This is a genomic window from Streptomyces sp. NPDC014882 (assembly GCF_043081325.1).
Classification (GTDB): Bacteria; Actinomycetota; Actinomycetes; order Streptomycetales; family Streptomycetaceae; genus Streptomyces.
Genome location: NZ_JBIBWL010000006.1, coordinates 251,600 through 306,880 on the forward strand (window position 1 = coordinate 251,600; position 55,281 = coordinate 306,880).

Sequence of the window (55,281 nt, forward strand, 5' to 3'; positions counted from 1 at the left end):
GCGCGGGCGGGCGTGGGCGGGGGCGGGGGTCGGGGGGGCCCGGGGGTGCGGGCGCCGCGGGGGCGCGGGGGGGGGGCGGGGGGGGGGCGGGGGGGGGGGGGGCGGCGCCCCCCCCCCCCCCCCACCGCTGCCGTCCGGACGGGCCGCCGCGCCGCCGCGAAGGCGTAGCCGGCCACGGCCGCCCCGGCGTCGTCCGGCAGGTGCAGCACGTCCGGATCCGGAAGGGGCCGGAGGAACCCGGCGGCACGCCGGACGGCCCCTCCCGCCGCGCCGTCCGGTCCTCCGCACGCCCGCGCGGAGGGGGCCGCCGGGGACCGCGCTCACCTCACCGCCGCTACGTCCGCACGGCCACGGAGTCGTGCCGCTGTCCGCCGAGCACGACCTTGAGCGCACCGGTCTCGGCGGCGTTGCCGAAGACGTCGTACGCCTCCTGCATGCTGTCGAGCGGGAAGGTGTGGGTGACCAGCTGGGAGGTGGGCAGCCGGCCGGCGGCCGCCATCCGCAGCAGGGTGGGCGTGGAGTGCGTGTCGACCAGGCCCGTGGTGATGGTCACGTTCTTGATCCACAGTTCTTCCAGGTGCAGCGTCGCCGGCCTGCCGTGGACGCCGACGTTGGCGACCCGGCCGCCGGGCCGCACCATGCGGGTGCACATCTCGAAGGTCTCCGGCACGCCGACCGCCTCGATGACGACGTCGGCGCCCAGGCCGTCGGTGAGGTCGGCGACCAGTTGCTCGGGGGCCTCCCGGGCGTCCGCGACGGTCTCCGCCCCGAGTTTGCGGGCGGCCTCCAGGCGGGACGCCGCCACGTCCACGGCGACGATCCGCTCGGGTGAGAACAGCCGGGCGGTGGCGACGGCCGCCAGTCCGACGGGGCCGGCCCCCACGACGACGACGGTGTCTCCGGGACGGACCCGGCCGTTGAGCACGCCCACCTCGTAGGAGGTCGGGAAGATGTCGGCCAGCAGCACGGCGTCCTCGCCGGCCACCGCGCCCGGCAGCGGGTACACGGAGAGGTCGGCGTACGGGACCCGGACGTACTCGGCCTGGGTCCCGTCGATCAGGTGGCCGAGGATCCAGCCCCCGCCGCCCCGGCACTGGCCGTACACGGCCTCGCGGCAGTAACGGCACCGCCCGCAGGCGCTGATGCAGGAGACCAGGACCCGGTCGCCCGGCCGCACCGTACGCACGTCGCCGCCGGCCTCGACGACCTCGCCGACGGCCTCGTGGCCCAGCACCGTGCCGGGGCGCACCTCGGGCACGTCGCCCTTGAGGATGTGCAGGTCCGTGCCGCAGATGGTGACGGCGTCGACCCGGACGATGACGTCCGTGGCCTCCCTGATGCCGGGGTCCGGTACCTCTTCCCAGGCGGACTGTCCGGGACCGTGGAACACATAGCCTTTCATGCCGCACCTCTCGGGTTCTCGCTCCGGGGCGGGAGCCGGATCCCCGCGCCGCCGTCGGCGGGCGGAGCCCGGCTCCCGCGCACTGCGGTTTCTCTCCCCCGACACCTCCAGCCTGTCCCATGGTCCCGGAATCCGCTTGGGCCGGACGGTCCGGGAGGCGGAGCCGACCGGACCGTCGAGGCCGCACACCGCCCGCGGGCGGTGTGCGGCACAGGGTCCAACGGCCTCCCGGCGAGGCCCGGGCAGGTCCGTTCGGCCCGGGGGAACCGCCCTCTCGGCCCCTGCCCCGTGCCCGGTTCCGCTGTCACCGTCGAAGAAGGACGAGGACGGGCGAGGAGGTGCCGGCGATGCGCGGCAGCTGGGGAGTGGGAATGCCGTGGCGGAGGCGGGACGATCCGCTGCGGCGTCACGAGGACGTCGTCGAGGCGTGGATCATGCTGGTGCTGTGGACGGTCGTGCTCGTCGGCGGGACCCTCGCCGGGTTCGTGACGGCCCACGCCGCCGTCCAGGCGTCCGCCCGCGAGCGTGCCGAACGGCACCCCGTCACGGCCGTCGTGCTCGCCGACGTGCCGCGCGCCACGACGGACGTCGGCAACGCCTACCGGATGAGGGCCGAGGTGCGCTGGACGGCTCCGGACGGCACCTCGCGGACCGGGCGGACGCCGGTGAGCAGGGGCACCGAGGCCGGCGCGGAGATCACGGTCTGGCAGAACGACCGCGGCACGCTCACTCCGCAGCCGACGGGCGCCGCCGAAGGCACCGTCGAGGCGGCCTTCTTCGGCGCCGGGGCCGCGCTGGCCGTGGCCGGCGCCGCGCTGGGCGCCGGCGCTCTCGCACGGTGGCGGCTCGACCAGGGCCGGCTGGCCCGGTGGGACGCGGAGTGGGAGCTGATCGGCCCGCGGTGGACCCAGCGGACCGGATGACCGGCGGCGGCCACCGCCCGGCCCCTTGCGGGACCCCGCCCGAGGGTCCCGCGCGCGTGCTGCGACGACCATCGAGGCGGCCGACCGCCGCCGCTCCCCGGGAGGTGGCGTATGCGCCACGAGACCACCGGACGCCCGGACACTCCCCCGCGCCCGCCGACGGCGAGCGCTCCTGAGGCGTCCCACGGACCGGGTCCGGGTCCGGGTCCGGACCGCGGGACGGTCGGCCCCGTCGGCCCCGTCGGCCCCGTCGGCCACGGGACGGAGCACCGGGTACGGCCCGGCCGTCCGGACCGCTCCCCGTGGCGGCCGGGCCGTGCCACCGCGGCGGCCGGGGCGGCGGCCGTCGGGGCGCCGACCGCCGGCAGCCCCGGGGACGGCACCCGCCGGGCGGTCCGTGTCACGGACACCGGCCGGGCCGCGGCGCCCGCCTCCGCCGGTGCGGCGGGTACGCCGGAACGGCCGCGCCGCCCCGCCCGGGACGGCCTCCGCGCCGACGGGCCCGCGCACCCGGCCGGCTCCGCGGGCGCCCGCCGCCGGACCGCGCGCGAGGGGGCCGCCGTACCGGGCGGGTCCGGGCCGCGGGGCGAGGTCGAGGTGCCCGCCGGACCGGTGCGGCTGAGCGGGCGGCTCTCGCTGCCCGCCGCCCCCTGGGCGGTGGTGGTCCTGGTGCGCGGCTCCGGCCCTCACGGCCCGCGGGAACAGCGCTTCGCCGACGCCCTGCGGGGACGGCACCTCGGCGCCCTCCTCCTCGACCTGCTCGCCGAGGAGGAGCGCACCCCGCACGACGTCCACGACGTCGTCCTGCTGGCCCGGCGCCTGCGCGCCGCCTCCCGGTGGCTCCGCCGCGAGATCCCCCTGCCGGTGGCCTACTTCGGCACGGGCACGGGTGCGGCCGCCGCTCTGGAGGCCGCCGCGGGCGACGACATCCGCGCGGTCGTGTCCCGCGGCGGCCGCCCGGACCTGGCCGGACCGGCCGCGCTCGCCGCGGTCGAGGCCCCGACGCTCCTCGTCGTCGGCGGGCTCGACACGCGGGTGCTCGGCCGCAGCCGGGTGGCGGCCGACTGGATGCGCTGCGAGCACCGCATCGCCGTGGTCCCCGGTGCCACGCACGCCTTCACCGAGCCGGGCGCCCTGGCCACCGCGACGGCGCTCGGCCTGGACTGGTTCACCGACCGCCTGCTCCGGCCGGGCCCCGCCGCGCCGCGCCCCGTCCCCCCGCGTCCCGGCGCGGCGTGACGGGACGACGGGCCGGCCGGTACGCCTACGGGCCGCCCCGCACGCGCGGGTGCGGGTCCGGAAGGCGACCGGGGCGCGGACGGCCCGCACGCGCGGGTGCGGGCCGGCTGCGCGGCACGCCCTCCGTGCCCGTCACGGTGACGGGCACCGAGGGGCCGCCGGCCCGTTCCCTACGGGCTCCCGCGGTCGCGCAGGGCCTTGGCGACGCCCGCCGACCACGCGTCGATCGCGGCGAAGTCACGGAAGTCGCCGCCCTTCCCGGACCGGACGATCATGCGGGCGATGCGTCCCTTCGCCCCCTCCTCCAGCCGCCCGCCGAAGGTGACGTGCTCGACGACGTCGAGCCTGTCCATGGCACGCCGGACGCCGGGCACGGGCGGGATGTCCCGCTCGGCGGCCGAGGCGTCCAGCGGCCCGCTGCTGAAGAACCACACCGGTCGCCCGGTCAGGGCCCGGCGGTGGCGTCGTACGAAGCGGCGGGCGTCCTTGTGCCAGCGTCCGGCGTACAGTCCGCCGCCGACCACCACGGCGTCGTAGAGCGCCACGTCCGTCACGGACCCGGCGGGCCGTGCCTCGGCCCCGAGCCCTTCCTTGCGAAGGACCTCCGCGACCGCCTCCGCGATCTGCGCCGTCGAGCCGTTCTTCGTCGCGTAGGCGACCAGCACGTTGTCCGGCATGGCGATCCGCCTCCTCTCAGATGCGTCTCCCAGCTGCGTCTGCCAGCTGCGTCGCGGCCGTTCGCCGGCCGCGTCGTGCGGGATCCGGGTGCCGGGCCGGAGCCTGGTGCCGTCCGTCCGGCGGGTGGATCCGTCGGCCGCGCCGACGACGTCCGTCCGTCCGGCGGGCCACGACCACGGTCACGGCGGTCCCGGTCCCGGTCCCGTTCCCGCGTTCCCGGCGGCCGTCCGGGGTGACCACGCCTTCCGTCACGAAGACGCCGGCGCTCCCGGGTACGGGCCGCGGTGCCTCCACCAGTATCTCCTCGATCACCTCCCGATGGATCTCCGCGCCGGGCCGCGGGGAGATCCGCAGGGGATCCCGCCTCCTCAGCGGAGCCGGCGCGGCAGGGGGTCGTGGGCCCGGCGCGGCAGCAGCCGGATCCGCGCGTCGAGCACGGAGACCGGGCCGGGGGCCGCGAGGACCGGGGCGAGTTCGGCCTCGGCGAGCTGGGGCAGGTCGCCGGCCAGCCGGGAGAGCCGCGCCAGGAGCTGTCGCAGGCCCTCGAGGTCGGCGGGGCCGTCGCCGTGCGCGCCGGACAGGAGCGGGGCGCAGCGCGGGGAGGTGATCAGGTCGTGCACGTCGTGGTCGGTGAGCGGGGCGAGCCGGGCGGCCCGGTCGGCCGGTACCTCGGTGGCGGTGCCGCCGGGGCCGAACAGGACGAGCGGCCCGAAGACGTCGTCCTGGACGACGCCGGCGAACAGTTCGGTGCCGCGTTCGGCGAGGGGCCGCACGACCACGCCGGTCATCGGTTCGGCGCAGCGCGTCTCCAGGTCGCGGAAGGCGGCCCGCACCCGGGCCTCGTCCCGCGGGTCGAGGTGGACGGCGTGCTGTTCGCTCTCGTGGAACGGACCGGTCCCGTAGGCCTTCATGACGACCCGGCCGTCGACGCCTCGCCGCCGGCCGGCGGCGAGGACGGCGTCGTCCTCGGTCTCGGCCCAGGCCCACCGCGCCAGGGGGATGCCGTAGCAGGACAGCAGGTCGGCGCAGGTGCGGGGGTCGAGCCGGCCGCCGTCCGGGTGGGTGGTGAGGTGGGCCGCGGCGATCTCGTGGGCGCGTTCGGTGTCGATTCCGTCCGGGGCCGCGACGGTGTCCGCCGGCCGGCGCAGCCAGGCCGCGCGCCGGGCGGCGTGGGCCAGGGCGCGCGCCGCCGCCCGGGGTTCCGCGTACGAGGGGACGCCGTCGCCGGCGGCGGGCAGCAGCGTGACGGGCGCCGCCTGGTCCAGGCGCACGACGGCGACCGGCCGCTCCCGCCGTCCCGGTCCCCGGGTGACGGCGCGCAGCAGGTCGTCGCCGGTGGCCTCGGTGACCGCGGTGGGGACGAGTGCCACCAGCAGGGCGTCGACCGCCGGGTCCCGCACGAGCCGCTCCAGGCACGCGCGCAGTCCGGCCTCGGTGACGGCCGCCGTGGCGTCCACCGGATTGCCCACGGTGGCGCCGGCCGGCAGGAGATCGCGCAGGTCGTCGACGAGCCGCGTGCCGAACCGGGGCAGGACGAGTCCTGCCTCGGCGCAGGCGTCGGCGGCCAGGACGCCCGCCACGCCGGCGTTGGTGAGAACGGCGACGCGGGTGCCGGCGGGCAGCGGCTGCGTGTGGAACAGGGCGGTGGTTTCGAGGAGTTCGCCGATCGACCGGGTGGCGGTGACGCCCGCCTGGGTGAAGAGGGCCCGGCGGGCCGGGGTGCGGGTGGCCGCGGCGGTGTGCGCGGCGGCGGCCCTGCGGCCGGCCTCGGTACGGCCGGCGTCGACGGTCAGCACCGGCATGCGGCGCGTGACGCGCCGGGCGGTGCGGGAGAAGGCCCGTGGATCGCCGAAGGACTCCAGGGGCAGCACGGCGAGGTCGGTGCGGCCGTCGCTCTCCCACCACTGGAGCAGGTCGTTGCCGCCGACGTCGTACGCGTCGCCGAGCGAGGCGAAGGTGGAGACGCCGATGCCGAGCCGGGACAGGCCTTCCAGCAGCGCGATGCCGACGCCTCCCGACTGCACGGCGACCCCGGCGGTCCCCGGCAGCGGACGGCCGGCGGCGAAGGTGGCGTCCAGGCACAGGCGCGGCTCGGTGTTCGAGACGCCGAGGCAGTCCGGGCCCACCAGCCTCATGCCGTACGTGCGGCAGACCGCCAGCAGGGCCCGGCCCTGCTCGTCGTCGAGCCCCGCCGTCACGACGACCAGGGCCCGTACGCCGGCCCTGCCGCACTGCTCCGCCACGACCGGCACCGAGGCCGCGGGCCCGGCGATCACCACGAGGTCGGGTGTCGTGGGCAGGGAGTCGACGGCCGGGTACGACGGCACGCCGAGCAGCGAGGTGGCGCCGGGGTCGACCGCGAACAGGCGCCCCGTGAAACCGCCCACGTGGAGGTGGTGCAGCAGGGCCCGCCCCACGGAACCGGGGACCCGTCCGGCGCCGACGACGGCGACGGCACCGGGCCGCAGCAGCGGTTCCAGGCCGGCGGCGCCCGCGACCCGGCCCCGGGTCTCGACGGCGGACGGGTGGGCGTCGTCCTCGTCCGGTGCGACGGTGCGGCGGACGTCCGGTCCCGCCGGGCGGCGCTCGACGCGCAGGCCGAGGCCGGCGAGGAGGCGCAGGGCCTCCGGGTCCTCGCCGAGCGCGTCCGCCGTGAAGGTGGTGACGCCGTCCGACCGGGCCGCCGAGACGAGGTGTTCGACGAGGAGGGTGCCCACGCCCCGGTCGTGCAGGCCCGCGGCGACGGCGACGAAGAGGTCCGCGGCGTCGGGCGCGCCGTCGGTGTCGTACCGCGCGAGCCCGAGGACGTTGCCCTGCGCCTCGGCCAGCAGCGCGCGGTGGCCGGGCCGCGCGGGGGCGCAGGCCAGGTCGGCGGCCGTCCCGGCGGACCGGTCGCGCCCCGCCGGTTCCCCGCGGCGCGGGCGTTCCGCGGCCACCTCCTGGTAGAGCCCCTCCAGCTGGTCGTGGTCGCCCGGCAGCACGGGCCGGATGCGCACGGTGGTGCCGTCCGCGAGCAGGGCGTGGACCGCGGGCCGGCTGAGCAGGTCGTCCGTCATCGGGGGCTCCTCGGGGAGGCTTGTCGCTGCGTCGATCGTCGGGCGGCGCACGCGGGAGGCCCAGGGGCTGTCGGGGTCCGGCCGGGGTCCGGCCGGGGTCCGGTACCGCCGCCGTCCGGGGCGCCGGTGGGCCGGGGAGGCGCTTCGGGCGGCGGCCGGGGGGGCCCCGGGGGGGGGCCCCCCCCGCCGGCGGGGGGGCCCCCCCCGGGGGGGCCCCCCCCCCGGGGCCGGGGGGGGGGCCGGCCCCCCCCGGGGGCCGGCGGGGGGGCGGGGGGGGGGGGGGGGGGGGGGGGGCGGCGCCCGGCCGCTCCGGGGGGTGTCCCCCTCGGAGCGGCCGGGGCGCCTCAGTCGTGCGGGACGACCGCGACGGGAGCGGTGCAGTGGTGCAGCACCGCGTGGGTGACGTGGCCGACGTGCGCGCCGGGTCCGCGGCGGGTCCGGCGGCCCACCACCACGAGCCGGGCGTCGCGGGAGGCCTCCACCAGCTGCGCGGCCGGGCTGCCGTAGCGGGACTCGGCCACGATCTCCAGGTCCGGGAACTTCTCCCGCCAGGGGTGGAGCAGTTCGTTCAGCGCGGTGGACTCGTACTGGGCGAGCGTCTCGTGGAAGCCGGGGTCGACCGACAGCGCGTAGGCGTAGGAGGGCTTCGGGCTCCAGCCGTGGACGACGCGCACGGCGGCACCGCGGCGGGCCGCCTCGGTCAGGGCGAACTCGATCAGCTCCTCGCTCGGCCGGCCGGTGTCCAGGCCCAGCACGACGGGCCCGTGCGCGTCGCCCGTGCCGTGCCCGTCGGCGGTTCCGGGGGTGCGGACCAGGACGACCGGCCGTTCGGCGTGCGCCACGACGGCGAGGCCGACCGAGCCGACCAGGAAGCCGCCGATCCCGCTCATCCCGCGCGAGCCGAGCACCAGCAGTTCCGCCTCGGCGGCGGCCCGGCACAGCACCTCGGCCGGGCCGCCGGGGAGCTGTTCGGTGCGGACGTCGAGGCCGGGATGGCTCAGGCGCAGTTCCCCGGCGGTCTCGCGCGGGATCCTCCCGGCCTGGTGCCGGCCGGTCTCGGCGTCGGGGAGGGGGGCCTGTGCCATGGGCTCCGGGAGGGGCTCCCAGACCTGGACGAGCCTGAGCGGCAGGGCGCGCAGCTGCGCCTCCCCGGCCGCCCACTCGGCGGCGGCGCGGCTCTCGCGGGAGCCGTCGAGGCCTACGGTGACGGTGCCTGCGGCGACGGTGCGGGACATGGTGTGCGTCTCCTGGGTGAGAGGCCGGGCCGACCGGCCGCGGGGGTGGGGCGGGACGGGGGTGTCACTGCTGCGGCGGGCCCGTCCGGGGCCCGCCGCGTGCGGCGCGCTCAGCGCAGCCAGCCGTTGTCGCGGACGAAGGGGAGGGCGGCCCAGCGGCGGCCGGCGCCCAGGGCGTCCCCGGCGGAGGCGGCGGCCAGGGCGATCAGGACGAGGGCGTAGACGACGTGGTAGTCGGCGAAGGGGTTGGTCGACATGCTCGCCGATCCGTCGGAGAGGTGCTGGGCCGGCGGCCACTCCGCGACCCACATGAGCGCCATCATCACGGTCCCGGCGGCCGCGGCGAGCCGCAGGCCGATGCCCGCGACCAGGGCGACGCCGATGCCGAGCAGGCCGAGCATGAACAGCCAGTCCGCCCAGACCGCGCCGGCCCAGTCGTGGAAGGTGGACTCCATCGGACCCACGGCGACGGAGCCGAGGAACCCCTTCGTCGGCGAACCGCCGTCGATCCACCCCTTGCCGGAGCCGGTGGCGTAGCCGAGACCGAAGGTCTTGTCGAGGAAGGCCCACAGGAAGACGAACCCCATCAGGATCCGCAGGCTGCCGAGGAGACGGGCACGTACGGTGTCCGTGCGCTCGAGTGCCGACCCGGCGGCCCCGGGCACCGTGCCCGCCCGGCCCCCGCGGAACGACGGCAGGTGAAGACCCGTGTGGCGGTGAGCGTGCTCGTGCACGGCCATGGCGGTGATCCCTTCGCGGAGGTCCGGTCGGTTCCGGACACCGCTCACTCTGCTGTGCCGGGCCGTTCCCCACCGAGTGCCGAAGGGTCACGGCCGAGGGGCTGAAGGTCCCCCGGTCAAGGGCCTGTTCGGCGGCGGCCGTACGGCAGGCGGGCGGCGGTCGTACGACGGTGACGCGGCGGCGGTACGGCGGTGGTGCGGAAGAGGGGCGGGCGCGGCCCGGTCCGCCGCGGCCGGCCGGCGCGGACAGGGCCGTCCGGAGCCGGGCAGGGGGCCACTCGGCCCCTGGCCCTCGCGCTCCCCGGGCACCACGCTGAGCCAGGACGACGACCGGCACCGGCCACGGCACGTGCGGGTCGGGAAGGAGTACCGATGAGCACGACGACTCTCGACGTTCCCGTCCTGGAGAGGCTGTTCGCCGCCGCCGCGGCGGCGCCCTCCGTCCACAACACCCAGCCCTGGCACTTCCGTTACGTCCCGGAGACCCGGACGGTGGAGATCCGGGCCGCCACGGAGCGGGGCCTGCGCCACCTCGACCCCACGGGCCGCGCCCTGCACCTCTCGGTCGGCTGCGCCGTCCTCAACCTGCGCGTGGCGGCCGCCCATCACGGCCACGAACCCGTCACGCGGCTGCTGCCCCGTCCCGGCGAGCCGGATCTCCTCGCCGCCGTCCGCCTCGCCCGGCCGGCCCGCGCCACCTCGGCGCCCGACCTGCACGACGCCGTGTGGCGCCGGCACAGCAGCCGGTTCCCGTTTTCCGACCGGCCCCTGCCGCAGCACCTCCTGGCCGAGCTCGCCGAGGCGGCCCGGACCGAGGGGGCCCTCCTGCGCTTCCCCGGACCGCAGGAGACCGGCCACGTGCTGCGGCTGACGAGGGAGGCGGAACGCCGCAACACGGCGGACCCCGACCGGGCGGCCGAGAGCCGGCACTGGGTGCGGGCCGCGGACCCCTCGACGGTGGGCATGCGGACGGGGGTCCTGGGCCTCCAGGACTTCCTCGACCAGGTGCCGATGCGGGACTTCGGCGCCCACCGGCACCCGGCCGTCCTCACGGCCCGCCCGTACGAGACGCGTCCGCGGATCGCCCTGCTGTCCACGGCGCACGACCGGCGGGCGGACTGGCTGCGCGCCGGTCAGGCCCTGGAGCACGTCCTGCTGCTGGCCACCGCCCACGGCGCCCGGGCCTCGTTGCTGCACCAGGCTCTCGAATGGCCGGACCTGCGCGCGCAGTCGGGGTCGGTCGGCGACGAACGACGCGGCCACACGCAGATGGTGGTCCGGCTCGGGTACGGCCCCGACGGACCGGCCTCACCGCGCCGCACGGCGTGGGAGGCCGTGGACGTCACGCGCGGACCGCTGTGATCCGCCGGGACGGCGCGGGCGGACCGCCGGGACGGCGCGGAGGGCCCGGGTGGCGGTGAGGACGGGCCGACAGGTCGGTGAGGACGGGGCGGCGGAGCCGTGCGCGCGGCCGTGCGCGGTTCCGCCGCCGGGTCGTGGTCAGCCGGCCGCCGGCCTCTCCGTGTCCCGCACCGGGGCGTGCCACACGAGCTCGGTGCCGCCGCCCTCCCGGTCGGCGTGCTCCATGTCCCCGCCGAGCTTCCTGGCCCGTTCCGCCATGTTGACGAGGCCGCTGCGGCGGCCTTCCGCCGGGATGCCCACCCCGTTGTCGGCGACCGTGAGGCGGACCTCCTTGCCGTCGGTCTCCAGCACGACCTCGGCGCGGTCGGCGCCGGCGTGCCGGGCGATGTTGGTCAGGGACTCGGACAGGACGGCCACGATGTGGTCGGCGGTGTCCTTGGGCACGTGGGTGTCGAGCAGTCCCTCCATGCGGACGCTGGGCGCGAAACCGAGGACGGGCGCGGCCTCTCCGACCACGCGGACCGCACGGGCCCGCAGGCCGGGCGCCACCTCGTCGTCGCGGGTGCGCAGACCGAAGATCGTCGAACGGATGATCTTGATGGTCTCGTCGAGGTCGTCCACCGCCCGCAGGACCCGCTCGGAAGCGCCCGAGTGCTCGATGAAGCGGCCCGCGCTCTGCAGCGTCATGCCGGTGGCGAACAGCCGCTGGATGGCCAGGTCGTGGAGGTCCCGTGCGATCCGGTCGCGGTCCTCGAGCAGCACGATCTGCTCGGCGTCCTGACGGCGCTCGGCCAGCTCCATGGCGACGGCGGCCTGGGCGGCGAAGACCCGCAGCGGCGCCATCTCCTTCTCGGTGAACTCGTTGCCGCCCGTCTCCCGGACCAGCAGCACCACACCGCGGGCGCTCTCGCCGGAGCCGATGGGGACGGCCACGGCCGGCCCCAGTCCCGCGAACCGCGGGGGGCCCGCCGAGGTCCGGTCGTCACGGGCGATGTCCGCGCTGGTCACCGGCGCGTCCTGGGCGAAGGCCTGGCCGATGAGGCTGCCTTCGTAGGGCAGGACGAGGCCCCGGTGCGCTTCCGCCTCCAGGCCGATGGCCAGTTCCACGGTGAGGGAGCCGGTGCCCGGCATCGGGACCGCCAGCACGGCGAGTGCCGCACCGGTGATCTCCCGTGCCTGTTCGGCGATGAGGGCGAGGACGTCGCCCTGCTCGCCGCCGGACATCAGCCGGTGGGTGATCTCGGCGTTGGCCTGGAGCCAGCGCTCGCGCAGCCGGGACTCCTCGTACAGCCGGGCGTTGTCGATGGCGACGCCGGCCGCGACGGCGAGCGTCGACAGCACGGCCTCGTCCTCCTCGTCGAACTGCAGCCCGCCGCGCTTCTCGGTCAGGTACAGGTTGCCGAAGACCTGTTCGCGCACCCGGATGGGGACGCCGAGGAAGGTGTTCATCGGCGGGTGGTTCGCCGGGAAGCCGTACGAGGCGGAATGTTCGGAGAGTTTCGCCAGCCGCAGGGGCTCGGGGTGGCGGATCAGCTCTCCGAGGATGCCGTGGCCTTCGGGGTACGGGCCGATGCGCGCGATCTGCTCCTCGCCGACCCCGACCGTGTGGAACGCCGACAGCCGGCGCCCGTCCGGGCCGATCACGCCCAGTGCGGCGTACTCGGCGTCGACGAGGGCCGCGGCGGCCTCGACGATGCTGTGCAGGGCCTGCTCGAGGTCCAGTTCGCGGCCCACCGAGAGCACTGCCTCCAGCAGGCTGTGGACGCGGTCCCGGGTGCCGCGGGCCGCGTCCAGGCGGGCCTGCAGCTCCTCCAGGAGTTCGTCCAGGCGCAACTGGGGCAGCCGCATCCGCGCCTGCTCCCCCTCGGGGCTTCCCACCCGTTCTCCTCCCGCTCTCCGCCGGTGACCGGCCGTGGCACCGTTTCCCTGCGCCCGCAACGGTAGCGGTCGACGCCACAGGAGGATACGGGATCGTTTCGTCGTGGTGGGAGGCCCCGCGGGGTGATCGTCAGCCGCGGTCCAGGCGGGCGGCGACGTACTCGGTGAGGTCGAGCAACCGGTTGGTGTAGCCCCACTCGTTGTCGTACCAGCCGAAGACCTTCACCAGGTCGCCGTGCGCCTGGGTCAACGGGGCGTCCAGGACGCAGGAGGCCGGGTCGCCGACGACGTCCCGGGAGACGATCGGGGCGTCGGAGACCCGCAGGACGCCCTTGAGCGGTCCGGCGGCGGCCTCCCGGTAGGCGGCGTTGACCTCGTCCGCGGTCACGGGGCGTTCGAGGACCATGGTCAGGTCGGTGAGGGAGCCGTCCTCGACCGGGACGCGCACGGCGCTGCCGTCGAGGGTGCCGGCCAGCTCGGGCAGGACCAGGCCGACCGCGCGGGCGGCCCCGGTGCTGGTGGGGATGATGTTCACGGCGGCGCTGCGGCCGCGGCGCAGGTCCTTGTGCGGGCCGTCGAGGACCACCTGGTCGTTGGTGTAGCCGTGGATGGTGGTCATCAGCCCCTTGACGACGCCGAAGTGCTCGTCGAGCACCTTCACCATCGGGGCCACGCAGTTGGTGGTGCACGAGGCGTTGGAGACCACGTGGTGCCGTCGCGCGTCGTACGTGCCCTCGTTGACCCCCATGACGACGGTGGCGTCGACGTCCTTGCCCGGTACGGACAGCAGCACCTTGCGCGCGCCGGCCGACAGGTGCCGGCCCGCCTGCTCGCGGGTGCGGAAGCGGCCGGTCGACTCGATGACGACGTCGACGCCGAGGTCCCCCCAGGCGAGGGCGGCCGGGTCGCGCTCGGCGCTCACGGCCACGCGGTGGCCGTCGACGGTCAGCGAGGTGTCGTCGTGCCCGACGGGACGCCCGAGGCGGCCGTACGTCGAGTCGTAGGTCAGCAGATGGGCCAGCGCCGCCGGCGACGTGACGTCGTTGACGGCCACCACCTCCACGGGTGCCGCGCCGTCCGCCGCGGCGCGTTGCAGCACGCACCGCAGGTAGTTGCGTCCGATGCGGCCGAAACCGTTGATGCCCACGCGTACGGTCATGTCCGTCGTCCTCCCCGATGGGTCGTCCCCGTCCGGTGCTCCCCGGACGCCGTACCAGCCTCCCGTCGGCGGCCGGGGCGGGGCTTGGGCCGGAGGGGACCGGCGGCGGGCCGTTCGGCCCCGGTCCGGGCGGTGCGGCCGGAGCGGTCGTCCGGCCACGGCGCCCGGGCCGGGACGACCGGGACGATAGGGCCGGTCGGCACGCGCCGGGGACCTGCGGCCCCTGCTCCAGGTGGCCGCCGCTCCCGCATGATGGGCGCAGAAGCCCAGTTCAGGAGGCAGAGCATCATGGTCCGCACTGTTGTCGCGGGTATCGACGGATCGACCGAGAGCGGCGCCGCCGCGGAATGGGCGGCACGCGAGGCGCGGTTGCGCGGCCTGCCGCTGACGCTGGTCCACGTGTGGCAGCCGGTGCCGGAGCCGATGGCCCAGGCCCCGCTGCTCGGCGCCGAGACGCAGGCGCACTGGAGCGAACGCATCCCGCGGGAGACGGCCGAGGGCCTGCGGCTGCGGCACCCCGGCGTCGAGATCACGCAGCGGCAGCTGACCGGCACGCCCGGCGACGTGCTGGCGGACGCCGCACGGGATGCCGAGCTGCTCGTCCTGGGCTCCCGCGCCCTCGGCGGGTTCGGCGGGTTCCTGGTCGGCTCGGTGGGCCTGGCGGCCGTCGCGCACGCCGATGTCCCGGTGGTGCTGGTCCGGGCCGGGGAGCGGGCCGCCGACGCGGAGGCCCCGTACCGCCCGGTCGTGCTCGGCCTGGACGTGGCCAAGCCCGACGACGCCGTCCTGGAGTTCGCCTTCGAGGAGGCCGGCCGGCGCGGCACCGCCCTGCACGTGGTGCACGCGTGGACGCTGGCGCCGTACTACGTCTACAGCCTGCCCGCCGCGCCCGAGGTCGGTGCCGAGCTCGGCCGGCAGGAGGCCGACGCCCTGGCCGAGGTGCTGGGCCCCTGGCGCACGAAGTACCCGGACGTCGAGGTCGTCGAGATCTCCCGCCTGGGCAGCGCGGCCGACCGCGTACTGGACGCCGCCCGCGAGGCCTCCCTCGTCGTCGTGGGCCGCCGGATCCGCCGCAGCCCGCTGGGCGCGCACATCGGCCCGGTCACGCACGCCGTCCTGCACCACGCCACCGCCCCCGTCGCCGTCGTCGCGCATCCCTGACGCGGCACGGCCCACGACGCATCGCCCGTCCGGCCCGTCCGTGCGGACAGCCCGGACAGCGGCACGCACAGCACGTACAGCACGCACAGAGGAGAAGAAGCCATGAAGGCAGCGGTCGTTCGCGCGTTCGGTGAGCCCCTGGTCATCGAGGACCGTCCGGACCCCGAGCCCGGTCCGGGCCAGGTCCGGGTCCGGGTGGAGGCGTCCGGACTGTGCCACACCGACATCCACGCCGCGCACGGTGACTGGCCGGTCAAGCCCAGCCCGCCGTTCGTGCCCGGCCACGAGGGCGTCGGCCTGGTCGAGAAGCTCGGCGAGGGCGTCACCCACCTGTCCGTCGGGCAGCGGGTCGCCGTGCCCTGGCTGGGCAGGGCCTGCGGACGGTGCGAGCACTGCCTGTCGGGCTGGGAGACCCTGTGCGAGCAGCAGGTCAACACCGGCTACGGCTGCGACGGCGGCTACGCGGAGAAGATGCTGGCCTGGGCCGACTTCGCCCAGCCGGTGCCCGAGGGCATCACCGCCCTGGAGGCCGCGCCGCTGACCTGCGCGGGCGTGACCACCTACAAGGCGCTCAAGGTGGCCGACGTCAGGCCCGCCCAGCTCGTCGCCGTCTCCGGCGTCGGCGGGCTCGGCCACCTGGCCGTGCAGTACGCCAAGATCGCCGGTGCCACCGTCGCCGCGATCGACGTCACCGACGACAAGCTCCAGCTCGCCCGGGAACTCGGCGCCGACATCGTCATCGACGCCCGGGTGGAGAACGTCGGCGAGGTGCTCAAGCGGCACGGCGGCGCCCACGCGGCCATCGCGCTCGCGGTGAACGACGCGGCCTTCGAAGCCGTCAACGCCGGGCTGCGGCGCGGCGGCAAGCTGGTCATGGTGGCCCTGCCGGCCCACGGCACGGTCCGGGTGCCGATCTTCGACACCGTCCTCAACGGCACCTCGGTGATCGGCTCCATCGTCGGCACCCGCCAGGACCTCGCCGAGGTCTTCCGGCTGCACGCCGCCGGACGCACCGAGGTCATCTACGAGACCCGCCCCCTCGCCTCCGTCAACGACTCCATCGACGAGGTGCTGCGCGGCGAGGTCAAGGCCCGCATCGTCTTCGACCTCGGCGCGGGCGCCTGACGAGGGCGCGTCGCCCCGGCCGCGCACCCCGCGGCCGGGGCGCGCGGCCGCGTCAGGCCTCGTCGTGCTGCGCGAACCGGAGCGAGAGGGAGCGCAGCACGTCGGCGGTCGGGACGGCGGGCCCGCTCTCGTCGTGCACCTCGGCGAGGTGCACGAAGGCGTAGGAGAAGCAGTTGGCCAGCGTCAGGATGGCGGGCCCGAGCGCCGCCGTGATGATCTCCATGGTCTCCTGCGCGGTCGCGTCCCTCGGGAGGCTGATCCGCGGCAGCGTCTCCGCGAGGAGCGCGGAGACGGCCCCGGAGAGGACGACGTCGGCGTCGGGGTTCTCGCGGACCTGCCGCTTCATCTCGAGGGCCTCGGTGAGGATGCCGATGACGCGCTGCATGATCTCGGATTGCTGCATGCGGGGAGCCTACGGCCGGCCGGCCCGACGGTGCGATCCTCCGGCCCGACCCGCCCGCGGACCGGCCGCTCCACCGGACCTCGGCACAAGTCGCCCGGCCCGTAAGGCGATTGCCCGGTTTTCCGGACACGTGATCGTCCGATGGGGCACGCTCTGAGCGTGAATGCGATTCATACGCCGCTGAGTCCCGAGGATCCGCGAGACGTCGGGGGGTACCGACTGCTCGCCAAGATCGGCGAAGGGGGCATGGGCGCCGTCTACCTCTCGCGCACCCGGGGCAACCAGCCCGTGGCCCTGAAGGTGATCCGCCGGGAGTTCGCGCAGGACCCGGAGTTCCGCCGCCGCTTCCAGCAGGAGGTCACCGCGGCCCGCCGGGTGCAGGGCTACCACGTGGTTCCGGTCGTCGACCACGACACCACGGGCGCCCTGCCCTGGCTCGCCACGGCCTACGTCCCCGGGCTGCCGCTGGACGAGGCCCTGACCGCGTACGGACCGCTGCCGCTGCCCGCGGCCCTCCAGCTCACCGGCTGCGTCGCCGAGGCGCTGCGGGCCGTGCACGCGGCCGGGGTGATCCACCGGGACCTCAAGCCCAGCAACATCCTGCTGGGCGCGGAGGGCCCCTGGGTGATCGACTTCGGCATCGCGCGGGCGACCGACGCCACTCAACTCACTCGCAGCGGTGGTCTCATCGGCACCCCGCAGTACATGTCCCCCGAGCAGATCGGCGGGGCCGGACTCACCCCGGCCACCGATGTGTTCTCCCTCGGCCTGATCGCGGCGGTGGCGGCGACGGGCCGCCATCCGTACGGCGACGGCGGCGCTATCACCCTGGCCACCCGCATCGCCGCCACCGAGCAGCGGCGGCCCGACCTCTCCGGCTACCCCGACGGCCTGCGCCCGCTCCTGGAGCGCTGCCTCGCCCCCGATCCGGCGGCCCGGCCCGCGCCCGCCGAACTCGCCGAGCTGTGCGCGCAGGCGTCCGGCCGTCCCGCCCGCGACTTCACCGGCTGGCTTCCGGAGCCGACGGCGGCCGAGATCGCCCGGCGGGCGCGGGCGGCGGCCACGCCCGCGCCGGATCCGATGCCCGCGTCCGCCGCCTACTCCCCCACCTACGTCCCTCCGCCGGCACCGCCGAGCGCCGCGCAAGCCGCTCCCGCGGCGCGCAGGCGTACGCCGCTGGTGCTGGGCGCCGCCGCGCTCGCCGCGATCGTGGTGGCCGGCGCCGCCTGGGGGCTGGCCGGCGGCGACGAGCCGGACGGCAAGGACGGGGCCGCGGCGGGGAACACCGCCCGGGCCACCCCGTCCGGGCCGGTGTCACCGGCCGCCGCCACCTCCGCGTCGGCGTCCGCGCCGGCCGGGGACGGCCTTCCCACCGACGCCCCGGCGTCCGCCTCCGCCTCCGCCTCGTCGAGCGCGTCGGCGGGCGGCGGTTACACGCCGCTTTTCGAGAACAAGCCGCTCACCCTCCGCGCGCCCAGTCCCCTGGCCTACACCCACGTGGACCTCGACCTGCCGAAGACCTACGCCGAGGGCGGCAGTGCGGCACCCGACGGCATCGAGCTGACGTACAACGAGTTCGGCGGCTCCTCCACGCTGAGTTTCCTCACCACGACCGGCATCAGCGAGGGCGCGACCGCGGAGCAGTGCGCCGCGGCGGCCGACACCAACGCCCTGCCGGCCACGATCACCGGCAAGAAGGACCTGCTGGCGCTGCTGCCCGAGGGCACCGTCCTGTGCACGGTCACCACGGACGGCAACCTGGCGATGCTGAGGATCACCGAGGTGGAGACGCGGGTCGAGAACATCCCCGACTACACCACCGAGCTGACCCTCTGGAAGCCGTCCTAGACGGCGCCGAGGGCGACGGCCGTGAGGACGGACGCGGCCCGCGACGACTCGCGCGGTGCGCGAATGCCCGGGCCGGTCCCGGCGTTGACGCAGTATCTGTCGGGTACGCGTACGGTCCCGCCGTCCAGGGGCCGCCCCGACATCAGCAGAGAGGTCACCATGCCCGCCGAACTGTCCGACAGCCTCAAGTCCCTCCTCGACTCGCCCGTCTTCATCACCGTCGCCACGATCCAGCCCGACGGCAGCCCGCAGGTGTCACCGGTGTGGGTGAAGCGGGACGGTGACGACGTGCTGTTCTCCACGACCGTCGACCGCCGGAAGTACAAGAACCTCGTCCGCGACCCCCGGGTCACCTTCGTCGTGCAGCCCGCCGACTCGCCGTACACGTACGCCGAGGTCCGCGGCACCGCCGAGATGACCACCGACGGCGCCCGTGAACTGATCGACGAGCTGTCGGTCAAGTACACCGGCAAGCGGTACGCGGACTTCAACCCGGCCTCGGTCGACGACGCCGAACGCGTCGTCGTGAGGATCAGGGCGCGCAAGGTGGTGGGAGGCCTCTGAGGTTCCCGGGGCTTCGCGGCGCGGGGCGGGAGCGCGCCGCGGCGGCGCCGGCGCGCTCTACGGCGTGACCGGGTCGAGGAGGTGCGGTCCGTCGGTGCGGGCGTTGTTGACTGCCGGTGACACGGGCCGCGCCTCGAGGTGCCCGTCCGCGGGGCGGCCGAGCAGGGCGCGCAGCTCGTCGGGGTCCCGGCGGGCGGGGTCGAGCCAGGCGTCGTAGCGGTCCTCGGTGAGGGCGAGCGGCATGCGGGGGTGCACCCGGCCGGCCTCGTCCGTGGCGTCGGTGGTGATGACGGTGCAGGTCAGCAGCCAGGCGGCGGGGTCGTCGTCCTGCCGCACCTGCGGATCGCGCCAGTACTCGTACAGGCCGGCGAAGGCCATGACCCGGCCGTCCTCGGGGTGGATGAAGTACGGCTGCTTGCGGGTGCGGCCCGTGTCCTCGGCCTTGACCTGCTGCCACTCGTAGAAGCCGTCCGCGGGCAGCAGGCAGCGGCGCCGGGTGAAGGCGCGGCGGAAGGCGGGCTTCTCGTGCAGGGTCTCGACCCTGGCGTTGATCATCCGCGCGCCGATCCTGACGTCCTTCGCCCACGACGGCACCAGGCCCCAGCGCAGCGGCCGCAGCTCGCGCCGCGCCGGCGCGGCATCGTCCTCGCCGCGCGGCGCGCGTTCGAGGACGGCCCACACGTCGTCGGTCGGGGCGACGTTCCAGCTCGGCGCGAGCGACTCGGTGACCGGGAGGTCGGCGACGTGGAAGTGCTCGGCGAGGTCCTCGGGACTTCGGGTGGAGACATAGCGACCGCACATGCACTCCACTGTCCCACTGTTTCCCCGGGAACGCGGGCACGCCGTTCCGACGGCGCGGACACGGGAAAGCGGCGCGGCCGGGGGGGAGACACGGGAAAGACGGGGGATACGGGAAAGGGCCGGCGCCGGGAAGGCGCCGGCCCTTTCCCCTCACGTCAGCGGCGGCAGGCGCGGGCCGCGGAGGTGGTGGACGGGGTCACAGGGGACGTACGCGCGAAGCCTGCGGCCCCTTGGGGCCCTGCACGATGTCGAATTCCACCTGCTGGTTCTCCTCCAGGCTGCGGAAGCCGGAGCTGTCGATCTCCGAGTAGTGCACGAAGACGTCCGGACCGCCGTCGGCCTGGGCGATGAAGCCGAAGCCCTTTTCGGCGTTGAACCACTTGACGGTTCCCTGAGTCATTGCTGCTCCTTACAGGGGCTGGGTTGGACATTCGCACCGTGCGAATATCCGGCCGGTTAACGACGCGGCTGCTCCAGCACAACCTGGAGAACAAGCTTCGCGCCCGCAACATCGTTCTCTGCGAGCATGCGACTGGCACAAACACACGAGTGAAACGGCGACCGGCTTCTCTCACCAGGCTACCGCCGGAATCCTTCCGGCTCTCGTGCACAGACCCACCGGAGTGACGGCCGGGCCGGCCGGAGAAAGGATCCCCGACGAAATCCTTTCGGCGGGACCCGCCGGTTTCCTCACCGGGGGAATTCGGCGGGCCGGGGGCGCTCCCGCACGACCGGCGCTCCGACGGGGGGGCGCCGTCCGGCGGCCCGCGTCCGTTCACTCCTGCCTTCCGCGCCCGGTGAGCAGGTCGCGCAGGCGGTCGACCATGCCGGTGCCGGGCGCGAGGCTCCCGTTCGCGGGCGGGGTGTCCGGCGCGGACGGGTGCGGGTGGACGGGAGCGTGCTCCCTGGCCGAGCGGACCCTCTCGCCGAGGTCCTCCAGCGCGGCGGCGGAGCAGACCTCGGCCAGCAGGGGGAACAGCCGGTTCTCCTCGTCGTCGGCGTGCGCCCTGACGGAACGCCTGAGCCCCGTGACCAGTTCGTCGAAGCGTCCGTCGCCGGGCCGGCAGTCCTCCAGTTCCCCCAGCATGCGCTCGACCTCGCCGTGCTCGGCGATCTCCTCGTCGGCGAGGTCGTCTCCGTCGTCGACGTACCGGCGCACCGTCGGGTACAGGTGCTGCTCCTCGGTCACCGAGTGGCGGACCAGTTCCACGGTGATCCGGTCCGCGAGTTCGCGTCGCCCGGGGTCGGCCGGCGGCAGCGCTTCGATCCGCGCGAAGAGGGCGTCCACCTCGCGATGGTCAGCGGTCAGTTCCTGGATGACGTCTCCGCCGTGTCCCATGGGTTCTCCACTCCTCGTCGTGCCGCGTCCGGGGTGCCGGGCGCCCCGCCCGGCCGGCACCCCGGACCTATGCCTCCCCCGCGCGCTCCCCCTGCCCCGCGATGGCCCGCCCCTTCACTCCGGCGGCCGACAGGCCCGTCCACGGGCGGCGAAACGGCCGGGCCGCGCGCGCCTCGCATCGCCGTCCCGGGGCGGACCACTCCTTCCCGGGGCGGGGCACCTTCCCGGGAAGGAGTGGTCCGGCCGATATGCGTTCCGGGAGGCGGCCTGCCCGGACCAGGCGTGATCCGGTTTTTCGGATGCCCTCGATCCATCGCGTGGATACCCGGCGGATCCGGTGGGACGGGCGCCACGTCCGGGGAGACCCGGCGGGGCGGGCGCCTCGTCCGGGGAGACCCGGCGGGGCGGGCGCCTCGTCCGGGAGACCGCGCCGCGCCCCGGCCGGCCCGGCCGGCACCCCGGCCCCGCCACCGACCCGACCCGATCGCCGACCCGCCCCGCCCCGCCCGTCAGGACGGGATCCGCTCCTCCGCGACGCCCGCGAGACGCCTGCCGACCCGCGCGGCCGTCTCCCGCAGCCAGATGTGGGCCGCGTCGTGCGTGTGCACCGGGTGCCACCACAGGGCCTCCTGGAGGGGCACGGCCTCGTACGGCGGTTCCAGTACGCGGACGGCGGCGATCGGACGGCCCCGAGCAGCGTGAATTCACCGCATGGATGCCAGCCATCCACAGAATCAATTTCCCTGATCGCGAGGGGCGGGTCCAGATTAGTCGCACCGCAACCAGGAGGACACGTCCGTGACACCCGAACCCGTCTCCGCGCTCTTCGCCGGACCGTTCGCCCTCGCCACGCTGTCGGCCCCGGACGGGCCGGCCTTCCCCGCGCTCGTCACCGCGGACGCCCGGGTGGTCGACCTGCGCTCCGCCCTCGGCGACGGTCCGCCGGACGTCCGCGGTCTGCTGGAGGACTGGGAGGCCATCCTGCCGCGGCTGCGGGCGCTGGCCGGGCAGGACGGCGTCACCCGCGGGCCGCTGGCGGACTTCCGCGTGCACGCCCCCGTCGAGCCGCGGCAGGTGTTCCAGTCGGGGGCGAACTACCGGCAGCACGTGATCGACCTGCACGTCGCCCACCGGGCGCCGGGGGACGACCGGCCCGAGGAGGAGCGGCGCGCCGAGGCCGCGGAGATCATGGACCGGCGGGCGGCCGAGGACCTGCCGTACGTGTTCCTCGGCCTGCCGAGCGCCGTCACCGGCCCGTACGACGACGTCGTCCTGCCGGCGTGGGCCGAGAAGCCGGACTGGGAACTGGAGTTGGCGGCCGTGATCGGCCGGCCCGCCCACCGGGTGTCCGTGGCGGAGGCCCTGGAGCACGTCGCCGGGTACACGATCGCCAACGACCTCACCGACCGCGCCACGGTCTTCCGCCGCGACATGCCGCAGATCGGCACCGACTGGCTGCGCAGCAAGAACGCCCCCGGCTTCACTCCGCTCGGCCCCTGGATCGTGCCCGCCGAGTCGATCGCGGACACCGGAGACCTGCGGGTCACGCTGAAGCTGAACGGCGAGACGATGCAGGACGAGTCCACCGCGGACATGATCTTCGACGTGGCCCGGATGGTGTCGTACGCCTCCCAGAGCGCCCGGCTGCTCCCCGGCGACCTGGTGCTGACCGGGTCCCCGGCCGGGAACGGCATGCACCGGGGCCGGCTGCTGCGCGACGGCGACGTGATGGAGGGGACGGTCACCGGGCTCGGCGCGCAGCGCACCCGTTGTGTCGCGGAGGGCGCCGCGTGAACCGCGACGATCCCGAGGGCGCGATCGCCGAGGCCGCGAAGGCGTGTTCCAACTGGGGGCGCTGGGGCGAGGACGACGTGCTCGGTACGCTGAACTTCCTCGACGCGGCCAAGCGCCGCGAGGGCGCCGCGCTCGTGCGGCGGGGCGTGAGCTTCTCGCTCTCCCAGCGCTTCGACATGAACGGCCCGCAGAAGGGCCGGCGGCGGCGCACCAACCCGGTGCACACCATGCTGGACACCGGCACCGACGCCGCCCTCGGCAACCAGGGCTTCCCGCACGGCATCGGCGGCGCCGACGACGTGATCGCGATGCCGCTCCAGTGCTCCACCCAGTGGGACGGGCTGGGGCACATCTTCGACCACGGCAGGGCCTGGAACGGGCGCGCGGCCGAGAAGGTCGTCACCTCCGACGGCGACCTCGTCACCGGCATCGAGCACATGGCGCCGCACGTCGCCGGGCGCGGGGTGCTCCTGGACGTCGGCCGGGTCGTCGGCGACGACGGCGGACTGCCCGACGGTTTCGCGATCACCGAGGAGCACCTCACCGCGACCGCCGACGCGCACGGGGTGGCCGTCGGACGCGGCGACATCGTGCTCGTCCGCACCGGGCAGCTCGCGCGGGCCCGACGCGACGGCTGGGGCGACTACGCCGGCGGTCCCGCGCCCGGCCTGTCGTTCACCACGGCCGGCTGGCTGCACGGCAGCGAGATCGCCGCGATCGCCACCGACACCTGGGGCTTCGAGGTCCGCCCGAACGAGTTCGCGCACGCCTTCCAGCCATTGCACCAGGTCGTGATCCCCCACGTGGGCCTGCTGATCGGCGAGATGTGGGACCTCGACGCCCTCGCGGCGGACTGCGCCGACGACGGTGTCCACGCGTTCTGGCTCACCGCCGCGCCGCTGCCCATCACCGGCGCCGTCGGCTCCCCCGTCAACCCGATCGCCGTCAAGTAACGCGAGGAACAAGGGAGTTCCCATGAACCAAGCCCGCACGGTCCTCGTCGTCGGCGGCGGCGCGGCCGGCAACGCCGTGACGATCCTGCTGCGTCGGGCCGGCATCGCCGTGGACCTGGTCGAGGCCAGGGACGACTGGAACGCCACCGCCGGCTCCGGCATCACCCTCCAGGGCAACGCCCTGCGGGTGCTGCGCGAACTCGGCGTGTGGGAGCGGGTGCAGGCGTCCGGCTTCGGCTTCGGCTCCGTCGGCATCACCGCCCCCGACGGCACCGTCCTGCACGTCGCCCGCGACATCCGCACCGGGGGCGACGACCTGCCCGCCACCGTGGGCATGCAGCGCCCCCGGCTCCAGCGGATCCTCATCGACGCCGTGCGCGCGAGCGGCGCGTCGGTCCGGCTCGGCACCACCGCCGAGATCCTGGACCAGGACGCCGAGGGTGTCCTCGTCCGCCTCGGCGACGGCACCGAGACCCGCTACGACCTGGTGATCGCCGCCGACGGCCTCGGCTCCGCCACCCGCGCCGCGATCGGCGTCACCGACAGGCCCGAGCCCACCGGCATGGCCATCTGGCGCGTCGCCGCCCCCCGCCCGGCCGGCGTGGTCCGCACCGACCTCACCTACGGCGGCCCGGCCTACATCGCCGGCTACTGCCCCACCGGCGAGAGCACCCTGTACGCCTACGTCGTCGAGGCCCACCGCGACCGCGCCTCGATACCGGCCGGGTCGTACGCCGACGAGATGCGGCGCCTGGCCTCGGCGTACGGCGGTTTCTGGCCGGAGATCACCCGGCACATCACCGACCCGGCGAAGGTCAACTACACCTGGTTCGACCGGCTGCTGGTCGAGGGCTCCTGGCACCGCGGCCGGGTCGTCCTGGTGGGCGACGCCGCGCACTGCTGCCCGCCCACGCTCGCCCAGGGCGCGGCGCTGTCCCTGGAGGACGCCTGGGTCCTCGCACGGTTGCTGACCGGCTCGGACACCTGGGACGACGCGCTGTTCCAGGCGTACCACGAGCGGCGGATCGCCCGGGTGCGTCCGGTCGTCGAGGCGTCCGTGCAGATCGGGCGGTGGCAGCTGGACGGGGTGCGCGACGCCGACCTGCCCGGCCTGATGGGCCGGATCATGACCATGCTCAGGGAACTGCCGTGACCGGCACCACCCCTCGTGGGGACGTGACGTCCGCGCCCGTCCCGGCCGGCGGCCCCGCCCCCGTCCCGACCGTCGACGTGCACGCGCACGTCCTGCTGCCCGAGGTCGACGCGCTCGTGGCCGGGCTGCCCGGCCACGCCGCGGCCCGGGAGCTCGACGCCCGGCGCAACGGCCCCGCCGCCCTGGCGGTGAGCGGCCCCATGGTCCGCGACCGCGTCCCCCGGCTGACCGACGTGGCCGTACGCCTCGCCGCGATGGACGCCCAGGGCGTGGACGTGCAGCTGGTCAGCCCCTCCCCCTCGCACTCCCACTACTGGGCGGACGAGGAGACGGCCGGGAAGGTCTGCCGGATCGCGAACGAGGCGACGGCCGCGCACTGTTCGGCCGCCCCGGACCGGCTGCGCGGACTCGGACTCGTCCCGCTCCAGCACCCGGACCTGCTGGTCCGCGCCCTGGACCACGCCCTGGAACAGGGGCTGGCCGGAGTGGAGATCTCCAGCCACGCCCCCGGGCGGGACCTCTCCGACCCGGCGTACGAGCCCTTCTGGTCCCGGGCCGAGGAGAGCGGCGCGCTGCTCTTCCTGCATCCCTTCGGCTGCACCGTGGTCACGGGCGCGGCCCGCGGCCGGGGCGCCGCCGAGGCAGCGGCCCTCGTCCGGGAGGGTGCCCGCGTCATCGCCACCGACGTGAGCGACGCGCCCGGCTGACCCCGGGGTTCGCCGCCGGCCCGCTGCCCGTCGGCGGGCAGCGGGCCGGCGGGCTAGCGGCGGCCGCGTACGAGCAGGTACAGGAAGTACGGCGTTCCGATCGCCGCCGTCACGAGGCCCGCGCCGAGCTGGGCGGGGGCGATGACCGTGCGGCCGATCAGGTCGGCGACGCCGACGAGGGCCGCGCCGAGCAGGACGGCGACCGGCACCACCCGCACGTGCCGCCGGCCCACGAGGGTGCGCGCCGCGTGCGGCGCGACGAGGCCCACGAAGCCGATGGTGCCGGCCGAGGCGACGGCGGTCGCGCTGAGCAGGACGCCCACCGCGAGGAAGCCCGGGCGGACCCGGGACGGCCGCAGGCCGAGCAGGCGCGGGGTGTCCCCGTCCAGGGACACGAGGTCCAGTTCGGTGCGCCGGGCGACCGCCACGACGACGCCCAGCGCCAGCACCAGCGCGACGGGCAGGACGTCCGGCATGGTCCGCCCGTACGTCGAACCGGACAGCCAGGTCAGCGCCTTGGTGGCGTTGAAGGGGTCGGTGAGCACGATGAGCAGGCTGATCAGCGCCGTCGTGGCGGCGGCCACGCCGACGCCGACGAGGACCAGCCGGTTCTGCCGGTACCCGCCCCGGGCGGCGAGGCCGAAGACGACGACGGAGGCCGTCGCGGCCCCGGCGAACGCGGCCCCCGCGAGGGCCCAGGAGCCGGCGGCGGGCACGGTGGTGACGAGGAGCACGGCGCCCAGCGCGGCTCCGCCGGAGACGCCGAGGACGCCGGGTTCGGCCAGCGGGTTGCGGGTGACGGCCTGCACCAGCGTGCCGGCCAGGGCGAGCGCCGCGCCCGCGCACAGGGCGGCGAGCACGCGCGGCACCCGGGTGTCCAGGACGAAGGAGACCGTGCGGCCGGCCCGCCCCTGCGCCCAGTTGACGACGTCGCCGAACAGGAGCCCGGTGTCGCCCAGCAGCACGCCGGCGACCGTGACGCCGGCGACCGCGGCGACGAGGGCGGCCACCGTCACCAGGAACGCCGTCCGGCCGGGGGTGCGCAGCCGGTCCGGAGGGCCCGCCTCGGCGGTGTCCCGCAGCCGCAGGGCCGTCACCACCAGGAACACGGCGCCGACGAGGCCGGTGACGACTCCGGTGGGGACGGCCACCGCCGTGTCCGCGGGCACCAGGGCCCGCAGCAGGACGTCCGCCCCGAGGACCAGCCCCGCACCGGCAAGGCCGGTCGCGGGCCAGTTCGCACGGGCGCGGACGAAGGCCGGGAACCGGCGGGCGAGCGGGCGGGTCAGGGCCGGGGCGCACAGGCCGACGAAGCCGATGGGCCCCGCCAGGGTGACCGCGGCGGCCGACAGCAGTGCCGCCAGGACGACCACCGTGACGCGGGTGGCGCGGACCGGGACGCCGAGCCCGCGCGCGGCGTCGTCGCCGAGGGCGAGCGCGTCGACCCGGCGGGCGGTGAGCAGCAGGCCGGCGAGGCCGGCCGCGGCGACGGGCAGCATCTGCAGGACGCCGTCGAAGCCGTTCTGGGCGATGCTGCCCTGGTTCCACCGGTACAGGCCCTCGGTCTGTTCGGGGAACAGCAGGAGCAGGCCCTCGGTCACGGAGTTGAGGCCGAGGGCCAGCGCGGTGCCGGCGAGGACCAGCCGTACGGTGCCCGTGCCGAGGCCGGACAGGGCGAGGACGACGCCCGCGGCCAGGAGTCCCCCGGCGAAGGCCACCCCGGAGGAGGCGAGCAGCGGCAGCGAGACGCCGGTGGCGCCGACCAGGCCGAGCGCCAGGTAGGAACCGGCGTTCACGGCGAGGGTGTCGGGCGAGGCGAGCACGTTGCGGCTGACGGCCTGGAGTGCGGCGCCGGCGACCGCGAGGACGGCGCCGACCAGGAGTCCCGCGGCCGCGCGCGGCAGCCGGGAGGCGATCACGACGGACGCGTCCGCCGGATCGGCCCGCCCGGTCAGGGCCTTGAGGACCTCGGCCGGTCCGACGGCGGCCGTGCCCTGGGTGACGTCGACGACGGCGAGGGCGGCGACCAGGAGCGCCAGCGCGGCCGTCACCGCGGCGGCCCCCCTGCGGGGCGGGGCCGCCTGCGGACGGGTGGCGGGGGCGGTCGCGGTGACGGTCATGGCCCCGTTACTTCGTCAGCGCGTCGACGACCGCGTCGACGTACGCCTGCATCGAGCCGGGTCCGCCGAACATCCAGATGCCGTCGGGCAGTCGGTGCACCTCGCCGGCCTTCACGAACGGCAGGGACGTCCACACGGCGTTCTTCGCCAGGGCCCCGGTGAAGGGGGTGCTGTTCTCGTCGCCGTCGCTGCCGATGTAGGCGAACCGGGTGTCCTTCGGCAGGGCGGTGAGGCCCTCGACGTCGGTGGTGCCGAGGCCGTAGCTCGCGTCGCCCTCGACGGTCCAGGGGTTCTTCAGGCCGAGCGCCTCGTTGACGCTGCCGATCAGCGAGCCGCCGGTGTACGGGCGCAGGGAGACCTGGTTGGAGGTGACGTACCCGTCGGCGAAGGCCAGTCCGGTGCCGTCGAGACCGGCGTCGGCGAGGGCCTTGCGGCCTTCGGCGACCTTGGCCTCCCAGGCGGTGCGGACCGCCTGGGCCTTGTCGGTGGTGCCGGTGGCCCGCGCGATGAGGTCGATGTTGTCCAGCATCAGCCCGATCTGGTCGGCGGCGTCGGCGGACTTCACCTCCAGCACGGGGGCGATCCTGCGCAGTTGCTTCACGGCGGCGGGCGGCAGGTCGGTGGTGGCGAGGACCAGGTCGGGCGCGAGGGAGGCGATGGTGTCCGTGCTCGGCTCGCCGCGGGTGCCGATGTCCTTGGGCTCGCCGGTCAGCGGGACGGCGGTGTCCCAGGTCTTGTAGCCCTTGACGTCGGCGACGCCGACGGGCTCGACGCCGAGGGTCAGGAGGCTCTCGGTGACGTTCCACTCGGTGGTGACGACCTTGGTGGCGGGGCCGTCGAGCGTGACCTCCGTACCGGTGGCGCCGGTAAGGGTGATGGCCCCGGAGGTCTTCTTCGAGTTCGAGCTGTCGGCGGCGGGCTCGGTGGTGCCGCACGCGGCGAGGGTGAGCGCCGCGGCGGTGGTGGCGGCCGCGGTGAGCAGGAGGCGTCTCATGAGGTGGTGCCGAGCCTTTCGCTGGGGGTGTGGCGGGTGTCGGGGGTATCTGGGGTGTGGCGGGTGTGAGGGGCGCGGCGGGTGTGGTGGCGGCCGACGGCCCGGGTGCGCAGCCGGCCGGTGAGGGGGTCGTGGTCGACCTCGACGCGGATGCCGTAGACGGCGGTGAGGCGTTGCGGTGTCAGGACGTCCCCGGGCGGGCCGTCGGCGACGACGCGGCCCGCCTCGAGCAGCGCGATCCGGTCGGCGACGGCCGCCGCCTGGTCGAGGTCGTGGAGGACGACGCCGACGGCGATGCCGTGCTCGTCCGCCAGGTCGCGGATCAGGTCGAGGAGTTCGACCTGGTAGCGCAGGTCGAGGTAGGTCGTGGGCTCGTCCAGGAGCAGGACGCCGGTCTCCTGCGCGAGGCAGCCGGCGAGCCAGACCCGCTGCAACTGCCCGCCGGACAGGTGGTCGGCGCCGCGTTCGGCGAGGTCGGTGACACCGGTCAGGGCGAGCGCCCGGTCGACCGCGGCGGCCGCGTCCGGGTCGGGCCGGCCGAAGCGGCCGCGGTAGGGGTAGCGGCCGAACTCGACGATGTCGCGCACGGTCAGGCCGCCGGGTGTCGGGCGGCTCTGGGTCAGCAGGGCGACGTGGCGCGAGAACTCACGGGGCGTCAGGGCGAGGCCGTCGGTGTCGTGGTCGATCCGGATCACGGCGTGCCGGGCCCGCTGCAACCGGGCGATCGTGCGCAGGAGCGTGGACTTCCCGCTGCCGTTGGGGCCGACCAGGGCGGTCACCTCACCGGGGCGCAGCCCGATCGCGGCGCCGTGGACGACGTCGACGCCGTCGTACGACACCGTGACGTCCGTGGCCGCCAGTTCGTGGCCGCGCAGGCGTGGGGTGCCGGTTGTCTCTCCACCAGATCTCACGTCAATTAGGTTAGCCTAACCTTATTGACTTCGATCACGCGGGGGCGGCTCCGTCCTGACCGGCCGGCCAGGACCGCGGGTCCCACAGACCCGAACGCCGCAGCGACTGCGGGCAGTGCAGGTAGATCTCGTCGATCTCCAGCACCAGGGCGAGCGCGGGGCGCCGGCCGTCCCGCGCCATGGCGTCGAAGAACGGGGCGTCGGTGAGGACGCGGGCCCGCCCGTTGACCCGCAGGATCTCCTTGCCGCCCGGGACCAGGTACAGCAGGCCGGCGTGCGGGTTGTCGAGGATGTTGTGGAAGCTGTCGCCGCGCCGGTTGCCCGGCCGGTCGGGCAGGGCGAGCGTGCGCGCGTCGACGACGTGGGTGAACCCCGGACCGTCCCCGCGCGGGGAGACGTCGCAGTTGCCGTCCGCGTCGGAGGTGGCCAGCAGGCAGAAGGGCGAGCGGGCCAGGATGTCCAGATCCTGGCCGGTGAGCCGGTCGTGGACCTTCTCGATCACCACGGGCCAGGGCTCGCCCAGCACTTCGCGCAGTTCGGCACGCGAGCCCAGCTCGACCCAGCCGCTCCCGGCGGCTCCGCCCGGCCCGTCCACGGCGGTGTCGGTCACGTACGGCAAGGGGGACTCCAGGGGTGCGTGCGGCAGGTGGTTGCGCACTGAACATTAACGCAAGTTAGGTTCGCCTTGCCTTACCGACAGGGGCGCGGTGTCACCGGTGCCGTACGCCGGGGCCCGGGGCGAGTCGGGTGTCGACCAGGCACGACTCGGGTAACCGGGCACGCATGTTCAAGCATCGGCGCGTGCGCGTCACCTGTGTCCTGGTGGTCGGCTGGATCTTCTTCACCGTCGTGGAACAGCGGTCGGGGCAGACCACGTGGCCGGCATCGCTGCTGCACGCGCTGGTCTGGGCCCTCGCCGTGTCGGGCACCTGGTGGTTCGCCGAGATGACGCAGCTGGGACCGCGGTCCGCCCGCCCCGTTCCGCCCGCTTCGGCGACGGACTCCTCGCGGCGGCCGGGCGTTCCGGCGACCGCCCTCCCCGGGGAGGGCGGGGGCCGGCGGCAACGGCGACCGGCGGGAACGGGAACGGGAACGGGAACGGGAACCGGCGGGAGCGGGGACCGGCGGCGGGACGCGCGCGAGGGCGGGCGCCGCTCGGCATGAAGGCACCCGGCCGGGATACCCGATGCCCCGGTGGCAGAACCGCCACCCACGGTTCTCAGGGGGACACCATGCCGGTCAGGCCCAGCAACGCGCTCACCGTCGCCGCGGCGGCGCTCGCCGGAAGCGGAGTGGCCGTCAGCGCCCTCCTGTGGTGGAAACACCGCTCCCCCGCCGGCCGGAACCCGCTCCAGGCCTGGCCCCCGTCGCTCGGCGATCCCCGCACGATGTCACCCGAGGACCTGCTGCGCCGGCACTGGAGCACGCTGCAACCGCTGGACCTGACGCGCTAGGAGCGGTCGTCCTCGGAGCCGACGTCGAGCCCGAAGGCTTCGCCGATGCTGCGGGCCGCGGACACCACGCGGGCACTCCCCACCACGGGAGCGATCGCGACGAGCGTCCCCCGGATCTTCTCCAACGGCACACCGAGTTCCGCGGCGGTGCCGATGTTGAGGAGATAGGAGGGGGCGGAGGCGTCCATGGCCACCAGGGCGGCGATGCGTGCCAGGAGGTACGTCTCCTCGTCCAGCCCGGAACGCTCGAACGTGTCCAGGGTCATCTGGACGAGCGTCTCGAACACGGGGGCGTCCGCTTCGGCGAGGGCCGCGACGCCTTCGGCACCTGTCTCTTTCCGTGCCATGGTTCACGTTTCCTTCCTGGTGGTGCTGGGGTGCGCCTCCCAGGGAAGCCGGGTCCGCCGCGGACCGCCTCACCCGCAGGAGGTGACCCGCCCGTCGCCGCAGGCCGGGCGCCGCGGAGGCTGCGCGGTGGAGCGGCCGGGGTCTCCGCCGCGCCCGGCCTCCCACCGGAAGCACGGACGCGGAGAAACCGCCCCCGTTGCCCGGCGCACGACGTGCGGCCCACCCGCCACTCGACGGTCCTGGGACGGGTGGACGACGGCTGCTCGCCGGGTGGGCCGCCATTGGCCCGGGCCACGTGCCCGGCCGCACCGGCCGACGCACGCGGGATCCCGTGAGGAGCGCTGCGCCCGTGGACAGGACCGCCTCACCGGTACGGGGGGGGGGCGGCGCGCCGTGCGGAGAGTCCCCCGGAGCGGGTGATACCGGGCCGGGTCGGCACGGCGGAGTGCGCCCCGCCGAACCCCGCCCTCGCCGCGCCGCTGCTCCCTCTGCCCCCACCGGCCCACACTTCCTGCCGGAGCGTGCCGCACCCGGCGGCTCCGCCGGGCCGCTCGCCCGTACGGGCGTCCCGTACTCCGCGCTCGGCGTGCCCGGGACGGCCGGTTGCGGTGGCAGTGTCCCGAGGCAGGCGCTGCCGGCCTCCCCGACCGCGCGTCCGCGCGGATCCTCCTGCAACCGCACCGTGAACTGCCCGTCGGGCGTTGTCGGTCGGGCGCTCCCGGCAGGACGCCGTCGGGTGGGCGCCCCGAGGTGCGGTGAGGCGCCGGTGGGCAGAAATTGGAAGTAACCCGACCGGCCGAACGCGCAGACACGGCCGTGCGGGGCCGTACGACAGGAAGGAGCCGGAAATGGCCAGCCATGTGAGTGGAGCTCACTCGGGTGCGGTGGCGCGGAGCGCGGAGAGGGGCAGGGCCGGGAGCGGTTGGCTGGTCTTCGCCTCCGTCCTGATGATCTTCGGCGGTCTGATGATGATCTTCGAGGGCATCGCGGCCATCGCTGAGGACGACGTGTTCGTCACCACCCGCGACTACGCGTACGCGTTCGATCTCACCGGATGGGGCTGGATCCATCTGGTCATGGGCGTGATCGTCACCCTGGCCGGTGCGGCCCTGTTGCAGGGCGCCACGTGGGCCAGGGTCGTCGGGGTGACGCTGGCGGGCCTGGCCATGCTGGCGAACTTCCTGTGGATTCCCTACGCGCCGCTCTGGGCCATCGTCCTGATCGCGATCAACGGCTTCGTGATCTGGGCCCTGTGCACTGCCCCCGGCCCGTCGCAGTGACGGGCGGAGAACCACGTCGAGATGCGGTCCGGTGTCCAGGCCGTATCCGGATCGGAGACCCCCATGAAGGACCTCACGTTCGAGCGGAAGCGCTCGCTGTCCCGCCAGGAGGCCGCCGAGCAACTGGCCGCGCTCGCGGCGGCGCTGAGGGAGGACGGGGACGCCGCATGGGAACTCGGTCCGGGAACGCTGAGCCTGCGGGTCCCCGACCGTCTTCGCAGCGAGATCGAGATCGAGATCGGTGACGGGGAGGTCGAGCTGGAGATCGAACTCAAGTGGTCGACGGCTGTGCCCCGGACACAGCCGTCGCGAACGGCCGAGGACACGAACGAGGCCGCCACGGGGAAGAAGGCGCCCACGGAGCCGGGGCAGAAGAGAACCGGCACCACGGCCCGGGACAGCAAGCGGTCCGCGACGAAGGCGTCCTGAGGCGCGCGAGGACCCCGGGGTGCGCGCCCTCCCTCCGAGGGCTGCGGCGTGCGGGACGTCGCCGCCCCGTGACCACCGACGGCCCTCATCTGTGCTGGGGCCAGGCCAGGCCCTGGGCGTGTTCCGACCGCCTGCGGCCGCCGTCGGGGAAGCCGTGGCCGTGCCCCGCGCCGGTGGATCCCCTGCCCCGGCGGGAGGTCTCCCCCGTCGTGCGCTCGCGCTCGGATTCCCTCTTGCTCAGGAACCCGACGAACTCCTTGTCCCGGCAGAGTTCCAGCACCTGTATCGCCTCCCGGTAGGTCCGCGCGCCCATCGTTCTCACCGGCAGGCCGACGTCCGGCAGTCCGATGCGCTTCGCCTCGTGGCAGTCGATCGGGAAGAGGTGGTGTGTGTAGCCGTAGACGAGCTGACGGGCGATGCCGTTGATCTTCTGCCTGTCGGGTTCCGGTTTCTTGGCCTCCAGCAGCTTGCGGGTGTACCGCTCCCCGATCATCAGGCTGCGGCCCCAGCCCCCGAAGTCCAGGGCGCTCACGCTCCGCAGCATCGGCTGGATCGCTCCCAGGGCGAACGCGGACGCCTTGTCGAGCAGGTCCCCCGCCGAGACTTTCCGCTCGGTCGTGGTGATGAGCGCGTTCACCAGGTCGTCCATCGTCGTCCGGCCGAACTTCCGCACGTAGTCGACACTCTGGTAGCAGTCGAGAGCCGAGACCCGATGGGCGGGGTTGCGGGGGTCGTGGACCTGGGTGTCCAACGGGCCGAGTTCACCGAACGGCGACATGTGGAGCTCGTGCCCGCCCAGGGCGAGGAGCGTACTGGCGCTCTTCGCGCGCCTGGGGACGAACACCTCGAGGTGGTCCGTGTAGGCCGACAGGCAGAGCGCCATCGCGTACGCGCAGTCCAGACTGCCCCCCGGGGAGTCCAGCAGCAGGTTGATGCGGAGCCGCCGGTCGGGTCCGTCCGGGTGCGGATAACCGAAGACGCGCAGGAGAGCCTCCCTCAGACGGCTGTCCGTGCCTGGCCCCGAGTTCGCCGACGTGAGCTTTCCGGAGACGAGCAGCCACACTCCGCCGGCGTGCTTCGCGAACTCGTTGCCCAGGCGCACCACGGCGCGGCGCTCGGCCTCGGTCATCGGCGCGGTCTCGTACGGTCCGTCGGCGCTGAACGCGCTGGGCCGCTCGTCGCCGACGATCGGCTCGGTGGGGCTGTTGTCGTTCATCGGACGCCTCCTGACACCGTCGGACTCTTCCTGACCTCATCCGTGTGTGATCCGGACCGGAACGGCCGTCGGTCTCCCCGCGTGCCTGGCGACCCAGTCCTCGATGTTCTCCTCGGAGAGGGGTGGTACCTGTCGGGCGTCGGCGAGTTGATTGACACGTTGGAGCTTCTCCGCGTCCCGGCGGAGGGCGGCGAGGCCGGCGGCGTCGTGGATCTCCACGGCCGTGAGCAGGTTCGTCCAGGCGATGGCGTGCTTCTCGCTGGGGCACTCCTCCACCAGCCGGGAGATCTCCCGCATCCAGCGGAGGGTCTCGCCCCTCAGGTGAGGGAAGGTGGACCGGCCGGCCGCACCGAGAAGTTCTCCCGGGTGCCGGAAGCCGCACCGCAGCAGTTCGCGTTCGTAGGGCCGGAACGCCTCGATGTCGGTGACGTCGGTCTGGTCGATCAGGTCCACCAGCCTCATCCGGTGCCTCTCGTCGGTCAGCAGCGACTCGAACGAGGGGTCGGTCCGCGCCGATTCCCGCAGCTCCCGCGACCCGAGGGCGAGTTCCAGGGAGTGCAGCGCGTCGTCGCGCCGCCCTTCCTCGGCGAGCCGGCACGCCCGCAGGTAGTGGTGCAGCGGGCCGACGGGACCGTCGTACCGGCGCGTCCCGGTCTCGCCGAGGATCTCCATGGTCGGCAGCATGGTTTCGCCGAACTTCTTCAGCCCCTTGTCCGGGCTGTCGACGGCCGCGCGGGTCAGATCGCGCAGCTGCTCGGTGGCACGGCGGGCGGCCGCCGCCTGGCCCTCCCTCTTCTTCGGGTCGGTGAGCAGGAGTGCGCAGTTGCGGCGGGCGTAGACGAGCGACCGTGCGGCGCGCATGGTCAGGGCGAGGTATCCGCCGTCCTTCGCCTCGTCGTTCTTCCTCCTGAAGTCCTGGTACAGATCCTCGACGCGCCGGGCGTAACGCAGCTCGTCGTCCGGCTGACCGCAGGTGGCGCCCGCCCGGTGGTACAGGTACCCCAACCGCGCCGCGTCGTTCCCGGGGTCGTTGTCCACCGCGGTCGCGAAGAGCTGTTCCGCGGCCCGGAGATCGGACTGCCAGGGCGGTGTTCCGGCCAGTATCTGGCAGGCGAGACCACGCCAGCGTGTCGCACCGCAGAGACCCGAACGGAGGCCGGGGTGGGCTTCGCTGAGACGCATCAGCAGGAAGGCGGCGGCCCCGGTGAGCACGTCGTGCACCGAGGATGCGGAGCCGTCCCCGGCCGCACCCGCCGACGGGCCGAAGCCGTCCAGTCCGAGTTCCGACCGGTAGACGATCGTGGAGTCGGCCAGTCCGGAGTTGCGTTTGAGGGTCGCCGTGGCCGTCTCCCCGTCGATGACCACGATGTCGGCCCGCCAGGGTGCGCTGGCGAAGAGCGTCAGGCCGAACCGGACCATGTCGACAGCCAGTTGCCCTTGGGAGGGGAGCGCCGCGACCGCCTCCTTGGGCAGGGTCAGGACGTCCGTGCCCTGCGGAGAGGCCAGGCCGCGGGGTTTGTGACTCATGGCCACCATGCGGGAGGCCACATAGGCGGCATTGACGGCGTCCTCCTTCCCCTTGGGGTCGCGGACGGTGACGCGCATGGTCAGCCGCGTGCCCACGCCGAGTCCCAGCGTGACGACTCCGGCGGCGGTCAGGACTCCCGCCGTCACGTAGTCCTGGTAGGAAGAACCCTTCAGGGGGTTCCCCTCGAAGGGCAAGGCGGAGAAGGAAGCCGCGTAGAGCAGCACCGCCACCGTCCACAACAGGGGTGGGAGCGGCACGCTCATGATCCGGTCCGGGAGCACGAGGAACAGGACGAGCACGGCGAAGGCCACGAAGGACATGACCAACGCCACCGTCCCTGCTGCTCGGCTCGCGCTCGGGGTGTCCGCGTCCACCGCGAAGAGCGTCCAGGGAACCGACACGGCGAGGACGAACACCAGTCCGGTCGCGGTGAACACCCACCACTGGAACTGCCGGAACGCCCAGACGAGCGACGGCCGAACGGCGAAGGCGACCGCACGCGCCGCCAGGAGAAGCCCCACCGTGACCATCGCCCACTGGGCCACGGGGCTCCAGAAGCTTCCGCTCAACAAGAGGTCGGATGCGCAGGTGTCGGAAACCACAGGAATCACTTCCCGGCGCGAAGGATCCGGCGAGAGCCCCCTCCCCCATGCCTCATCGTCTCGCGCCTCGTGCCGCGTCGCCAACGCGGGGAAGGGCGTGGCCGGGCGGACGGAGGAGCCGGGGCGTGTCAGCCTCGGAGGGCAGTCGGACGGCCGTTCGGCCGAGGGCGCGCTCGTCGGCGGCGCGGTCGGGTGGGCTCGCTCGGGTCCGCGGTCCGGACCGCGGCGGACGACGCTGCCCGGGCCGGCCCGGGCAGACGTCCTCGGGCCGGCCTGCGCCCGCCGCCCGCCCCTGCGGCGCCCGTCACCCGGTCCGGCGGGGACGTGGGCGGGCGATTCGCGGGTATCCGCGCCACAGACCCGGAACTTCGCGTCCTGGACACGGCCGGCCGGCCGGTCCCGCGGCCGGGCGGTTCACCCGGTGGAAGCGGTCCGCCGGCCGGGGGGAGGACGGGCCATGAGGGTGCGCGCGCGACGGGGGAACGACGGTCCGGGACCTCGTCCCCTTCCCTCCCCCGTGGCGGCCGCGCCCCGGACCGGTCCGCCCGCCGACGCGGCGACGGCCTCCGCACGGCGGTTGCCGCCCTCGTGGGGCCCCGCCCTGCGCCGCACCCCCGCGTCGATGTGGCGTGACGACGTGTCCGACTACGCGGCCGCCCTCACCTACTACGCCATCCTGGCCGTCCTGCCCTCCCTCCTGGTCGCTGTCATCGCCTTCAGCCTGGTCAGCCCCGCCACCGCGGGCGACTTCATCGCGCACGTGACGGCCTACGCCCCGGGGCAGTCCGGGAGCGAACTCGAGGGGGTCATGGTCCGGATGACGCGGCGCAGCTCCGCGGCCTGGGCGCTGCTGGGCGCCTGCACGGTGAGCGCCCTGTGGTCCGCCTCCAGCTACCTGGCCGTGTTCCGCCGGGCCCTGCACCGCATGCATCACGTCGCCGACCGCCGCTCCCCCCTGCGCAAGGCCCACCGCATCGTGCTCACCGCCTTCGCCCTGCTGGCCCTGCTCCTCGTCAGTTCGCTGCTCCTGCTGGTGACCGGCCCGGTCGCGGAGGCCGTCGGCGGTCTCCTGGGGCTCGACGAGGTGGCCGCCCGGGTCTGGGCCCTGCTGCGCTGGCCCCTTCTCCTGGGGCTGGTCGCGCTCCTGGTCGTCATCGTCTTCCACACGGGCCCGGCCCCGGCGCGGCTGCGCAGGCACAGCCTGCCCGGTGGCGCCCTGGCGGCGGGCCTGTGGCTCACCGTCTCCGCGGGGTTCGCGCTCTACGCCTCCGCCCTGAGCACCTACAGCAGGCTGTACGGCTCGCTCGCCGGCGTCGTCGTCTTCCTGGTCTGGCTGTGGCTGTCCAACCTCTCCCTGCTCGCCGGGGCCCAGTTCACGGCCGAGCTGAACAGGCAGCCGTCACCCCGCCGGTGACGGCAGACGGCCCCGGCGCGGCTCGTCCGCCGTGGCCGGCGGGACCCCGCCTCGCACGGCCGACGGCCGTGGACGGCGGCGCGCCTTCCGGGTCCGGGAGCGAGGTCGGGGCCGTCCCGGAAGCCTGGCAGGCCCGCGTCGCCGGGGGGACCGGTCCGGCCCGTCCCGGTGGGACGGGCCGGACGCCCGCCTACTGGGCGTAGGTCTCGAACTCGGCGACCTTCGGTGTGCCCGTCGAACCGGTGATCTCGAAGGTGACCTTGCTCAGCGAGGTCCGCGGGAAACTGATGGCGCCCGCGCCGCTGCCCGAGGTCAGTACGGCGCCGGTGTCACCGTTGACCACCCTCCAGGCCCCGATGGCGCCCGTCGCCCCCGCCGCTTCCCGGATGTTGATCCTGGAGACGGACGTGGCGGAGCCCCACTTGACCGAGATGGCGCCGGTCGAGGCGGCGGGCGACCAGTACGTGCTCATGTCGCCGTCCCGCACGTTGCCGTAGCTGGTGCCGGTGGCCTTGCTGGAGCCGTCCGATCCGGCGCCGATGCTCAGGTTGGTACCGCTGGGCTGACTCGGTCCCGAGGTGGGGCTGGGGGACGGGGTCGGCGTGGCGGACGTGGGCGGGGCGGTCGGGCTCGACGTGGGCGACTGCACGGAGCAGCTGCCGTTCGACACCTGGAGACCCTTGTCGGCCCCGGCGGTGCGGCTCACGACGTCCGGCACGCACGCGGCGGCGTCGAGCGTGTAGGCGTAGGGGATGCCGACCGTGGTGTTGGACTGCGGGTTCGGCCCGGCGGGGTTGTTGTCGGTGCCGGGGCTGGACCAGGTCACGTTGTCGAAGACGTTGCCGCTGACCTGCCAGTAGCCGGCCGCGTCCGTGTAGAAGGTGCCCAGGACGTCCTTGGAGTCCTCGAAGTAGTTGTTGTCGACCTTGGCGCGGGCTCCGGCGCGGGAGTTGATGCCGGACTCGTTCAGGCTGACGTAGTGGTTGTTGTAGATGTGGGCCGTGCCGCCGCGCAGCAGGGGCGTGCGCGAGTCGATGTTCTGGTAGAGGTTGTGGTGGAAGGTGACGAACCCGTTCGACACGTCGCTCTCGCTGGAGCCGATCAGGCCGCCGCGCCCGGAGTTGCGCAGGACGCTGTACGACAGCGTCACGTACTTGGTGTCGTCCTTCATGTCGAAGAGGCCGTCGTAGCCTTCCGACTCCCCGCCCGACGCCTCCAGGTTCGCGTGGTCGACCCACACGTTGCGGACGCCGCTCTCCATGCCGATGGCGTCACCGCCGTTGGACGTGGGCGAGCCCGACTTCTTCACGTTCTTGATCGTCACGTTCTGGATGATGATGTTGCTGGATTCACGGATGTGGATGCCCAGCTGGTCGAAGACGGCTCCGCCGCCGACCCCGACGATCGTGACGTTGCTGATCTGCTTCAGCTCGATCACCCCGGCGGCCGTGTTGCAGCTGCTGCCCGACACCTTGGCCGTGTTGCCGTGGTTGATGGTGCCCTCGACCTCGATGGTGATCGGGGTGCTGCTGCTGGCCCTGCCGCACAGGGCCGCGTGGATGGCGGTCCCGGTGGTGGCCCGCACGGTGCGACCGCCGGCTCCGCCGGTGGTACCGCCGTTCTGGGTCGCGTAACCGGTCGCGGCACCGGTCGCCGCGGAGGCCTCCGGCATCGACAGCACGACACCGGCCGCGGCCGCGAGGGCCATCGCGGCCGATGCGGCGGAGAGTCGCAGGGCGGCTTTTCTTTGCATGGATGTCTCCTGATTCTTCGTTCTGCCTGGCCTCGCATTGCTGTCGCACACGGCGAAAATTTGTCCGCGTACGGTCAATTCGGGCCGACAGTGAGGACACGGGGGACGGTCGCATGCCGGCTCGTCATGACGCGCACCCTTCGTTCGACGGCACGTCGGCGTCGCGGGACACCCGCACCGGATCACTGGCGGCTCGTGCACAAGTCGCGGCGCCCACCGCGACGGTCGGCTCCCCCGGCGCGAATCCGGCCCCGAGAAAGCGCTTTCCGTGCGGTGACGATAGGGGTCCCGCGACGGCATGACAAGGGTCCGGGAAGGGTCGACGCGGAGAGCGGAGCCATCCGCGGCGCCGACCCGCTTCACGGCGTACGGCACTCGCACCCGAGTGGTGGCGTTGCTCCCGTGAACCGATTCCCCCATCCACCGAGCCGCTCCCGCCACAACCGGGCTCCCCAGGCGGCGTGACACCCGGAGCCCACTTTCGTTCCCGTACGTGAACACGGGTGATGTACGTGATTCGCACGAGGGTCCGAGCGGGGCCACCGCGAGGGTCTCGACGCGCTGCGGAGCGACCCCTCTTTCCGCCACCGGACCGACGTGCCCCTCCGCCGGCCGGCCGCTCGGAGGGGCACGGCCAGAGCGTCGTGGGCCGGGCGTCACGGTTCGGGTTCGCCAAGCGCGTCGCCCACCTCGCCCACCTCGCCGACGTCACCGCCGTCACCGGCCCCGACGGCGGCACGGTCGTCCACCGGGTCACCGGCGAGCTGTTCTTCGCCTCCTCCGACGACCTCGTCGGCCGGTTCGACTACGCGGGCGACCCGGAGAAGGTCGTCGTCGACCTGTCCGCCGCCCACATCTGGGACGCCTCCTCGGTCGCCGCGCTGGACGCCGTCGAGCACAAGTACGCCCAGCGCGGCAAGACCGTCGAGATCACCGGCCTCAACGAGCCCAGCGCCCGCATCCACGGGACGCTCAGCGGCGAACTCGCGGGCAACGGCTGACCGGAAGCCGAGGTCGCGCGGCGTCCCGCCCGCCGCGCGACCGTCGCACGGCGGTCGCGCGGCCACCGCACATCCCCGCGAGGACGAACGGCCCTCAGGTGCGGGCGAGTTCGGCCGCGCCGAAGGACACGTCGAAGCGGTCGCACCAGATGCTGACGCTGCGGTAGTCCGACGGGTCCACGTCGGCGGGAAGGACGTAGTTCTGGCTTCCCTTGTTGCCCTTGAGCCGGCCGAGGCTGACGTGCTCTCCGTCGTCGAAGACGTGCCATCCGGCGCTCCCCCGCCGCACCGGCGCGTCGGTCAGCCAGACGCGCAGGTCCGGCCCGTTGCTGGTCTCCAGGTTCTCCAGCCGGACGACGTGGGAGCCGTCGGCCAGCCGTACGAGCTTCACCGTGCCCGAGGTCGCGTGCTCGTGGCTGATCAACTCACCACTCGCCACTGTGTGCGGACCGGTGGCCGGGACGGACTGCCCGGAGGGCTCGTCCGAGGGGGCCGCCGCGGGAGCCGACGCCGGAGGGGCCGAGGTGCTCACGGCTCCGGGGAGGGCCTCCTGGACGGTCTCGTCCTGCCACAGCTTCCACGGCTGGAACCAGTAGAGGCCGAATCCGGCGCCCGTCACCGCCACCACCAGCACCGCGATGACCAGCGGCCCGGTCAGCACCCTGCGCACACGCCCCATCTCCGCCCCGATCCTGAGGAGTTCACTTCGTCGTCCGCCCATTCAACGGGCGCGGACGGCCGTCGCGCACCCCGTGACCGATGACGGAATCCTTACGTCGCGCCGGTCGCGCCGTGCGAGCGGCGGCAACGCGCTGCGACCGGGGGCTGACCGCGGGAAGGCCTCGCTCCGTAGTATCACTTCGACACAACGCCGCACGGGCCGCGAGTCGGTGGCCCGTGACCTGCCGGGTCCTATCAAGGAGCGTGAGCGTCATGTCCGAGACCACCACCCAGACAAACGGGGTGACCAGCCAGTATGTGGCGCAGGTCACCGGCGACCTGGAGCGCAACCTCAAGGAGCAGGAGCGCGTCGCCGGCGAGATCGCCGCGCTCCAGGAGCAGTTGGCCTCCCTGGAGAAGGACCGCACGGTACTGCTGAACGTGCGGCAGGCCCTCGGTGTGGAGTCCGCGCCCGCCGCACCCGCATCCGCCACACCCGCCACACCCGCACCCGCGGTCGAGGAGACCTCGGTCGCCGCACCCGCGGCCGAGGATGCCTCGGACGAGAAGGCCTCCGGCGAGAAGGCCGCGGCGGTCCCCGCTCCCCGGAAGAAGGCCTCGGCCGGAGCCTCCCGCCGGTCGAAGGCCGCCAAGCCCGCGGCGGCGGCCTCGAAGCCGGCCGTCAAGAAGGCGGCGCCCCGCAAGCCGGCCCCGAAAGCGGCTCCGAAGGCGGCCCCGAAGGCGGACCAGCCCTCGCTCGTCTCCCTCGTCCGCGCGCACCTCGCCGGCCTGAGCGAGCCGCGCTCCGCGGCCGAGGTCGCCCAGTCGTTGGGCGAGCGGTACCCCGGGCGGGGCATCAAGACCACCGTCGTACGCTCCACCCTCGAAGGGCTCGTGGCCAAGAACCACGCCCAGCGCACCAAGCAGGGCTCGTCCGTCTTCTACACCTCCCCGGAAGAGCCCGCCGCCCCGGCCGCGAACGCGGAGGATGCGCCGCGAGAGGAGCGGTCCGCGTAAGGCGGGGCCGACGGCTCCCGCACCCGCCTGGTCCACGAGGTCGCCGCGGTCACCGCGCGGCGACCGGGACCATCCGCGCCCGGGCGTCACGCGGGGGCACGCAGGAGCACGCGGGGACACGCGGGGACACGCGGGAGACCGGTTCCCGCCGCGCCGCGGGGAGTGCCGGCCGACGTTCGTTCACACGGAGCACCCCACCTCCCTGGGCGGCCGCCCGACCGGCCGCGCCCGGGGCGGCCCGCCCGCGGCTGCCGCCGGTGCGTCGAACCGGGACCTCAGAACAGGTCGATCGGACCGGCGCGGTCGACGAGGCGTCCCGAACCGGCGCCGGGCCCCTCGGCCGCCAGCCGGACGATCGCGTCGGTGCGCACCGCGAGGACCGCAAGACGGTCGAGCATCCCACGGTCGGACGCGTGCGAGTGGACTGCGACGTCCTGACCGACGGCGACTCCGAACTCAAGGTCGTGATCCTGACCGCGTCGCCCGGCAGCACGGACGAGGACAGGCTGCGGCTCGCCGTGTCCGCCGACGCCGGCAGCAGGCCCACGCCCTCCCTCTGATCACCCGTAGACCCGTCGGCCCGTAGACCCGTCGGCCCGTAGACCCGTCGGCCCGTAGACCCGTCACCGAGTCGTATCCGGTCATCGCGGCGGGACGCGCACGGGACGTAGGCTGTGCTCGGCACGGACACGGTGGGGGCGCACATGCGGGTGGAAGAAGCAGGGAGTTGGGGGTCGGCCCTCGATTCGGTCGTGGTGTACGCGCAGGGCGCGCTCTGCCGCCGGCTCGCCCGCGGCAGCGTGCCGCCGGACGGGCGGGTACGGGTGACGGGGCTGCCCCGCTCGCTGGACCCCGGCTCGCTGCGGGCGCGCGTCCTCGGCGCCCCCGGCGTGCGGGTCGTCGAGGCCAGGGTGGAGGTCGGGGCCGAGCCCCGCGACGCCGGCGCCCCCGACGCGTTGCGGCGCGAGGTGGAGCGGCTGAGCGACGCGTACGCGGCGGCGCAGGGGCGTCGGGACCGGCAGCTGGACCTGATCCGGGAAGTCGCGGCCCTGCACCCGGTCCCGCCGCCCCGCAGGCGCGACGACCCGCACCGCCGCACCCCGGTCGACGCGTGGCTGGAACTCGCCGACTTCGTCGAACGACGGCTGACGGACCTGCACGCCCGCCTCGCCGAACTCGACGAGGCACTGCGCCTCGTCGGGCACGACCTCGCCGTCGCCACGGACCGGCTCGCCCGCGCCTCCACCGACGTACCGTCCGCGCACGTCGGGACCACGGTCTCCGCGGTCCTCACCCTCGTCGGCGCCACCGGTGACGCGGAAACGGAACTGGAGCTGGAGTACGGGGTGCCGGGCGCCGTCTGGGTGCCGGCCTACCGCCTCGGCCACCGCCGGGGCGACGACAGCGGCCGTCTGGTGCTGCGCGCCTCGGTCGCCCAGCGCACCGGTGAGGACTGGACGGGCGTACGGGTCGCCCTGTCCACCGCCGACCTGCGGCGCCGCACCGGTCTGCCGAGGCTCCGCTCGGTCCGGATCGGGCGCCGCCAGCCCACCCCCGCCCCGTCCGGCTGGCGCGAGCCCCCGGCCGGGCTCGCCGACCTGTTCACCGGATACGACGCCCCGGGCCCGCGTCCCGCCGCGGTCGCCGTCCCCCGGGGTTCCGGGGCGGTGCCGCCGGCCGTCGCGGCCGACTTCGCTCCCCCGGCCCCGCCGTCGCCCCCAGCGTCCTACGGCGGGCCCCCGCCCCTGCCCGCGGCGCCCGGCGGCGCACCCGGCGCCGCCGCGGCGCCCTTCGGCGGCCCGGTGCCGGGCCTCGCGGAGCGGGCCAGGTCGCGTCCGGGAGGTGCGCCGCGTACCGCCGGCCGGGCCTTCGCGGCTCCCGCGGCCAAGGCGCCCCCGGCTCCGGGCCGGGCCGCGCCCCCGCCCCCGTCGCCGCCCGTCCCTCCGTCCGCCCCGGCGGTCGGTCCGCCGCAGCCGAGCGGTGCCGAACTCGACTACGCGGCACTGGTGTTGTGCGGCCCCGACGAGCAGGGCGAGCGACGGGGCCGGCTGTTCCCCGACTCCCCCTTCGATCCGGTGGCGGCCGAGCACCGCCGCCGCGCCGAGTCGGTGGCCGCGCTGCCGCTGCCCGGGCAGGCCGTGCGGCCCCGCGAGTCGGCGGGCTCGTTCGACCACCGCTTCGATGCCGTCGCCCGCGCCGACATCCCCTCGGACGGCACCTGGCACACCGTCACCGTCGGCGAGATCCCGGTCGGCCTGCGCACCGAGTACCTGTGCGTGCCGTCGGTGGAGCCGACCGTCTACGCCACCCTCGTGCTCTCCAACGCCACCGACCAGGCCCTGCTGGCCGGTCCGGTGGAGGTCACCGTCGACGACGACTTCCTGCTGACCGCCGCACTGCCCACCCTCGCGCCCGGCGGCGTGCGCCGGGTGGGGCTCGGGCCGGCCGAGGGCGTCCGGGTCACCCGCCGCACGAACCTGTACGAGTCGACGGCGGGCCTGCGCAACAACATCACCGTGCTCGACCACCGCGTGCACGTGGAACTGGCCAACCGGCTCGCCGGGCCCGTGACCGTCGAGGTCCGCGAACCGGTGCCGGTGACCTCCGACCCGGATGTCCGGATCGAGGAGCGGGCGGACTGGACGGCGCCCGAGGACGGCGCCGGGTCCGACCGGCACGCGCCGGGCACCCGCGTCTGGCGGGTGACGCTGCCCGCCGGCGGCACCACCGCTCTCGACGGCGGTTACGAGATCCGCATCCCGGCCGGCAAGACCCTCGTCGGCGGCAACCGCAGGAGCTGACCCACCCATGTCCACGGTCCCGAAGCCGATCGCCCTCCCCGTCACCGCCGTCACCTGCCTGGAGGACCGCGCCCACGTCGAACGAACCGCCGTGCTCGACCTGCGGGCCGGTGTCCAGCGGCTGCGGCTCGGACCGGTCAGCGCGCTGGCCGTCGACCGCACCCTGCACGCCGAGCTGACCGCCGGGCACGGCGCGAGCGTGCTCGACGTGCGGATCGTCCGCGCGTGGACGCCGCGCGGGCCGCTGCCGTCCGCCGACGACTCCGCCCTGCGCCGGCACGTGCACGCCCTCGAGGAGGAGCGGCTCGCCGTCGAGCGGCGTCGCGACCGGCTGCGGTCACGTCTCGACCTGCTCGGCCGCCTCGCCGCCGACCTGTTGCGGGAGATCGGCGAGGGCGCCGGCCACGGGGAGACCGAGGGGCCGCGCTGGACCCGCGAACTGGACCGGGTGGACGCCGAGCGCGACGCGTGCGGTGAGCACCTGCGGGCCGCGGAGGCCCGGCTGACCGCCCTGGCCGCCGAAACCGGGGAGGCGCAGCGGGCCCTGGACCTCGCGGAGACGGAACCCGCCGAGCTGGTCGGGCACGTCGAGCTGACCGTGGAGGCCGCTGCCGCCGGCCCGGTGGGGCTGCGCCTGACCCACCTCACCCCGTGCGCGCTGTGGCGGCCCGCCTACCGGGCCGTGCTCGACGGTGACTCCCTCACGCTGGAGACCGACGCGATGGTCTGGCAGCGCACCGGCGAGGACTGGTCGGACGTACGGCTGACGTTGTCGACGGCCCGGTCCGCGTCGGCCGCCGAACCGCCGCGCCTGCGGGAGGACCGGCTGACGCTCACGGACCGCACCGCGGCGGAACGCCGCACGGTCGACGTCGAGCTGCGCGAACAGGAGATCGACGACCTCGGCCCGGCCCCCGTGCTCGGCCTGCCGGGGGTCGCCGACGGCGGCGAGACACGCGTGCTCGACGCCTCCGCGCCGGTCTCGGTGCCCGCGGACGGCCGCGCCCACCGCGTGCCCGTGTCCGCCTTCACCACGACGGCGCGCAGCGAGTACGCCTGCGCGCCCGAGCTGTCGCCCCTGGTCACCCGGGTCGCGCGGTTCGACAACCGCTCCGGCCACGCCCTGCTCGCCGGGCCCGTGGACCTGGTCCGCGACAGCGGGTTCACCGGCCGCGGCACCCTGGACTTCACGGCCCCGGGCGCCCCCGTCGAGCTGGCCTTCGGGAGCTGCGACGACCACCGCGTGGTCCGGCACGCCGAGGAGTCCCACGCCTCCCCGGGTCTGACCCAGCGGACCGTGACCACCCACACCGTCCGGCTGCACCTCTCCCGGTTCTCCGCCCCCGCCGAACGGGCCGGGCGGACCGTCGCCGTGCGCGAGCGCGTCCCCGTCTCCGAGGTCTCGGCCGTGGAGGTGCGCCTGCGCGAGGAGGCCTGCTCCCCCGTGCCCGACACGGTCGACGCGGAGGGCATCGCCCGCTGGGACGTCGTCCTGCCTCCCGGCGGCCGCCGCACGATCACCCTGGTCTACGAGGTGTCGGCGAGCGCGAAGGTGGCGGGGCTGTAGGACGGGGCGCGCGTGCGACCTGTGGCCGGCCCCGTACCGCCGTCAGTACGGGGCCGACCGCTCCGGCGCGGGCGAGGCCGCCGCCCGGCCGCCGACCACCCTGCCGGACCGCACGTTGCAACACCGTTGCACGGTCCGGCGCGCCCGGTGGCAGCGCGCCGCTCCGCCCGCCGGTACGCGCGGCCCCAGGCGGGTACTCCGGGTTCCATGGCCGGCATCGAACTCATCAGCAGCGCGTTCGACGACCACGCCGTTCTGGCGCGCAGGTACGCGTACGAAGGAGAGAACGAGTCCCCGCCGCTGGCGTGGAGCGGCATCCCGGACGGGGCGACCGAACTGGTGCTGTTGTGCGAGGACCCCGACGCGCCGTCGGGCACGTTCGTGCACTGGGTGGTGGTCGGCATCGACCCCCGCAGCGACGGCACGGAAGCGGGCAGGGTCCCGCCCGGCGGCACCGAACTCGTCAACGGCTTCCACGAACGGGGCTGGGGCGGACCGCACCCGCCGCCGGGGGACGAGGCGCACCGGTACCGCTTCCGCCTGTACGCGCTCGGGGAGCCGTGCGTCCTTCCCGAGTCGCCGAGCGCCGACCAGGTCCACCGGGCCGTCGACGACCGGCGACTGGCCGTCGGCACCCTAGAGGCGCTCTACCGGCGCTGACCGCGGACCGGGCTCACGGCAGGGGTGACGTCCGTACCGTGGGCCCGTGTCGCGCCGCCGGCGTGCGCCCCGCTCGCGCCGCAGCCGGCGTCCGACCACCAGGGGACCGGCCGCCACCGACAGGGCGAGGAGCCCGCACCGCGCACCGCGCGTCGCGCGGGCAGGGGGCCGAGAGAAGGGAGGCCGTGGTCATGGAACGCGGGAAACGGGACGACGACGCGCGGCGGGGAGGCCGGAGCGCCCCGCAGAGCCGGTCCTTCGAGGGCCGCGGGCCGTACTCCGAGGAGCACGAGCGGGTCTTCCAGGCGTTGAGGCGCCTGCAGCGGGAGCACCGGGGCGAGGCCGTCCACCTGGAGGAGGTGGCGAGCGCCTCGCGCCTGCCGCCGGAGGAGACCTCCGGGCTGCTGCACGACCTGGTGACCGTCCACGGCCTCGCCACCGAACTGGCCGGATCGGACACCCCGGACCTGGGGCCCCGCTTCGAACTCCGACCCCACCTGTGAGGCAGGGGCCCAGCTGCGCGCACCCGCAGGGGAGACATCAGAAAACACGGGAGACACAGGAGACACGGAAGGAACGCACGAGAGAGGGGCCCGGCTGATGCCGGGCCCCTCTCCTTGGTAGCGGGGACAGGATTTGAACCTGCGACCTCTGGGTTATGAGCCCAGCGAGCTACCGAGCTGCTCCACCCCGCGTCGGTTCTGCCACTCTACACGGCGATCCGGGCGGGCTGGGTACAGGGGGTCAGCCGCGGACGATGTTCTCCGCCTGGGGGCCCTTCTGTCCCTGGGTCACGTCGAAGGTGACCGCCTCCCCCTCCACCAGCTCACGGTAGCCGTTGCCGGAGATGTTGGAGTAGTGCGCGAAGACATCCGGGCCGCCGCCGTCCTGGGCGATGAATCCGAAGCCCTTTTCGGCGTTGAACCACTTCACGGTGCCGCTGGCCATACTGCTGTGTCCTTCGTTCTCGCCGGCGGACGCCGGCTGGAATGGGTGTGGGCGCCATCCATGATCACGGATCGCGTCCCAGACCCGTTCTACCCCACGAAGGGCCCCGCAATCCGCACCTGGCGCTCAAAAACTTCTCCATCGTGACCTGTTCTCAGCCGATGGACGGACGGTGACGCCGCACGCTCGCCGCGTCACCGTCCGTGGCGGTCAGTCGCCACCGCCGCCGCCCCCGCAGGACGACCCGCCGCCGCAGGACGACCCGCCGCCGCACGACCAGCCGTCACCGCCGCCGTCACCACCCCCGTCCCCGCTCCAGGAGCGGCCCCGCGACCTGGAGCGGCGCCGGTCCTGGCGTATTCCCGCGATCAGGATCACGAGGAGCGCGAACCCTGCGATCACCACGAATTCCACTGCACTCGACCCCCGTAGTCGTCCGATGCGCATTTCTACCAGGGCCGTGCCCGGCGGGACGGAGGGGTCGAGCGCGCCTTGAGGAACTCCAGAGCTTCGGCCGTCCACCCGGGCCGGCGGCGGCTCAGTCCACGGTCGTCACCGTCGCCGGCGCGTGGGCGGGGCGGGTGGAAGCGGCGCCGAAGTCGCGCTCGACCTCCGCCTTCTCGGCCGCGTTCGGGTAGGGGTTCGTGCACGCGACGCCGGCGCTGGAACCCGACATCAGGCTGGTGCAGGGGCCGGGTTTGCGGTCCGGCAGGCCGAGAATGTGGCCGAGTTCGTGCGCCGAGATGCGGACCGTGTCGTAGCCCTGGTCGACGGCCTGCCGTCCGATGTACACGGTGCCGTTGCCGAGCGAGGTGGTCAGGGCGCGGGGCCAGCCGTTGTCGGCGACGACCCGGATGTTGGCGCGCTGCCCGGAGGCGACGGGGCGCAGTTCGACGTTGTCCACGCTCTCGTTCCAGATCGCCGCGCCGCGGTCGACGGCGGCCCGGAACTCCGCGGACGCGCCGGCGTCGTAGGTGACGACCCGGGCCGCGAGGGGCTGGTCGGCGGGGGCTTGCGCGTAGGCCGGCCCTGCGAAGAGGGTGGCGGCCGCCGCGAGGGTGGCGGCCAGTGCCGGGACGCGGGTGCGTGAGTGCATGATCGACCTCCTGTGGGGGAAGGTGGGCGTGCTCATGTCACGTGCTGCCCGGCTCCCTGCCCAGGTCGCGCGACCGTCAATCCGTCATTCGGCACCGCACCGCTTGAACGAGACCCCCCGTGCACACGTAGGGAGAACCGGGAGCCCCGCCGCCGCGTCAGAACACGGCATCACCCCGCACCCGGACCGCAGCCACCCAAGGAGCACCGATGACCACTTCGCGCCTCAGCGACCGGCTGACGACGCACCAGCCCCTCGTCCTGGGCCTGTTCCGCATGGTGCTCGGCCTGTTGTTCGCCAGTGAGGGCGCCGCCACGGTCTTCGGGGTGCTGGGGCGCAAGGCCGCTCCGGTGGGCGACTGGCCCTTCTGGTACGCCGGAGTGATCGAACTGGCGTGTGGCGCACTCGTCCTCCTGGGGGCGGTGACCCGCGGTGCGGCGTTCCTCAGCTCGGGCGTGATGGCGTTCGCCTACTTCACCGAGCACCAGCCGGACGGCCTGTTCCCGTTGCAGAACGGCGGGCTCTCCCCGGCCCTGTTCTGCTGGGGCTTCCTGCTGCTGGTCTTCTCCGGGCCGGGAGCCCTGTCCCTGACCGCTCCGACGGGCCGGAAGGGGGGCCCGCGACCCGCGGGCCGGGGCGTGACCGAGCCGTCCCGGTGACGGCCGTCCGCCGTTCCGCGGGGCCGCCCCGAAATGTGTTTCACGCGCGGAGAACGGCCTCCTAGAGTGACGCGGTGACGACGACTCGGATGATCATTCTCAACGGCGGTTCCAGCTCGGGGAAGTCCGGCATCGTGCGGTGCCTCCAAGCCGTACTGCCCGATCCCTGGCTCGCGTTCGGGGTCGACTCGTTCGTCGACGCGCTGCCCGCGGCGCTCCAGGCCTCCGGGGCGGGCCTCGAGATCGCGGCGGACGGCCGGGTGAGCGTCGGAGCGGAGTTCCGGGCCCTGGAGGAGGCCTGGACCGAGGGCGTCGTGGCGATGGCCCGCGCCGGCGCCCGGATCGTCGTCGACGACGTCTTCCTCGGCGGAGCCGCGTCCCAGCAGCGGTGGCAGAAGGCACTGGGGGACGTGACGGCGCTGTGGGTCGGCGTCAGGTGCGGGAGCGAGGTCGCCGCGGGCCGTGAGATCGCGCGGGGGGACCGCGTGCGGGGGATGGCCGCTTCGCAGGCGGACGCGGTCCACCGGGGGGTGCTCTACGACCTGGAGGTCGACACCACGCACACCGAGTCCCTGGCGTGCGCGCGCGCCATCGCCGCCCACGTCCGCTGACCGGTTCCGCACCTCTGCCCGTCCGGCGTGGGCGGGCAGGGGCGCGGAACCGGCCGGGCCGGTCGACGCGGTGCCGGGGGTCGCCCGGCGGGCGCCCCGGCGGGTAGGCGCCGGCCCGGTGGCGGGCGCGGACGCCCGGCACGTCGTACCGGTCGGGCGGCGGGCGGTTCGGTGTGCCGGTGTCCGTACCGGGGTTTCAGTCGCGGACCAGTGCCAGCGCCTCGCCGAGGTTGTGCTCGGCTATGGACGCCATGGCGGCACGGTCGGGGAAGTCGCCGTCGAGCAGGCGCAGCGGACCCGCCGTCAGCGAGAGACGCCGGGCGAGCGTGTAGAGGGCGAGCCGGGTCTCGTCCAGGCCCGGTGCCGTCGGCGGGCGGTGGGTTTCGCGCAGGCGGATCCTCAGGAAGACGTGCTCCCACTCGGCGTCGAAGTACATCGTGTCCTCGATGTCGATCAGTACGGGATCGCCGTCCGCGTCCACGCGCACGTGGTCCGGGCCCAGTTCGCCGTGCACGACGGCGTACTCGGCACGTGGCCGCACCGCCGCCGTCAGGTCCAGCAGGCGCTCCGCCAGCCGGTCGCGGGCTCGCGCGATCCGCGGATCGCGCGACGCGGCCTCGGTGAGGTCACGCAGTGCGCGGTCCAGGACGACCGCCTCGCACGACGAGCCCCGTGCGGTGCCGCCTCCGTCGACCAGGGCCACCTTGCCGTAGGCGGGCGCCCGATGGCGTCGCATCGCCTCCAGTGCCTCCCCGAGCCTGGCCACGACGGGGGCGGCCGCGCCCGGGTCGCGTGCGAGCAGTTCCTCCAGGGTCTCGCCCGTGAGGTCCTCGACGATCGCGAGGCCGCCCGGGCAGCGGGTGTCGTCGCGGTCGACGAAACGGATCGCCGGGACCTTGACGCCGAGCGCGTCCAGCCGCGCGTGCGCGGCCTCGAACAGGTCGAGTCCGAGGCCGGGCGAGAGGGGGTCGGTGAGGTCGTCGTCGCCGTGGGCCGCCGGCCAGTAGTTCTCGGCGGCGTCCCAGAGGTACGCGACCGCCGTCGTCCCGTCGTCCGCCACCAGGCGGTACACGCCCTTCCTGCTGCCGCCCGCGACGCGGACGACCGCCTCCAGTCGCCGCCCGCCGCCCAGCGCGGTCCGTGCCGCGTCCGCCAGCCGCTCCCGCGCCGCCGCCCCGAGTCTCACGTCCTGAACCGCCCCTCCACCCCTACGACTTGGACACCTTAGGGGGGTGCGGGCGCGGGAGCGACCGGTTCCTCCCGCGCCCCGTCGCCCCTGCCTTCGGCCGTCCGGATCGTCTCGGCCGTCTGCCGTCTCGGTCGTTTCAGCCGCCTCACCGGCCCCGCCGTTCCGGCCGGTTGCCGCCGCGGCCGGGCCGGCGGCGCGCAGGACTCCGCGGCGGGGGCCGGCGGGTGCGCCCCCGCCGTGTTGCACCGTCACCGCGGTCGGGTGACCTCTACACTGCGATCACTCTCGCGCCAAAAATACCCATTTGTCGCTTTCTCCGTGGATGTCGATGCGGATGTCGGCCGTCCACCGTCCGTCTGCTGCCCGAGGAGGCACCCCCGTGACCACTCTGCCCCGACGCGGCGTACTGAAAGGCCTGCCGCTCGCCGCCGGTGCGGTCCTGACGGCATCGTCGGCGAGCGCTCACGCGATGCCGTCGGCGCACGCCCACGCGGTGCCGCGCCGCGAGGACGACCCCGGCTTTCCGCAGCCGGAGACGCGCAGCACCCCGCCCTGGGGCAATTCCCTGGCCACACGGCTCACGGTCGGATTCACCGAAGCGGTGATCCCCGGCGTGGGCACCGTCCGCACCCGTACCTACGAAGGGGCGGTCCCCGGGCCGACCTTGCGGGTGCGCCCCGGCGACACCCTTCGGATCACGCACGTCAACACGCTGCCGCCGAACCCCGCGGGCCACCACCAGGACGTCAACGTCCCCCACGGTTTCCACACCTTCAACCTGCACACCCACGGCATGCACGTGGACCCGACGGGCGACGCGGACAACGTGTTCCGGACCTTCGAACCCGCCGCGGAGCCGGGCGGCGCCACGATCCACCGCAGCAGGATCACGGTCCCGGCCGGGCATCCCGCCGGCACCTTCTGGTACCACCCCCACCACCACGGGTCGACGGCCACCCACGTGCTCAACGGCATGGCCGGCGTCATCGTCGTGGAGGGCGACGTCGACCGGGTACCCGAGATCGCCGCCGCCCGTGAGGTCGTCGTCTGCGTCAACGAACTCCGCCTGAACGGCGGGCGGGTGCCGGACCTGACGTCGGAGGGCGCCTTCGAGGGCCTCGCTCCCACCTTCCTCGTCAACGGGGCGCGGAATCCCGTCCTCACCATCGCGCCCGGCGAGGTGCAGCGGTGGCGGATCGTGCACGCCGGGGCGCTCGCCCCGCTCTCCCTGCGGCTGGACCGGCACACGATGCACCAGATCGCCCGGGACGGCATCACCTTGATGACCCCCGTCGCCTCCTCCAGGGTGGCCCTGCCCATGGGCGGCCGGGCCGACGTGCTGGTCCGCGGCGGTGAGCCCGGCACGTACGAGCTGATCACGGACGGCGTCGACCGGCCCCTGATGACGGTGGTCGTCACCGGCCGGCCGCGCGAGATGTCGCTGCCGACCGACCTGCCCGGACGGCCCACCGGCCTGCCCGCCCCCACCCGCACCCGGCACGTGGCCTTCCGCAGCTACAGCAACGTCTTCCCCGGCGCCTTCCCCAACGCCTACCGCATCCTGGGCGACGGGGAGACGCCGCACGCCGACCCCTCGGCTGGCTCACGGGACCTCGCCTGGGGCCGCTTCTCCCCCGACCACGTCAACCACCGCGTCCGGCTGGGCGAGGTGGAGGAGTGGACCGTCGCCAACAACTCGCACAGCCATGCCCACCACCCCTTCCACATGCACACCAACCACTTCCTGCTCACGGCGGTCGACGGCCGCCCGCTGACCACCCCCGTCTGGCACGACACCGTCGACGTCCCGCCCCGCAGCACGATCACCTTCCGGCTGCGCGCCGAGGACTTCGAGGGCCGCTCGATGCTGCACTGCCACCATCTCCAGCACGAGGACGAGGGCATGATGCAGATCGTCGAATACGTCCGCTGAGCCCGCCCGCGGACGAGGCCGCCCACCCCGGCGGCGTGAACGGTGGTGGATCCGGCGAAATCCTGTCACCAAGCCGTGAAGAACCCGCGGGACGCTGGAGCAGCACTCCGGAACACCACGCTTCTCATCGGGGGACCCACGCCATGAGCACCGCACGCAGAACCGCCTTCGTCCTCACCGCCCTTTGCGCACTGGCACTGACCGCCTGCGGTCCCGCCGAGGACGACGCGGCGGGCGACACCGGCACGACATCGTCCACGACCCCCTCGGCGACCCCGTCGAAGGCGCCGTCAGCAGGACCGGCGGGGCCGGCTTCCCCCGCCGGCAGTCCGTCCGCCACCGGCTCGGCCGGCGGCGGCAGCGGCTCGTCCGGCGGCGGCCCCTCGTCCGGCACCGGGAGCGGCTCGTCCGGCGGCGGCTCCTCGGCCGACGCCGACCACGACGTCTTCCCGTGCAGCACGTACGACGTGAAGTTCACCGCGAGCCTCGCCGAACCGACCACCGGCAGCTACCTGTTGAAGATCACCAACAAGGGCGAGAAGGCCTGCCGGGCGCTGGGCCACCCGGTCGTGACCTTCGGCGAGCTGGACGGTCAGGCCACGGAGCGGGGCGCGGCCCCCGGCATCGAGGACGCGCTCAGGCTCGCACCGGGTGAGTCGGCCTACGCCGGCCTCATGGGGGGCGCCGACGACGGCAGGGGCAGGACGGTCGCTTCGATCGCGATGACCATGGACACCGAGTCCGATCTCGAACAGACCCCCCTCAGCGCCTCGACCCCGGGCCTGTACGTCTCCCCCGACACCAACTCCGTGACCCCGTGGATGAACAACGTGGAGGACGCGCTCAGCCTGTAGGCCCACCGGCACCCCGGCCGTGCGCGCCCCCACCGGTCCCACCGGTCCGACCGGTCTCTGCCTCGCGCCGCCGCACTCCCCGGTCAGGAGTGTGCATCCGCGCCGGCCGGATCGACGGCTGCGGTCTCCGCACCGGCACGCGCACCGGGGACACCGCGGACGGTGCGGGCGGTGCGGACGCCGGGACGTGCCGCCCCGGAGCCGGCCGGACCGGGCACGTGTGCAGCCGACGCGACCGGGGCCCTCACGGTCACCGGGCGGCTCGCCAGCGCGGGGCGTCGTCGTCGGGGACGTCGGGCGAGGCGAAGTGGAACGGCACGCCGAGGTGGTCGGCGAGCGCCCGTCCCGCCTCGGCGGCCACGGTGCCCGGCGGAGGCCCGTCACGGCGGTGGTGGACGACGGCGAGGTGGCCCTCCCCCGCCGGATCGTCGAGGACCGCCACCAGGACCACGAACCAGTCGTGGACGGTGTCGCCGTCCCAGAACGCCTCGATCGCGGCCGGCCGGCCCTCGTGTCCGGCGGCCCGCGCGGCGAGTGACGCGAGGTCGAGCGGATCGGGCGGCCGGCGTCGTACCCGGTCGCCGAGCGCCTCGTAGCGCGAGTGGACGACCCGCTCCGCGTCGTGCAGGCCCAGCCCCAGCGGACGCAGTCCCTCCCACACGGATCCGACCGCCATGACGTAGCGGTCGCCCAGTACGTTCTCGTCGACCTCGCCG

51 protein-coding genes, 1 tRNA gene and 4 pseudogenes (1 of these 56 running past the window's edge) are annotated in these 55,281 nt (G+C 74.7%); 27 read left to right on the forward strand and 29 right to left on the reverse strand.

What is annotated here, in order from left to right; genetic code table 11:
- Positions 1–334: 334 nt before the first annotated feature.
- The gene (locus ACF09K_RS17075) at positions 335–1,402 is read right to left on the reverse strand and encodes a zinc-dependent alcohol dehydrogenase family protein (protein WP_392244312.1); all 1,068 of its coding nucleotides are present in this window, start codon (positions 1,400–1,402) and stop codon (positions 335–337) included.
- A 371-nt stretch (positions 1,403–1,773) separates the two neighbouring features.
- On the opposite strand from ACF09K_RS17075, the gene ACF09K_RS17080 reads away from it, so the two are divergent.
- Together ACF09K_RS17080 and ACF09K_RS17085 are read left to right on the forward strand one after the other, a co-directional pair.
- Positions 1,774–2,325, forward strand: coding sequence for a hypothetical protein (locus ACF09K_RS17080; protein WP_392244314.1), 552 nt, complete (start codon positions 1,774–1,776; stop codon positions 2,323–2,325).
- Between the two features lie 597 nt (positions 2,326–2,922).
- Complete coding sequence (locus tag ACF09K_RS17085; protein WP_392244315.1) at positions 2,923–3,564, forward strand: dienelactone hydrolase family protein; 642 nt, start codon at positions 2,923–2,925, stop codon at positions 3,562–3,564.
- A 170-nt stretch (positions 3,565–3,734) separates the two neighbouring features.
- On the opposite strand, the gene ACF09K_RS17090 is transcribed toward ACF09K_RS17085, so the two are convergent.
- The 4 genes from ACF09K_RS17090 to ACF09K_RS17105 form a co-directional block, all read right to left on the reverse strand.
- Positions 3,735–4,241, reverse strand: a complete 507-nt coding sequence (locus ACF09K_RS17090) for a flavodoxin domain-containing protein (RefSeq protein ID WP_392244317.1) — start codon at positions 4,239–4,241, stop codon at positions 3,735–3,737.
- 369 nt (positions 4,242–4,610) lie between these two features.
- Positions 4,611–7,298, reverse strand: a complete 2,688-nt coding sequence (locus tag ACF09K_RS17095) for a GNAT family N-acetyltransferase (RefSeq protein ID WP_392244319.1) — start codon at positions 7,296–7,298, stop codon at positions 4,611–4,613.
- A 344-nt stretch (positions 7,299–7,642) separates the two neighbouring features.
- Entirely contained in the window at positions 7,643–8,533 is an 891-nt protein-coding gene (locus ACF09K_RS17100) for a universal stress protein (protein WP_392244321.1), read from the reverse strand.
- Between the two features lie 110 nt (positions 8,534–8,643).
- Positions 8,644–9,273 (reverse strand): hypothetical protein, encoded by a 630-nt coding sequence (locus ACF09K_RS17105; RefSeq protein WP_392244323.1) that lies wholly within the window; start codon positions 9,271–9,273, stop codon positions 8,644–8,646.
- 372 nt (positions 9,274–9,645) lie between these two features.
- Here ACF09K_RS17105 and ACF09K_RS17110 point away from each other — a divergent pair, with 372 nt between their 5' ends.
- Complete coding sequence (locus tag ACF09K_RS17110) at positions 9,646–10,635, forward strand: Acg family FMN-binding oxidoreductase (protein WP_392244325.1); 990 nt, start codon at positions 9,646–9,648, stop codon at positions 10,633–10,635.
- A gap of 138 nt (positions 10,636–10,773) precedes the next feature.
- On the opposite strand, the gene ACF09K_RS17115 is transcribed toward ACF09K_RS17110, so the two are convergent.
- A complete protein-coding gene (locus ACF09K_RS17115) occupies positions 10,774–12,483 on the reverse strand; it encodes a GAF domain-containing protein (RefSeq protein ID WP_392244543.1) in 1,710 nt (569 codons plus the stop codon).
- A 160-nt stretch (positions 12,484–12,643) separates the two neighbouring features.
- Positions 12,644–13,672, reverse strand: coding sequence for a type I glyceraldehyde-3-phosphate dehydrogenase (gap, locus tag ACF09K_RS17120; RefSeq protein WP_392244327.1), 1,029 nt, complete (start codon positions 13,670–13,672; stop codon positions 12,644–12,646).
- Between the two features lie 288 nt (positions 13,673–13,960).
- Between gap and ACF09K_RS17125 the strand changes: the two genes are divergently transcribed.
- Both ACF09K_RS17125 and ACF09K_RS17130 read left to right on the forward strand, forming a co-directional pair.
- On the forward strand, positions 13,961–14,833 hold the full coding sequence (locus ACF09K_RS17125; RefSeq protein WP_392244329.1) for a universal stress protein: 873 nt from the start codon (positions 13,961–13,963) through the stop codon (positions 14,831–14,833).
- 102 nt (positions 14,834–14,935) lie between these two features.
- On the forward strand, positions 14,936–15,958 hold the full coding sequence (locus ACF09K_RS17130) for a zinc-dependent alcohol dehydrogenase (protein WP_392244331.1): 1,023 nt from the start codon (positions 14,936–14,938) through the stop codon (positions 15,956–15,958).
- A 52-nt stretch (positions 15,959–16,010) separates the two neighbouring features.
- Here the strand turns inward: ACF09K_RS17130 and ACF09K_RS17135 are convergent, their stop codons facing one another.
- Entirely contained in the window at positions 16,011–16,361 is a 351-nt protein-coding gene (locus tag ACF09K_RS17135; RefSeq protein WP_392244333.1) for a hypothetical protein, read from the reverse strand.
- Positions 16,362–16,520: 159 nt separating this feature from the next.
- On the opposite strand from ACF09K_RS17135, the gene ACF09K_RS17140 reads away from it, so the two are divergent.
- On the forward strand, positions 16,521–18,209 hold the full coding sequence (locus tag ACF09K_RS17140) for a serine/threonine-protein kinase (RefSeq protein ID WP_392244334.1): 1,689 nt from the start codon (positions 16,521–16,523) through the stop codon (positions 18,207–18,209).
- Here the strand turns inward: ACF09K_RS17140 and ACF09K_RS17145 are convergent.
- Positions 18,206–18,370 (reverse strand): hypothetical protein, encoded by a 165-nt coding sequence (locus ACF09K_RS17145; protein ID WP_392244335.1) that lies wholly within the window; start codon positions 18,368–18,370, stop codon positions 18,206–18,208. The two genes, ACF09K_RS17140 and ACF09K_RS17145, sit on opposite strands and share 4 nt — an antisense overlap.
- Between ACF09K_RS17145 and ACF09K_RS17150 the strand changes: the two genes are divergently transcribed.
- A complete protein-coding gene (locus tag ACF09K_RS17150; protein WP_392244336.1) occupies positions 18,369–18,773 on the forward strand; it encodes a PPOX class F420-dependent oxidoreductase in 405 nt (134 codons plus the stop codon). The two genes, ACF09K_RS17145 and ACF09K_RS17150, sit on opposite strands and share 2 nt — an antisense overlap.
- A 57-nt stretch (positions 18,774–18,830) precedes the next feature.
- Here ACF09K_RS17150 and ACF09K_RS17155 read toward each other — a convergent pair whose 3' ends face one another.
- From ACF09K_RS17155 to ACF09K_RS17170, 4 genes and pseudogenes are all read right to left on the reverse strand, one after another.
- Complete coding sequence (locus ACF09K_RS17155) at positions 18,831–19,574, reverse strand: SOS response-associated peptidase (protein ID WP_392244338.1); 744 nt, start codon at positions 19,572–19,574, stop codon at positions 18,831–18,833.
- 196 nt (positions 19,575–19,770) lie between these two features.
- On the reverse strand, positions 19,771–19,974 hold the full coding sequence (locus ACF09K_RS17160; RefSeq protein ID WP_073491490.1) for a cold-shock protein: 204 nt from the start codon (positions 19,972–19,974) through the stop codon (positions 19,771–19,773).
- A 375-nt stretch (positions 19,975–20,349) separates the two neighbouring features.
- On the reverse strand, positions 20,350–20,913 hold the full coding sequence (locus ACF09K_RS17165) for a hemerythrin domain-containing protein (protein WP_392244339.1): 564 nt from the start codon (positions 20,911–20,913) through the stop codon (positions 20,350–20,352).
- A 509-nt stretch (positions 20,914–21,422) separates the two neighbouring features.
- Positions 21,423–21,596, reverse strand: a pseudogene (locus ACF09K_RS17170) (LysR family transcriptional regulator); the annotation flags it as partial.
- 115 nt (positions 21,597–21,711) lie between these two features.
- On the opposite strand from ACF09K_RS17170, the gene ACF09K_RS17175 reads away from it, so the two are divergent.
- The 4 genes and pseudogenes from ACF09K_RS17175 to ACF09K_RS17190 all read left to right on the forward strand — a co-directional run.
- The gene (locus ACF09K_RS17175; protein ID WP_392244340.1) at positions 21,712–22,707 is read left to right on the forward strand and encodes a fumarylacetoacetate hydrolase family protein; all 996 of its coding nucleotides are present in this window, start codon (positions 21,712–21,714) and stop codon (positions 22,705–22,707) included.
- Complete coding sequence (locus ACF09K_RS17180) at positions 22,704–23,660, forward strand: cyclase family protein (RefSeq protein WP_392244342.1); 957 nt, start codon at positions 22,704–22,706, stop codon at positions 23,658–23,660. Before ACF09K_RS17175 ends, ACF09K_RS17180 begins: the two co-directional genes overlap by 4 nt.
- Before the next feature lie 22 nt (positions 23,661–23,682).
- Positions 23,683–24,813, forward strand: coding sequence for an FAD-dependent oxidoreductase (locus ACF09K_RS17185; protein ID WP_392244343.1), 1,131 nt, complete (start codon positions 23,683–23,685; stop codon positions 24,811–24,813).
- A gap of 23 nt (positions 24,814–24,836) precedes the next feature.
- A pseudogene (locus ACF09K_RS17190) lies at positions 24,837–25,418 on the forward strand (amidohydrolase family protein); the annotation flags it as partial.
- A 155-nt stretch (positions 25,419–25,573) separates the two neighbouring features.
- On the opposite strand, the gene ACF09K_RS17195 reads toward ACF09K_RS17190, so the two are convergent.
- Genes ACF09K_RS17195 through ACF09K_RS17210 form a run of 4 tightly spaced genes read right to left on the reverse strand, consistent with a single transcriptional unit; the run spans position 25,574 to position 30,164 of the window.
- A complete protein-coding gene (locus ACF09K_RS17195) occupies positions 25,574–27,640 on the reverse strand; it encodes an iron ABC transporter permease (RefSeq protein WP_392244344.1) in 2,067 nt (688 codons plus the stop codon).
- 7 nt (positions 27,641–27,647) lie between these two features.
- Positions 27,648–28,634, reverse strand: a complete 987-nt coding sequence (locus ACF09K_RS17200) for an iron-siderophore ABC transporter substrate-binding protein (RefSeq protein ID WP_392244346.1) — start codon at positions 28,632–28,634, stop codon at positions 27,648–27,650.
- Positions 28,631–29,545: an ABC transporter ATP-binding protein gene (locus tag ACF09K_RS17205; RefSeq protein ID WP_392244347.1), complete on the reverse strand. Its 915-nt coding sequence runs from the start codon at positions 29,543–29,545 to the stop codon at positions 28,631–28,633. The genes ACF09K_RS17200 and ACF09K_RS17205 overlap by 4 nt, the downstream gene beginning before the upstream one ends.
- Positions 29,546–29,579: 34 nt before the next feature.
- Entirely contained in the window at positions 29,580–30,164 is a 585-nt protein-coding gene (locus tag ACF09K_RS17210) for an MSMEG_1061 family FMN-dependent PPOX-type flavoprotein (protein WP_392244348.1), read from the reverse strand.
- 164 nt (positions 30,165–30,328) lie between these two features.
- On the opposite strand from ACF09K_RS17210, the gene ACF09K_RS17215 reads away from it, so the two are divergent.
- Both ACF09K_RS17215 and ACF09K_RS17220 read left to right on the forward strand, forming a co-directional pair.
- Positions 30,329–30,709 carry a hypothetical protein gene (locus ACF09K_RS17215; protein ID WP_392244350.1) on the forward strand — a complete coding sequence of 127 codons (381 nt, stop codon included), beginning with the start codon at positions 30,329–30,331 and terminating at the stop codon, positions 30,707–30,709.
- 68 nt (positions 30,710–30,777) lie between these two features.
- Positions 30,778–30,999, forward strand: coding sequence for a hypothetical protein (locus tag ACF09K_RS17220; protein ID WP_392244352.1), 222 nt, complete (start codon positions 30,778–30,780; stop codon positions 30,997–30,999).
- Here ACF09K_RS17220 and ACF09K_RS17225 read toward each other — a convergent pair.
- Positions 30,996–31,346 (reverse strand): carboxymuconolactone decarboxylase family protein, encoded by a 351-nt coding sequence (locus tag ACF09K_RS17225; RefSeq protein WP_392244357.1) that lies wholly within the window; start codon positions 31,344–31,346, stop codon positions 30,996–30,998. The two genes, ACF09K_RS17220 and ACF09K_RS17225, sit on opposite strands and share 4 nt — an antisense overlap.
- A gap of 849 nt (positions 31,347–32,195) precedes the next feature.
- Between ACF09K_RS17225 and ACF09K_RS17230 the strand changes: the two genes are divergently transcribed.
- Together ACF09K_RS17230 and ACF09K_RS17235 are read left to right on the forward strand one after the other, a co-directional pair.
- Positions 32,196–32,627 (forward strand): hypothetical protein, encoded by a 432-nt coding sequence (locus tag ACF09K_RS17230; RefSeq protein WP_392244360.1) that lies wholly within the window; start codon positions 32,196–32,198, stop codon positions 32,625–32,627.
- Positions 32,628–32,690: 63 nt separating this feature from the next.
- On the forward strand, positions 32,691–33,056 hold the full coding sequence (locus ACF09K_RS17235; protein WP_392244362.1) for an amphi-Trp domain-containing protein: 366 nt from the start codon (positions 32,691–32,693) through the stop codon (positions 33,054–33,056).
- Positions 33,057–33,141: 85 nt separating this feature from the next.
- On the opposite strand, the gene ACF09K_RS17240 is transcribed toward ACF09K_RS17235, so the two are convergent.
- Both ACF09K_RS17240 and ACF09K_RS17245 read right to left on the reverse strand, forming a co-directional pair.
- Positions 33,142–34,272, reverse strand: a complete 1,131-nt coding sequence (locus tag ACF09K_RS17240) for a hypothetical protein (RefSeq protein ID WP_392244364.1) — start codon at positions 34,270–34,272, stop codon at positions 33,142–33,144.
- Between the two features lie 36 nt (positions 34,273–34,308).
- On the reverse strand, positions 34,309–36,369 hold the full coding sequence (locus ACF09K_RS17245) for a TPR end-of-group domain-containing protein (RefSeq protein WP_392244365.1): 2,061 nt from the start codon (positions 36,367–36,369) through the stop codon (positions 34,309–34,311).
- Positions 36,370–36,919: 550 nt separating this feature from the next.
- Here ACF09K_RS17245 and ACF09K_RS17250 point away from each other — a divergent pair.
- Positions 36,920–37,816: a YihY/virulence factor BrkB family protein gene (locus ACF09K_RS17250; RefSeq protein ID WP_392244367.1), complete on the forward strand. Its 897-nt coding sequence runs from the start codon at positions 36,920–36,922 to the stop codon at positions 37,814–37,816.
- Between the two features lie 190 nt (positions 37,817–38,006).
- On the opposite strand, the gene ACF09K_RS17255 is transcribed toward ACF09K_RS17250, so the two are convergent.
- Complete coding sequence (locus tag ACF09K_RS17255; RefSeq protein ID WP_392244369.1) at positions 38,007–39,569, reverse strand: polysaccharide lyase family 1 protein; 1,563 nt, start codon at positions 39,567–39,569, stop codon at positions 38,007–38,009.
- Positions 39,570–40,237: 668 nt separating this feature from the next.
- Between ACF09K_RS17255 and ACF09K_RS17260 the strand changes: the two are divergent.
- A pseudogene (locus ACF09K_RS17260) lies at positions 40,238–40,570 on the forward strand (STAS domain-containing protein); the annotation flags it as partial.
- A gap of 94 nt (positions 40,571–40,664) precedes the next feature.
- Here ACF09K_RS17260 and ACF09K_RS17265 read toward each other — a convergent pair.
- Positions 40,665–41,249: a DM13 domain-containing protein gene (locus ACF09K_RS17265; RefSeq protein WP_392244371.1), complete on the reverse strand. Its 585-nt coding sequence runs from the start codon at positions 41,247–41,249 to the stop codon at positions 40,665–40,667.
- Positions 41,250–41,503: 254 nt separating this feature from the next.
- Here ACF09K_RS17265 and ACF09K_RS17270 point away from each other — a divergent pair, with 254 nt between their 5' ends.
- Positions 41,504–42,247, forward strand: coding sequence for a hypothetical protein (locus ACF09K_RS17270; protein ID WP_392244373.1), 744 nt, complete (start codon positions 41,504–41,506; stop codon positions 42,245–42,247).
- 275 nt (positions 42,248–42,522) lie between these two features.
- Here the strand turns inward: ACF09K_RS17270 and ACF09K_RS17275 are convergent, their stop codons facing one another.
- Positions 42,523–42,645: a hypothetical protein gene (locus tag ACF09K_RS17275; RefSeq protein WP_392244557.1), complete on the reverse strand. Its 123-nt coding sequence runs from the start codon at positions 42,643–42,645 to the stop codon at positions 42,523–42,525.
- Positions 42,646–42,651: 6 nt separating this feature from the next.
- On the opposite strand from ACF09K_RS17275, the pseudogene ACF09K_RS17280 reads away from it, so the two are divergent.
- The 5 genes and pseudogenes from ACF09K_RS17280 to ACF09K_RS17300 form a co-directional block, all read left to right on the forward strand.
- A pseudogene (locus tag ACF09K_RS17280) lies at positions 42,652–42,807 on the forward strand (transcriptional regulator); the annotation flags it as partial.
- Between the two features lie 144 nt (positions 42,808–42,951).
- The gene (locus tag ACF09K_RS17285) at positions 42,952–45,048 is read left to right on the forward strand and encodes a DUF4139 domain-containing protein (RefSeq protein WP_392244545.1); all 2,097 of its coding nucleotides are present in this window, start codon (positions 42,952–42,954) and stop codon (positions 45,046–45,048) included.
- Positions 45,049–45,055: 7 nt separating this feature from the next.
- On the forward strand, positions 45,056–46,615 hold the full coding sequence (locus ACF09K_RS17290) for a DUF4139 domain-containing protein (protein WP_392244375.1): 1,560 nt from the start codon (positions 45,056–45,058) through the stop codon (positions 46,613–46,615).
- 207 nt (positions 46,616–46,822) lie between these two features.
- Positions 46,823–47,275 carry a YbhB/YbcL family Raf kinase inhibitor-like protein gene (locus ACF09K_RS17295; protein WP_392244377.1) on the forward strand — a complete coding sequence of 151 codons (453 nt, stop codon included), beginning with the start codon at positions 46,823–46,825 and terminating at the stop codon, positions 47,273–47,275.
- 191 nt (positions 47,276–47,466) lie between these two features.
- Entirely contained in the window at positions 47,467–47,778 is a 312-nt protein-coding gene (locus tag ACF09K_RS17300) for a hypothetical protein (RefSeq protein ID WP_392244379.1), read from the forward strand.
- 115 nt (positions 47,779–47,893) lie between these two features.
- On the opposite strand, the gene ACF09K_RS17305 is transcribed toward ACF09K_RS17300, so the two are convergent.
- The 4 genes from ACF09K_RS17305 to ACF09K_RS17320 form a co-directional block, all read right to left on the reverse strand.
- Positions 47,894–47,970, reverse strand: a tRNA-Met gene (locus ACF09K_RS17305).
- 49 nt (positions 47,971–48,019) lie between these two features.
- Positions 48,020–48,223 (reverse strand): cold-shock protein, encoded by a 204-nt coding sequence (locus ACF09K_RS17310; protein ID WP_073499692.1) that lies wholly within the window; start codon positions 48,221–48,223, stop codon positions 48,020–48,022.
- A gap of 210 nt (positions 48,224–48,433) precedes the next feature.
- Positions 48,434–48,628 carry a hypothetical protein gene (locus ACF09K_RS17315; protein WP_392244381.1) on the reverse strand — a complete coding sequence of 65 codons (195 nt, stop codon included), beginning with the start codon at positions 48,626–48,628 and terminating at the stop codon, positions 48,434–48,436.
- A 133-nt stretch (positions 48,629–48,761) separates the two neighbouring features.
- Positions 48,762–49,319: a snapalysin family zinc-dependent metalloprotease gene (locus ACF09K_RS17320; protein WP_392244383.1), complete on the reverse strand. Its 558-nt coding sequence runs from the start codon at positions 49,317–49,319 to the stop codon at positions 48,762–48,764.
- A gap of 209 nt (positions 49,320–49,528) precedes the next feature.
- Between ACF09K_RS17320 and ACF09K_RS17325 the strand changes: the two genes are divergently transcribed.
- Positions 49,529–49,978, forward strand: a complete 450-nt coding sequence (locus tag ACF09K_RS17325; protein WP_392244385.1) for a DoxX family protein — start codon at positions 49,529–49,531, stop codon at positions 49,976–49,978.
- 89 nt (positions 49,979–50,067) lie between these two features.
- Entirely contained in the window at positions 50,068–50,589 is a 522-nt protein-coding gene (cpt, locus tag ACF09K_RS17330) for a chloramphenicol phosphotransferase CPT (protein ID WP_392244547.1), read from the forward strand.
- A 196-nt stretch (positions 50,590–50,785) separates the two neighbouring features.
- Here cpt and ACF09K_RS17335 read toward each other — a convergent pair whose 3' ends face one another.
- Positions 50,786–51,775, reverse strand: a complete 990-nt coding sequence (locus tag ACF09K_RS17335) for a phosphotransferase family protein (RefSeq protein ID WP_392244387.1) — start codon at positions 51,773–51,775, stop codon at positions 50,786–50,788.
- A 382-nt stretch (positions 51,776–52,157) separates the two neighbouring features.
- On the opposite strand from ACF09K_RS17335, the gene ACF09K_RS17340 reads away from it, so the two are divergent.
- Together ACF09K_RS17340 and ACF09K_RS17345 are read left to right on the forward strand one after the other, a co-directional pair.
- The gene (locus ACF09K_RS17340; protein WP_392244389.1) at positions 52,158–53,711 is read left to right on the forward strand and encodes a multicopper oxidase family protein; all 1,554 of its coding nucleotides are present in this window, start codon (positions 52,158–52,160) and stop codon (positions 53,709–53,711) included.
- 143 nt (positions 53,712–53,854) lie between these two features.
- A complete protein-coding gene (locus ACF09K_RS17345; RefSeq protein WP_392244391.1) occupies positions 53,855–54,565 on the forward strand; it encodes a DUF4232 domain-containing protein in 711 nt (236 codons plus the stop codon).
- 250 nt (positions 54,566–54,815) lie between these two features.
- Here ACF09K_RS17345 and ACF09K_RS17350 read toward each other — a convergent pair whose 3' ends face one another.
- Positions 54,816–55,281: the 3' portion of a hypothetical protein gene (locus ACF09K_RS17350; protein ID WP_392244392.1), read on the reverse strand. It continues 38 nt past the right edge of the window; 466 of the gene's 504 nt are visible here — the last part of the coding sequence; the start codon falls outside the window, past its right edge; its stop codon occupies positions 54,816–54,818.

Bases quoted from the DNA above. Each gene is read 5' to 3' on its own strand.
- ACF09K_RS17075 (WP_392244312.1), bottom strand. From the start codon at position 1,402: ATGAAAGGCTATGTGTTCCACGGTCCCGGACAGTCCGCCTGGGAAGAG.
- ACF09K_RS17080 (WP_392244314.1), top strand. From the start codon at position 1,774: ATGCCGTGGCGGAGGCGGGACGATCCGCTGCGGCGTCACGAGGACGTC.
- ACF09K_RS17090 (WP_392244317.1), bottom strand. From the start codon at position 4,241: ATGCCGGACAACGTGCTGGTCGCCTACGCGACGAAGAACGGCTCGACG.
- ACF09K_RS17095 (WP_392244319.1), bottom strand. From the start codon at position 7,298: ATGACGGACGACCTGCTCAGCCGGCCCGCGGTCCACGCCCTGCTCGCG.
- ACF09K_RS17100 (WP_392244321.1), bottom strand. From the start codon at position 8,533: ATGTCCCGCACCGTCGCCGCAGGCACCGTCACCGTAGGCCTCGACGGC.
- ACF09K_RS17105 (WP_392244323.1), bottom strand. From the start codon at position 9,273: ATGGCCGTGCACGAGCACGCTCACCGCCACACGGGTCTTCACCTGCCG.
- ACF09K_RS17110 (WP_392244325.1), top strand. From the start codon at position 9,646: ATGAGCACGACGACTCTCGACGTTCCCGTCCTGGAGAGGCTGTTCGCC.
- ACF09K_RS17115 (WP_392244543.1), bottom strand. From the start codon at position 12,483: ATGCGGCTGCCCCAGTTGCGCCTGGACGAACTCCTGGAGGAGCTGCAG.
- gap (WP_392244327.1), bottom strand. From the start codon at position 13,672: ATGACCGTACGCGTGGGCATCAACGGTTTCGGCCGCATCGGACGCAAC.
- ACF09K_RS17125 (WP_392244329.1), top strand. From the start codon at position 13,961: ATGGTCCGCACTGTTGTCGCGGGTATCGACGGATCGACCGAGAGCGGC.
- ACF09K_RS17130 (WP_392244331.1), top strand. From the start codon at position 14,936: ATGAAGGCAGCGGTCGTTCGCGCGTTCGGTGAGCCCCTGGTCATCGAG.
- ACF09K_RS17135 (WP_392244333.1), bottom strand. From the start codon at position 16,361: ATGCAGCAATCCGAGATCATGCAGCGCGTCATCGGCATCCTCACCGAG.
- ACF09K_RS17150 (WP_392244336.1), top strand. From the start codon at position 18,369: ATGCCCGCCGAACTGTCCGACAGCCTCAAGTCCCTCCTCGACTCGCCC.
- ACF09K_RS17145 (WP_392244335.1), bottom strand. From the start codon at position 18,370: ATGGTGACCTCTCTGCTGATGTCGGGGCGGCCCCTGGACGGCGGGACC.
- ACF09K_RS17155 (WP_392244338.1), bottom strand. From the start codon at position 19,574: ATGTGCGGTCGCTATGTCTCCACCCGAAGTCCCGAGGACCTCGCCGAG.
- ACF09K_RS17160 (WP_073491490.1), bottom strand. From the start codon at position 19,974: ATGACTCAGGGAACCGTCAAGTGGTTCAACGCCGAAAAGGGCTTCGGC.
- ACF09K_RS17165 (WP_392244339.1), bottom strand. From the start codon at position 20,913: ATGGGACACGGCGGAGACGTCATCCAGGAACTGACCGCTGACCATCGC.
- ACF09K_RS17185 (WP_392244343.1), top strand. From the start codon at position 23,683: ATGAACCAAGCCCGCACGGTCCTCGTCGTCGGCGGCGGCGCGGCCGGC.
- ACF09K_RS17195 (WP_392244344.1), bottom strand. From the start codon at position 27,640: ATGACCGTCACCGCGACCGCCCCCGCCACCCGTCCGCAGGCGGCCCCG.
- ACF09K_RS17200 (WP_392244346.1), bottom strand. From the start codon at position 28,634: ATGAGACGCCTCCTGCTCACCGCGGCCGCCACCACCGCCGCGGCGCTC.
- ACF09K_RS17215 (WP_392244350.1), top strand. From the start codon at position 30,329: ATGTTCAAGCATCGGCGCGTGCGCGTCACCTGTGTCCTGGTGGTCGGC.
- ACF09K_RS17220 (WP_392244352.1), top strand. From the start codon at position 30,778: ATGCCGGTCAGGCCCAGCAACGCGCTCACCGTCGCCGCGGCGGCGCTC.
- ACF09K_RS17225 (WP_392244357.1), bottom strand. From the start codon at position 31,346: ATGGCACGGAAAGAGACAGGTGCCGAAGGCGTCGCGGCCCTCGCCGAA.
- ACF09K_RS17230 (WP_392244360.1), top strand. From the start codon at position 32,196: ATGGCCAGCCATGTGAGTGGAGCTCACTCGGGTGCGGTGGCGCGGAGC.
- ACF09K_RS17235 (WP_392244362.1), top strand. From the start codon at position 32,691: ATGAAGGACCTCACGTTCGAGCGGAAGCGCTCGCTGTCCCGCCAGGAG.
- ACF09K_RS17240 (WP_392244364.1), bottom strand. From the start codon at position 34,272: ATGAACGACAACAGCCCCACCGAGCCGATCGTCGGCGACGAGCGGCCC.
- ACF09K_RS17255 (WP_392244369.1), bottom strand. From the start codon at position 39,569: ATGCAAAGAAAAGCCGCCCTGCGACTCTCCGCCGCATCGGCCGCGATG.
- ACF09K_RS17265 (WP_392244371.1), bottom strand. From the start codon at position 41,249: ATGGGGCGTGTGCGCAGGGTGCTGACCGGGCCGCTGGTCATCGCGGTG.
- ACF09K_RS17270 (WP_392244373.1), top strand. From the start codon at position 41,504: ATGTCCGAGACCACCACCCAGACAAACGGGGTGACCAGCCAGTATGTG.
- ACF09K_RS17275 (WP_392244557.1), bottom strand. From the start codon at position 42,645: ATGCTCGACCGTCTTGCGGTCCTCGCGGTGCGCACCGACGCGATCGTC.
- ACF09K_RS17285 (WP_392244545.1), top strand. From the start codon at position 42,952: ATGCGGGTGGAAGAAGCAGGGAGTTGGGGGTCGGCCCTCGATTCGGTC.
- ACF09K_RS17290 (WP_392244375.1), top strand. From the start codon at position 45,056: ATGTCCACGGTCCCGAAGCCGATCGCCCTCCCCGTCACCGCCGTCACC.
- ACF09K_RS17295 (WP_392244377.1), top strand. From the start codon at position 46,823: ATGGCCGGCATCGAACTCATCAGCAGCGCGTTCGACGACCACGCCGTT.
- ACF09K_RS17300 (WP_392244379.1), top strand. From the start codon at position 47,467: ATGGAACGCGGGAAACGGGACGACGACGCGCGGCGGGGAGGCCGGAGC.
- ACF09K_RS17310 (WP_073499692.1), bottom strand. From the start codon at position 48,223: ATGGCCAGCGGCACCGTGAAGTGGTTCAACGCCGAAAAGGGCTTCGGA.
- ACF09K_RS17320 (WP_392244383.1), bottom strand. From the start codon at position 49,319: ATGCACTCACGCACCCGCGTCCCGGCACTGGCCGCCACCCTCGCGGCG.
- ACF09K_RS17325 (WP_392244385.1), top strand. From the start codon at position 49,529: ATGACCACTTCGCGCCTCAGCGACCGGCTGACGACGCACCAGCCCCTC.
- cpt (WP_392244547.1), top strand. From the start codon at position 50,068: ATGATCATTCTCAACGGCGGTTCCAGCTCGGGGAAGTCCGGCATCGTG.
- ACF09K_RS17345 (WP_392244391.1), top strand. From the start codon at position 53,855: ATGAGCACCGCACGCAGAACCGCCTTCGTCCTCACCGCCCTTTGCGCA.